The sequence below is a fragment of the Streptomyces sp. 891-h genome (assembly GCF_022760275.1).
GTDB lineage: Bacteria > Actinomycetota > Actinomycetes > Streptomycetales > Streptomycetaceae > Streptomyces > Streptomyces spirodelae.
Genome location: NZ_CP050693.1, coordinates 3,946,711 through 4,003,720, shown reverse-complemented (window position 1 = coordinate 4,003,720; position 57,010 = coordinate 3,946,711). Strand labels below are relative to the sequence as shown.

Here is a 57,010-nt window from a genome sequence, read left to right as displayed (position 1 = left end):
CCGTGCTGCGTTATCGGACGTTAATAGAACAGTGGCCTTGATTCCAAGCTGTTCCCCGTAATTGGCGGTGGCCGCCCGGCTCGGTTCAGGGCTGGGGCCTGATGTGGTGGGCGACCGCGAGCAGCGCCATGTCGTCCACCGCCTGGCCTCCCGTATGGGCCGCGACGTCGATGAGGACCGTCTCCAGCAGCTCCTCCGGGTGGGCGAAATAGCTACGGGCCAGCCGTTCGGCCGGTTCGTAGAAGACACCGTCCGAGTCGCGTGCCTCGGACAGGCCGTCGGTGTAGAGAAGGAGCTGGGCGCCCCGGGGGAAGGGGACCTCGTCCACATGCTCCGGCCACTTCCCCAGCTCGGACATCCCCAGCGGAAGCGCCGGCACGGTCGGCTCGAGCAGGGCCGTCCGGCCTTGGTGCAGGAGGATCGGCGGCGGGTGGCCCCGGTTGACGATACGCAGCACCTTGTCGCCGCTCTGTCCGCCGTCCTGTCCGCCCTCTTGTCCGGGACCCGAACCGGGTCCGGAACCGGGACCGGAACCGGGACCGGATGAGTTCGGGATCTCGACCAGTACCGCCGTGCTGAAGCCCTCCAGCCGTGCCGAGCCGGTCTGTCGCCGCCCCTCCCGCTGGAGGGCCCGGTCGAGGCGGGCGGCCACCGCGGAGAGCGTCTCTTCCTGCTCGGCGGCCTCACGGAAGACTCCGACCAGGAGGACCACGGCGGCCACCGCGCCGGTCCCCTTGCCGCGTACGTCGCCGAGCAGCAGCCGTACGCCGTAGGGAGTCTCCTCCGCCGCGTAGAAGTCCCCTCCGACCCGGGCCTCGGCCTGCGCCGCGCGGTAGCGGGTGGCCAGCGTCAGGTCGTCGACGCGGGAGGGCGGGGTGGGCAGCACGGCGAGCTGTACCGCCTCGGCCACCCCACGCGCCGAGGCCAGCCGACTCCCGCTGCGGAGCAGTACGTAGTTGACGCCGACGGCCAGGATGGAGACGGTCACGCTGGTGAGGGACCTGGCTTCGGACTCGATGAGGCTGCCGTTGTCGTGGAAAAGGGCGAACAGAAGGGTGGCACCGGAGGAGAGCACGCCGGTGAGAATGGTGCTCCACAGGGACAGGAACGCCGCCGCCGCCAGTGGGGCGGCGGCGAAGGGTGCCGAAATGGTGACCTCGCGCGGCGTGGACAGCTCGAGGGCGACGCCCAGGACGAACAGCGCGGCCGGGAGCCACCGCGCCAGGCGCCACAGCCGTCCCACACCGTTCTCGTACCCGCTCGCCGGCTGCCTCCCGGCCTCCCTCTGCCGCACGGTCCCAATCTGACCGGGTGGAGGGATTCGGGCCACTCGGGACCGCTGGTCGGGGTACGGAACGGGGACGAGGAGCGGGTGGAAGGCGGCCCCCTAACACGCACGGGGCCACACCGCCCGTCGCCGTACGGCAGCCGGGCGTATGGCAGCCGGGCGTACGGCAGCCGGGCGTGCGCCGGCCACCAGAAGGAAAGGGGCTCAGCCGCCCGTGCCGGGGGCCAGGGGGCTGATCTTGGGCACCGACGCCTTACCGGTGTTGGTGACCGGTCCACCGGACCAGGGCACCCGCAGGGAGGCGCGCTCGTCGGGCGGGGTGACCTTCGCGGCGCTCGGTGTCACCGTGGTGACGTTGGTCACCTCGGGGTTGGTGAACGAGAGCGAGGCCCATGCGCTCTTGCCGGGCGACAGCGTGACCGTCCGTACCTCGCCGCCCGTGCGATTGGGATCGAAGGAGACCTGTTCGCCGCTGCTGTTGACGAAGGCGAGCCCGGGGTAGCCGCGTACCGTGCAGGTCCTGTCGGATCGGTTGGTCAGCACGAGGGCGAAGTTCTCCTGCCCGGCGCCCGGATGATTGGGGCCGAACGACGCCTTGAGGTCGCCCGTGCGGCACCGGGAACCGGAAGCGGAACCCGAGCCGCCACCGCTGCCGCCCGACCCGTTCTTACCGGACGAGGAGGACGAGGACGACGAGGAAGCGGAGCCGCCCTCGTCCGAACCTGAGGCGCCCTGCCCGGACGAGCCGCCGCTCGAGCTCCCGCCGTCCCCGCCGCTGCCTTCGCTGCTGCCGTTCTTGCCGTCGTCGCCGTGGGAGGAGCCGGAGTCGCCGCCCGCGGGCGCGGCCCCGCCGCTGACCTTCTGCGGGGCCGAGTCCGAGTCCTTGTCGCAGCCGACCACCAGCGCCCCCGCAGCCAGCACAGCGGTCGCTGCGGCGGCGATACGGGCCACGCGGTGACGGCGCCGGAAGGGGGTGGCCGGGGAGTTCGGTGCGGGTTGCGTGTTCGTCGTCGGGTCCTGGCGCTTCGTCATGGCTGCCGTCACTCCCTGGTCGTCCTGTCTCGCAGTCGTCCTGCCTCGCTGGTGCTCGTGGACCGCAGGGGCCCTGTCCGGCGGTCGTCCGGCTGCCGGGTGGCGGGTGGCGTCACGCGCCCGACTCCCCGTCTCCAGGGTGCCCCCGGGCTTCCTGGCCGTACACAGCGTTGGATGGCCGACGGCGCGGGAAAGTTCACGGCCGCCCCGACTTTTTTCCCGGTTCCCCGATGTGGGGGACACCCGGCGCCGGTGCGGCCGTTGGGAGTTGTGCGGTCAGTTGCGCGGTAGGAGTTGTGCGGTAGGAGTTATGAGGCGCTGACCCGCAGGCTGCTGAGCACCTGATCCGTTCTCGCCGAGCAGTCCTCGGCACAGCGGATCTGTACGTATACCGGCGGCTTGCCCTTCTGCCGTGGGGCCAGGGCGATCTCCTCCAGCGAGTGCCCCGGGGAGTCGCAGGCCGACCAGGTACGGACGCGCCCTTGCCAGCCGTCGCCCTTGTAGGTGCGGCTGCCCGCGTACTGGCAGCGCCTGTGCTTGAGTTCGGCCACCTTGGCGGACAGCGCCTCGGCGGCGGCCGCCGCTCCGTCGTCGTCCTTCGAGGAGTAACCGAGCCCGACGAACACCCCGCTCGTGCCCGAGGTGAGGTCCTGCCAGCGCTTCATGTCCTGCGAGACGACCAGACCGGGGGCGTGCTCCGCCGACAGCCCCAGCGAGGAGGGGCTCCAGCCGGAATCGGCCTTCTCCTGCGCCCACTGGGCCGGTATCCGCAGACTGATCCGGCCACTCGCGTCCTGCACCCTCACGTGGGAGGGGCTCTTGTCGCTCTTGGGCATCAGCAGTTTGCCGGCCGCTCCCGCCCCGGCCAGTACGACGACGGCGGCACCGAGAGCGACGGCGCGCCAACGGCGGCGGGGGCGCGGTGGGCGCCCGGCAGCGGACGAGGGGCTGTCGGCGCCCCACGAGGGCGCACCGGCACCGGACGCGCCCGGTGCGTGCGCCTCCAGGACGGGTTCGCCCGGAGTCGACCTCTCGTACTCCGAAGCGCGGGGGCCGGACCTCTCCGCAACGGACTCCTCGGGAACGGCCTGCCCGGGAACGGCACCCTCGGGCGCGACGCCCCCTTCGGACGCGGCAGCCACCTCGGGCCCGACCGACTCCTTGTCCCTGTCCGACTTCTCGACCCCGTCGGGCTTCTCGCCCCTGTCGGACCCCCCGACCCTCTCGGCCTTCTCGACCGTATCGGACTCCTCGGGGGCGACCGACGCCCCCGACCGTTCCGACGCACCCGGAACCCCCGACCCGGCCGACGGCGGTTCCGTCGCCACCGTCGGTGGCTGACCGGCCGCGCGCCGGGAGGCGGGTCCCACGGCGAGGGAGGACAGTTGAGCGGCCGACGGGGCGAGGAGCTCGTTCGCGATCCGGTCCAGCTCGTTCGCGAACGAGGCGGCGGTGGGCCAGCGGCGTTCGCGGTCGGGCTCCATGGCGCGTCCGACGGCTTCCGCGACGGCGGGCGGCAGGCCGGGGCGCAGTTCGTCCAGCGGCATCACCCGGTCCGGATTGCCCGGCTGCGCACCGGTCACCAGGTGGTAGAGCACGGCGCCCAGGCTGTAGATGTCCGCGCGTGCGTCGATGCCCTCGAAGGGTTCGGCCTGCTCGGGCGCCATGTATCCGACCGAGCCCGCGACCACGGTCAGGCCCGAGGCGTGTGCCAGGTTCTTGGCCAGGCCCAGATCCGCGACCAGCACCCGCTCGCGGCCCTGTGCTCCGCCACTGGTCAGCAGCACGTTGGACGGTTTGACATCGCGGTGGACCACGCCCGCCTCGTGCAGGGCCTCCACGCCGCGCGCCGCCTCGGCGGTGAGCCGCAGTGCCTCGTCCACCGGCAGCGGTCCCGCCACCATCCGGTCGGCCACGGTGCCACGGTCCGCGTACTCCATGACGAAGTACGGGCGTTCGTCGTCCAGCTCACCGACGTCGAAGACCTGGACGACGCCGCCCGACGACGCCTTGCGCAGCAGCCGCGCCTCGGCGAGGAAGCGTTCCCGGATGTCCATACGGTGGGCCCAGTTGTCGGCCATCACCTTGACCGCGACGGGTGCCTCCAGCCGGTCGTCATGTGCGAGCCACACGACCGCGAAAGCGCCGGAGCCGAGACGTCGTTCGACCCGGTAGCGGCCGATCTGATCAGGTGAAGGCATGCCCCTTATGATGCCTGGATGTGCCCACCGTCCTCCCCCCACGCCTTGAACCAGCCATCCGGACGGCCTGAGTCGGCGGGCCCGGCCGATCCCGCGACGCCCGCGGACTCGCCGTCGGCCACCGACACCGAGGCCCTCGCCGCCCGCGCGGCGACCGGCGACAGCGCGGCGCTGGACGCGCTGCTGCGCGCGATCCGGCCCGATGTGGTGCGGCACTGCGGCCGCTTCCTCCTCTTCCGTGAGGACGCCGAGGAGGCCGCGCAGGACGCCCTGCTCCAGGTCGCCCGGCACATCGAGCGCTTCCAGGGCCGCAGCCGTTTCAGCACCTGGCTGCACACGATCGTTGCGAACTGTTCACGTCAGAAGTACCGCGAGCTCAAGCGCCGGTCCGCCGAGCAGCCGGCGCTCCCGAACCAGACGGGTGCGCCGGAGAGCCGCCCCGACCCGCGGACGACAAGTGTGATCGCGGGCTCCCGGGTGGATCTCCTGGAGGCGCTGGAGCGGCTGGAGCAGGAGAGCCCGCATCTGGTGGCGCCGCTGGTCTACCGGGACCTGTGCCAGATGGACTACGCCGAGATCGTCGAGCGCCTCGGTATCCCGCTGGGCACCGTCAAGTCCCGGCTGCACCACGCGCGCCGCCAGATCCGGCCGTGGCTCACCTCACAGGAGCTGTAACCGTCCTTCCAGGGTCCGCGCCCCGGGGTGTCGACAACCGCCCGAGGGGACGGCGCGATACCTGTGGCGGGTGACCGGATTCGGCGATGTCACATCCGGGGGTCGGTATCCGGTCCTCCGGTCAGGAGCGCCATCACGACCACCGGCCCTTGGAGGTAGACATCCATGACCCGATCCGACGACTCCACCACCCGAAGCGGTCCCGTCCTGGTGACCGGTGGCACCGGCACCCTCGGCCGTCCGCTCGTCGACACACTGCTGGCGGACGGCGTCGCCGTACGCGTGATGAGCCGGCGGCCGCGCCCCGCTGACGACGACCGCCCGTGCGAGTGGGCGGTCTGCGACCTCACCAGCGGGGTCGGGCTGGCCGCGGCGGTCTCCGGGGTGAGCGCGATCGTGCACTGTGCCACCGACCCGTGGCGGGAGGTGAAAGTGCTCTCGCGGGTGGTCGAGGCCGCACGCGAGGCGGGCGTCGCGCACCTGGTCTACATCTCCATCGTCGGCGTCGACCGCATCCCCTTCCCGTACTACAAGGCCAAGTTCGCGGCCGAGCGCCTGCTGGAGCGCTCCGGGGTGCCGTGGACGATCCTGCGGGCCACCCAGTTCCACAATCTGGTGGCCGCGATGACCGACGGCCAGCGGCGGCTGCCCTTCGTGCTCTCACCGGCCGGTTTCCGCTTCCAGCCGGTGGAGGTCACCGAGGTCGCGCACCGCCTCGCGGAGCTGGTGCGCGAGGCACCGGCGGGCCGGGTGCCGGACATGGGAGGGCCGCGGGTGCACACCGCCAGGGAGCTCGCCGAGGCGACCCTCGGGGCGGCTGGACGGCGGCGCCGCGTGGTGGACGTCCCCCTCCCCGGCCGTACGGCCCGCGCCTTCCGCAGCGGCGGCAACCTGACCCCCGACCACGCCACGGGGAAGGCCACGTTCGCCGAGTTCCTGGCCAACCGTGAGTCGGACTGAGCCCTGCCCCCCGACAGACACGGAGCCGAGACTGAGCCCCGTCCGACGCACGCACGGGACGATCAGGCCGCTTCCGGCGGGGCCGGTTGGTCGAGGGTGACGGGCGGCGGGCTGAGCCGGGCGAAGCCCTCCTGCCGCTGATACGGGAAGTAGGGGTACGCGGCGTCCTTGGCACTCGCCTCGTCCAGCCTGGCGACCTGTTCAGGCGTGAGGCTCCAGCCAACCGCGCCGATGTTCTGCCGCAGTTGTTCCTCGTCCCGCGCTCCGACGATGACGGAGGAGACGGTCGGGCGGCGCAGCAGCCAGTTGAGCGCGACCTGGGGGACCGTACGCCCGGTCTCCTCGGCGACGGCGTCGAGCGCGTCGACCACGCGGTAGAGGAGTTCGTCGTCGACCGGCGGGCCGAAGGAGGCGGTGCGGTGCAGGCGGCTCTGCTCGGGCAGCGGCTGCCCGCGGCGGACCCTGCCGGTCAGCCTTCCCCAGCCCAGGGGGCTCCACACCACCGCGCCGACTCCCTGGTCGAGCCCGAGCGGCATCAGCTCCCACTCGTAGTCGCGGCCTATGAGGGAGTAGTAGACCTGGTGCGCCACATGCCGTGGGTAGCCGTGTCTGTCGGCTGTGGCGAGGGATTTCATCAGCTGCCAGCCGGAGTGGTTGGACACGCCGGTGTAGCGGATCTTCCCCTCGCGGACGAGCTGGTCGAGGGTGGCGAGGACTTCTTCCTGCGGGGTGGCGGCGTCGTGGGCGTGGAGCTGGAAGAGATCGATGTAGTCGGTGCCGAGGCGGCGCAGGGCCGCCTCGGTCGCCTTGATGAGGCGGGTCCGTGAGGTGCCGTAGTCGCCCGGCCCGTCGCCCATGGGCAGGCCCGCCTTGGTGGAGATCAGCACCTGGTCGCGACGGCCCTTGACGGCCTGGCCCAGCACTTCTTCGGAGGCGCCGGACGAGTAGACGTCGGCGCTGTCGAACATCGTGATCCCCGCGTCGAGGGCGATGTCCACCATGCGGCGGGCCGCGTGGGCGTCGGTGTCGCCCCAGTCCCCGAAGAGCGGGCCCCGGCCACCGAAGGTGCCGGTTCCCAGGCTCAGTACGGGCACTCGCAGGCCGGATGCGCCCAACTGCCGGTATTCCATGGCTCGTTCCCTCTCCTGATTGCGCGAAGCCACCGGGTGTGCTTCTGCGCGCCCGGCCGACGCTTAACGGTTCTGTGGTTCCGTTAACTCGCGCCAGTACCGTAGCAGGGATACGCCGTTAAGGGAACTGGAGACCCGTTGTGACAGCTGGGCCGGGAAGCCGGCGGAAGACGACCGCCCCACAGGCCGCCGCCGTACCCGGAACGGTGCGCCCCGGGGGGCGCACGGCCCGGGTGCGCGAGGCGGTGCTGCGCGCCGCCGGAGACGCGCTCGCCGAGTGCGGATTCGCCCACCTCGACCTCGCCGAGGTCGCCCGCCGCGCCGAGGTCGGCAAGACGACCGTCTACCGGCGGTGGGGAACGGTCACAGCGCTGCTGGCGGACCTGCTCGACGACATGGCCGAACAGTCCGAGCCCCGCACGGAGACGGGCGCGCTGCTCGATGATCTGCGGGCCAACGCCTCCTTGGTACGGCGCACCCTGACGGACCCCCGGCAGGGCGCGCTGTTCAAAGCCGTCATCGCCGCCGCGACGTGCGACACCCGCGCCGCCGAGGCGCTGCACCGGTTCTACGCGGCCCGGGTGGCGGAATGGGCACCATGTGTGCGGCAGGCCGTGGAGCGCGGCGAGGTACCGGACGACACCGACCCCGAACAGGTCGTCCGTGCCGTCTCAGCGCCCCTGTACTACCAACTGCTGACCACCGGAAGCCCGCTCGACCAGGCGGCCGCCGAGCGCGCGGCACGCGCCGCGTACGACGCCGCCCGCGCCGGCGCCTTCACCACGGCGCGGTGAGGCCCGCACGGCGCCGCAGGGCCCACGAGAGGGCTCTTACACCCGCTCACCGGACCGAGCCGTCTCCGCGACGGTCCCGCGGCCGTCCGCGCGGGTGCCAACTGCTCGCGGCACAGCACCGGCAGCCCCTCCCGGCGCGTCAGCAGGGGTGTGCGCAGCAGCGGGTGGCGGAAGGCGGGCCCCGTCCGAGCGAGTCTGCCGACCCCGTGGTTCTTACGGAGCGGTGACACGGGCGCCGCGTGCCGGTACAGCGCGCCCCCGTGCGCCTAGCGTGGCCGTATGCGCGTTCTTGTCACCGGCGGTGCCGGGTTCATCGGTTCCCACGTCGTGGAGGCCCTGACGGCAGCGGGCCACGAGGCGGTCGTCCTGGACGCCCTGCTGCCGTCGGCCCACGGGCCGGGCGCCGGACTCCCGGCCGCCGCGCCCGGGGTCCGGCACCTGCGGGGAGACGTACGGGACCAGGACGCCGTCACCGACGCGCTGCGCGGCGTCGACGCGGTGTGCCACCAGGCGGCGATGGTCGGACTGGGCAAGGACTTCTCCGACGCGCCCGAGTACGTCAGCTGCAACGACCTCGGCACCGCCGTGCTGCTCACCGCGATGGAGCGTGCCGGGGTGCGCGCGCTGGTGCTGGCCGGTTCGATGGTCGTCTACGGCGAGGGGCGCTACGAGTGCCCACGGCACGGGGTTGTGCGGCCGGGGCCGCGCGCCGTGCCGGACCTGCGCGCCGGACGGTTCGAACCGCCGTGCCCCGACTGCGGTGCAGCACTGCGGCCCGGACTGGTGGGCGAGGAAGCGCCGTTGGACCCGCGCAACACCTACGCGACGACCAAGCTCGCACAGGAACATCTGGCCGCGGCGTGGGCGCGTGCTGTCGACGGCAGTGCGGTCTCGCTGCGCTACCACAACGTCTACGGGCCCGGCATGCCCTGCGACACCCCGTACGCCGGGGTCGCCTCGTTCTTCCGCTCGGCGCTGGCCAGGGGCGCGGCTCCCACCGTCTACGAGGACGGAGCGCAGCGGCGGGACTTCGTCCACGTACGGGACATCGCGGCTGCCAACCTCGCGGCACTGGAGGCCGTGGGCACGGGCGCGCCCCCGCACGGGCCCGGCTCCTTCGCGGCCTACAACACCGGCAGCGGCGACCCGCACACCATCGGCGAGATGGCCACCACGCTGGCCGAGTGCTACGGGGGTCCCGCCCCTGTGGTGACGGGCGAGTTCCGGTTGGGCGACGTACGGCACATCACCGCCTCGTCCGAGCGTGCCGGGCGGGAGCTGGGCTGGCGGGCGCACATCGGCTTCGCCGAGGGCATGAAGGAGTTCGCCGCCTCGGACATGAGGGCGCCGCTGCAGCGGGCGTAGCCGCCGGCGCGGCGCCGGAGTCGCCGCCCCGGCCCTGGAGCCGTCGTCGCGCCCCCGTAGCCGCCGTCACGCACCGGGCCCCCGGCAGCTCCGTTCAGAGCGCCTCCGTGCCCGCCCGCTGGTTCGGCAGCGCTCTGGGCAGGGTGAGTTCGAAGCAGCAGCCCCCCGTCACGTTGCGGACAGCGGCCGTGCCCTGGTGCGCCTCGACGATGCCGCGCACGATGGCCAGCCCCAGGCCCGCGCCCGGTGGCGTACGGGCGTGTGTGCCGCGCCAGCCGGTGTCGAAGACGCGCGGCAGGTCCTCCTCCGGGATGCCGCCGCAGCCGTCCGTCACGGACAGTACGACTTTCTCGTCCTCCTCGACCGTGCGCGCGTGCACGGCCACGGTGCCGTCCGCCGGAGTGCGCCTGATGGCGTTGACGAGCAGATTGCCGAGCACTCTGGTCATCTCGTGCGGGTCGACCTCGACGGGGACGGTGGCCGCGTCACCCACCAGACGGACACCGTTCTGCCGGGCCAGCGGGTCGGCGCCCGCCAGTGCCTCTTCGACCAGCTCGGACAGGCTCACCCGGTGCGTGGTCAGGGCGAGGTTTCCCGCGTGGATACGGGAGAGCTCGAACAGGTCGCCGACCATGGAGTTGAGCCGTTCGACCTCGGTGCGGATCTGGCGCAGACAGCGCCCGGTGTCCTCCACCATGCCGTCCTCCAGCGCCTCCGACATGGCGCGCAGTCCGGCCAGCGGGGTGCGCAGATCGTGGGAGATCCAGGCGACCAGTTCCCGACGCGAGCTCTCCAGCGCCCGTTCGCGGTCCCGGGATGCGGCCAGCTTCTCGCTGGTGGCGGCGAGTTCGCGGGTGAGCGCGGCGAACTCGGCCGGGTCACCCGCCTCGGCCTCACCGGGGGCCGGGAAACTGCCGCCGTCCCCGAAGGACCGCGCAGCGCGGGTGAGCGCGTCGCTGCGCGCCACGACCCAACGCCCCAGCAGCAGCGCGGTGGCCAGCGAGACGACGGCCGCCATGGCGACGACCGTGGTGACGACGAACAGGTCGTGCCGGGAGAGGAACATCGCCCACGCGACGGCGAGCGTCCCGGAGAACATGGCCGTCACGGCGACAGTGGAGACGACCGTCAGCGACACGACGAGCGAACGGTGCCGCAGGGCGCGCAGCGCCAGCGCGCCCAGCAGTCCTGCCGCGGCCGCGCCGAGGAAGGCGAAAAGGGCGATGAGCAGCATGTCGCGCACGGGGGCTCAATCCTCCCGCGCGACGGTGCCGGTGCCGGGGTCGGCGCCGGCGTCGGGGCCAGTGCCGGTGTCGGTGCAGGACGGGGAGGCGGCCGGGCCGTCGGGTCGGGAGGCGTCCGTCCCGTCGAGCCGGGAGGCTCCGGGGTCCAGCCGGTAGCCCACGCCCCACACGGTCTGGATCAGCCGCGGGTGCGCGGGGTCCTCCTCGATCTTGGCCCGCAGTCGGCGTACGTGCACGGTGACCGTCGACAGGTCGCCGAAGTCCCAGCCCCACACCTGGCGCATCAGCTCCTCGCGGGAGAACGCCCGTGCCGGGTGCCGCAGCAGGTGGGCGAGCAGGTCGAACTCCCGCACGGTGAGCGACAGCCCGACGCCGTTCCTGGTGGCGGTCCGCGCACGCGGGTCGACGGTCAGCCCCGCGGCGCTCAGCGGCGGTGCCGGGCGCGGTACGTCCTCCGTACGGCGGCTGCGGCGCAGCACGGACTCCACGCGGAGCACCAGTTCCCGGGGGCTGAACGGCTTGGTGACGTAGTCGTCGGCACCGACCTCGAGACCGAGTACCCGGTCGCCCTCGTCACCGAGCGCGGTGAGCATGATGACCGGCACGGGCCCCTTCTCGCGCAGCCGGCGGCAGACCTCCAGGCCGTCGATCCCGGGCAGCATCAGGTCGAGCACCACGAGGTCCGGCCAGTGCGCCGCGGCGCGCTCCAGGGCCGCGGGTCCCGTCTCCGCGCGGTCGACGGTGTACCCGGCGCGGTGCAGGTACCCGGTGACGACTTCGGCGACTGTCGGGTCGTCGTCGACGACCAGGATCCGCCCGGTGGCTGGTGGCTGCATGGCTTCAGGGTGGCACCACGCGCGGGTACGCGGGAGGCGGGACGACCCCGGCACGGGCGATGTCCGTGTTTCGTAAGGACGCGAAGTCCGTAATGTCAGGTTTGGCTCCGTAGGGTGTGCGGCGAAGTCGCACCCGCCCGAAGGAGGCCACACCGTGCCAGGTGTCGATGTCGTACTCCCCTGCCTCGACGAGGAGCAGGCACTGCCCTGGGTCCTGGAGCGCATCCCGCCCGGGTGGCGGGCGATCGTCGTGGACAACGGCTCGACGGACGGTTCGGCCGCGACGGCGCGCGAGCTCGGCGCGACCGTCGTCCCCGAGCCCCGCCGCGGCTTCGGCGCCGCCTGTCACGCCGGACTGACGGCCGCCGAGGCCGACATCGTCTGCTTCTGCGACTGCGACGCCTCCCTCGACCCGGCCCTGCTGGTGCCGTTCGTCGAGGCGGTGCGCGAGGGCCGCAGCGACCTCGTACTGGGCCGCAGGCGCCCGCAGACGCGCGGTGCCTGGCCCGCGCACGCCCGCGCGGGAAATCTCGCGCTCTCCCGGATGCTGTACGCGCGCACCGGCGTCCGGCTGCACGACCTCGGCCCGCTGCGTGCGGCGCGCCGCGAGAAGCTGCTGGGGCTCGGTCTGACCGACCGGCGCAGCGGATACCCGCTCCAGATGGTCGTACGGGCGGCCGACGCCGGCTGGCGGATCGAGGAGCGCGACGTGCCCTACCGCCCCCGCACCGGCAAGTCCAAGGTCACCGGCACCTGGCGGGGCACCTGGCACGCCGTACGCGACATGCGCGCTGTGCTCCAGGAGCGGCCGGCCGCCGGAGCGGCCCGCGAGGGGACCGAAGGGGCAGAAGGGATCGAGGAAACCGAAGGGATCGAGGGGGTCGCCCGATGACGGCGGCATCGCACCCCGGCGAGGGACACACCACGCTGCTCGTCATCGCCAAGGAGCCCGTGCCCGGGCAGGTCAAGACGCGGCTGTGCCCGCCCTGTACGCCGCACCAGGCAGCCTCCCTGGCGGCCGCTGCCCTGCACGACACCTTGGACGCCGTACGGGCGATGCCCGCCAGGCGCCGTGTGCTGGTGCTGTCGGGACGGCCCGGCGAGTGGCTGCCGCCCGGTTTCGACGTCGTCCCGCAGTGCTCCGGCGGACTGGACGAGCGGCTCGCCGCCGCGTTCGCCGAAGCGGGCACAGGACCGGCGCTGCTCATCGGGATGGACACCCCCCAGCTGACCCCGGCACTGCTCGCTCCCGCACTGGGACCGGACGGCTGGCGGGAGTGCGACGCCTGGTTCGGCCCGGCGCTCGACGGCGGCTTCTGGGCACTGGGCCTCGCCCGCCCGGACCCCGCACTGCTGCGCGGAGTTCCCATGTCCACCGAGACGACGGGACAGGCACAGCTCGCCCGGCTGGCGCAGGAGGGGCTGCGGGTACGCCACCTGCCGCCGCTGCGCGACGTGGACACCGCCGAGGACGCCGTTCGCGTCGCCGCTCAGGCACCCGGCGGCCGGTTCGCCGCGACGGCCGCCACCGTCGCCGCGCTGCGGTCCGAGCACCTGCCCGCCGTCCCCGCGAGCCGGAGCCACCCGGAGGGCGCAGCGATGCCAGGAACGGCCGCCTCATGACGGCCACCGACGCCGCGACCCCGACCGCTGCCCTCGACGCCACTGCCCTCGACGCCACTGCCACCGACGTCGCCGACGGTGGCGACAACGCCGCCACTGCCACCGCCACCGCTACTGCCCCTGCCCCTGCCCCTGCCCCCGACGCGATAGCGCAGTGGAGCGCCGACCCGTACGCCGACGCGCTGCGCAGCGGTCGCGGGCCGCTGTTCCTGCGCCGCAGCGACGGCTGGCTGCTGCCCTTGGAGGTGGAGCGCTGGTGCGCCAGTGCGGACGCCGCGGACATGTCGGTACTGCGCCGGTGCGAGGGAGCCGTGCTGGATGTGGGCTGCGGCCCCGGCAGACTGGTCGCCGCCCTCTCGTCGCTAGGCCACCGGGTGCTGGGCATCGACGTCAGCCCGGCCGCCGTCTCGCGCACGGTCTCGCTCGGCGGCACAGCGCTGTGCCGCTCGGTCTTCGATCCGCTGCCGGGGGAGGGCCGCTGGGGGAGCGTGCTGCTGATCGACGGCAACATCGGCATCGGTGGCGCCCCTCAGGAGCTGCTGGAGCGCTGCGCACGGCTCCTGGCGCCGCGCGGACTGCTGTTGGCCGAGACCTCGCCGCTGGACGTGGATGAACGGGCCCAGGTGCACATCGACGACGGGCGGGGCGCACAGCACCGGACCGACACCGACAGCGGCCGACAGTTCCCCTGGGCCCGGCTGGGCACCCGCGCGCTGCTGCGCTACGCGCTGCCCGCCGGTTGGTCGACGGCGGGTCAGTGGGAGTCCGGCGGCCGGTGCTTCGTCGCACTGCGGCGCTCCTGAGCCTCCTTGCGCCTACGCTCCAGCAGACGTCGACGCCCCAGCAGACGCCGACGAGCCGCCGGGCGCCGACGAGTCTCCGCGCGGCGGCGCCGCCTGGCGCGCCTCTCGGGCGCTGTCCGTACGGCCGCCCACAGCCCTGAGAGAGCGAACAGGGCGAGCGTCACCCACAACCAGTGCAGCGCATAACCGTTGTTGCCCTCCGGCCGGCCGGTGAGTTTCGCGTACCGGTCGGCCGGACCGGTGATCAGCGGGAGATAGACCAACAGCAGCAGCAACGACAGCAGGGCCGGGATCCGCAGGTGGTTGACGTACCGGCCGGTGAGCCTCGGCAGCCGGTCGGCGAGCGAGTACAGCGGCAAGAGCACCAGATCGTGCAGCAGCGCGGCCCCTACGAACCACACGGCGACGCCCAACCAGTCGTCCGCCAGCAGCCGCGCCCCCGCGTAACCGGTGAGCACGAACGACGCCAGGAGCAGAACGATCTGCAGCGGGCTGCCCACCGCGCGGCGCAGCCGTCCGGCGCCCGGTGCCGACCCGGCCTCCATCCGGCCGCCCGCTGCGGGGCTCTGGGAGCGGCCCTTCATCGGTCGGCTCCGAACGACAGCCGGTCGACCCATTTGGTGTTGTGCACACCGGGTGCCGCCGGGACGATGACGCGCGCCGGGTAGCCGTGGTCCAGGGAGAGGTCCTCGCCGCCCACCCGCAGCGCCAGCAGCGACCGTGGATCGCGCACCTGGTTGTCCCGCAGCCCCGCGTGCCGGAAGGCGCCGGAGCGCTGGAGCGAGGAGACGAATACGCCGGGCAGCCCCTCTCCCGCCTCGTACCCGGCCAGCTCCGCCAGGTCGCGCAGCCGTACGCCGCTCCAGTGCTGGTCCGAGGTCGACCAGCCCTCCACGCAGGCGATCGGCAGGTCGGCCGAGTGCTGTGGCATCGCCAGCAGCTCGGCCCTGGTCAGCCGCAGTCTCCGCCCGTGGGCCCCCTCGACGGTCAGCCGCCAGCCTTCGCCGGTCTCCTTGGCACTGACGCCCACAGCGGCCGCCGTCTTGTTGATCTGGAAGGCGTTCGCGCCGCTGCCCGGATCGGTGCCCCCGTGCGGTGCCAGCAGCGCGGTACGGCGCAGCGGCCCGTCGAAGTTCTGGCCGACCGTCAGCCCCAGCAGCAGCACGGACCCGCCGCCCACCGCGCCGAGCGCCCCGCGCCGCGTCAGAGTGGGGTCAGCCGGGCGTGGTGCGACCAGCCCGGTGTCGAGATCCGGTTCACGCGCCCCGACGTCCTGGGTCTTACCGCCGTCCTCGGTCCCGCCCGGCGGGTGTTTGCCGCCTTTCCGGCCGCCCGATTTCCGGCCGCCCGATTTCCGGCCGCCCGAGGCGAAGTCGCGCGGCGCACCGGCCCGCAGCACCTGTACGGCCTTGGGCAGCCGCAGCAGGACGTGCACCAGGAACGCGGCGAAGAAGACCCAGGCCCCGTAGAAGTGCAGCGGGTAGAACGAGCCGGGGAACAGGTACTCCAGCTGGATGTTCAGCAGGCCCGTCACGAACTCGAACAGCACACCGCCGACGAGGAGCAGCAGCGAGACGCGCTCCAGCGCGTGCGCGGCGGAGCGCGCGGGCGGCATGGTGAACAGCTTGGGGATGACGGACCACAGCTTCGCCAGCAGCACCGGCACCAGCACCACGCCGAGGGTGACGTGCACCCCCTGGGTGAGCCGGTAGAGCCAGTAGGGATCGGTCGGCCAGGCGAACAGGTAGAAGCCGAGCAGCCCGCGATCCGGCGTGCGGTCGTTCGGCGGTGCCGCATCCGGGTTGTACGCCGCGTAGGACAGCAGTCCGGTGACGAACAGCACGGTGATGCCGGCCAGCAGTACGACGCCGAGCACGGCCGTCAGCCAGGGGCCGCGCAGCGGACTGCGCCAGAAGCCGGGGTCCGACGGCGGCCGGATGGAGCTGGACCGGGACCGGGAGAGGGTGTGGTGGTCGCCCATGTGGTGACCGTATGCGCCGGTACGGCCCGAAAGGGGGCCACGACCCATGACGAAACGCTGACATCGTCCGCCGGTGGCCCCTGTGCGGCCCCGCGCGGCCTAACGTGCCCCTGTGCCTGCCGAACCCTCACCCACCCGCTCCGACCGCGCCACGCGGCCCGTCCCGACCGCCTACTCGTCCTCTTCGCCCTCCACCCCCGCCGCTCCCGGCCGGGACGTACCCGGCGCCGGGCAAGGGCCGGACCGCCATGGGCACCGCACCGGGCCGGGACGGCGGTTTCCGGTGCCGGACCTGGCCGCCGTCGCGGCGGCCGGGGCACTGGTGGTCGCCGCCGTCGTCATCGGCGGGGCCATCGAGCGGGAGCACGGCACGCTGCGGGTGCACTGGCCGCCCTACTACGCCGAGCTGGAACCGCACCTGGGTCCGGGCACACCGGCCGCGCTGCTGATCGCGGGCGCCGTGCTCGGTTACGGCCCCGCGCTGGCGTCCCGCCTGCCGTGGCGGCGGCTGCTGGCGGCCGCCTGGGGCACCTCCATGGCGTGGATCTGGTCGCTCGCCCTGATCGACGGCTGGCACCGGGGCGTGGAGAACCAGCTCACCTCCGCCTACGAGTACCTCCAGGAGGTCGACAGGTTCGGGGACGTCGGCGCGGCACTGCGCACCTTCACCGACCACATCCTGCTGCACTCGCCCGACAACTGGGTCCCGCATGTGGCCGGCCATCCGCCCGCCGCCGTGCTCACCTTCGTCGGGCTCGACCGCGTCGGGCTGGGCGGCGGTGCTTGGGCGTCCGTCTGGGTCATCACCGTCGGCTCGTCGGCAGCAGCCGCTGTGCTCGTGGCGCTGCGCGCCCTGACGGACGAGCACCGGGCGCGCAGAGCAGCACCCTTCCTGGTGCTGGCCCCCACCGCCGTGTGGGTGGGAGTGTCGGCCGACGGCTACTTCACAGCGGTGGCCTCCTGGGCCCTGGCGCTGCTCGCCCTGACGGCACGGCGGACCGGCCACCGTCCGGTCCGTGCCCCTCGCACTGCCGCACTCGCAGCCGGGCTGCTGTTCGGGCTCACCTGTTATCTGTCGTACGGCCTCACCCTGTGCGCGCTGCTCGGCCTCACCGTGCTGACTCTCTCGCGCACTCTGCGGCCCCTCCCATGGGTGCTCGCGGGCGTCGCGGCAGTGGCCGCAGTGTTCACTCTCGCGGGGTTCAACTGGTGGGAGGGATACCAGCTGCTGACCGAGCGCTACTACGAGGGTGCCGCCCGCATCAGGCCGTACAGCTACTGGGTGTGGGCCAACCTCGCCTGCGCGGTGACCGCTACGGGCCCCGCCGTGGTGGCAGGCGCACGGCGCGCCCTGGTGTGCGGTACGGCGGTGCTGCGCGCCTCCCGGTGGCCGCGCAGGCAGCGGGCGGGCCGAGCGCCAGGGGCCGAGGGACTCGGCGGCCGCGAACGGCTCGCTGTGCTGGTGCTGGCCGCCCTGCTGACGGTTGCCGTCGCCGATCTGTCCGGGATGAGCAAGGCCGAGACCGAGCGCATCTGGCTGCCCTTCCTCACCTGGCTGCTGCCTGCCGCCGCGCTGCTGCCGCGCCGCGGCGCGCGGTACTGGCTGGCGGCCCAGGCGGCGACCGCGCTGGCGGTCAACCACCTCCTGCTGACCGGCTGGTGACGCTGACCGACTGGTGACGCCAATCGGCTGATGACGCCAACCAGACGTCCTCCGCGTCGAGTTGGCCACCGGTCGCGACGGGCGGCGGACGCCGTGATTGTCAGACCCTGCGCCTAGGCTGGCCGACCAGTCGCTTCAGCAGGACTGATCAGGCGCGGGGCGCCTGGTCAGGGACCGAGGAGAGCCAAGCATGCAGGACCAGAACACGGCGCTGCCGCCCGCCGACAGCCACAATGTCATCGAGGTGCGCGGCGCACGCGAGAACAACCTCGCAGACGTCTCCCTCGACCTGCCGAAGCGCAGGCTGACGGTCTTCACCGGGGTCTCAGGGTCCGGCAAGTCCTCGCTGGTCTTCGGTACGGTCGCGGCCGAGTCCCAGCGGCTGATCAACGAGACCTACACGGCGTTCGTACAGTCGTTCATGCCGAGCCTGGGCCGCCCCGATGTGGACAGTCTGCGCAACCTGAGCGCGGCGATCGTCGTCGACCAGGAGCGGATGGGCGCCAACTCGCGCTCCACCGTAGGCACCGCGACCGACGCCTACACGATGCTGCGGATCATCTACAGCCGGCTGGGCACCCCGCACATCGGCACCTCCACCGCGTTCAGCTTCAACAGCACGGAGGGCATGTGCGCCGAGTGCGAGGGACTGGGCCAGACGACGACGATCGACATCGACCAGGTCGTCGACCGCGACCTGTCCGTCCGTGAGGGCGCCATCACCGCTCCGGGTTTCGCCGTGGACTCCTGGTACTGGCAGGTGATGGTGGGCTCCGGGTTCTTCGACCCGGACAAGAAGGTCCGCGACTTCACCCAGCAGGAGTGGGACGCGCTGCTGTACCAGCCGACGACGAAGGTGAAGGTGAAGGTCGGCGCCTCGAACCTCACCTACGACGGTGTGGTCACCCGCATCCAGCGCATCTACCTGTCCAAGGACCGCGACGCGATGCAGGCCCACATCAGGGAGTTCGCCGACCGGGCCGTCGTCTACGCGGACTGCCCGGCGTGCGGGGGCAGCCGGCTCAGCCAGGCGGCGCTCTCCTCGAAGATCGACGGAGTGAACATCGCCGACTGCGCCCGTATGCAGATCAGCGACCTGGCCCCGTTCGTCCGCGGTCTGACCGACCCCTCCGTCGCACCGCTGCGCGACACCCTCTGCCAGACCCTGGACTCCCTGGTCGACATCGGGCTGGGCTATCTGAGCCTGGACCGGCCTGCCGGGACGCTCTCCGGCGGCGAGGCGCAGCGCGTCAAGATGGTCCGTCACCTCGGCTCCAGCATCACCGATGTCACCTACGTCTTCGACGAGCCGACCGTCGGCCTGCACCCGCACGACATCCAGCGCATGAACGACCTGCTGCTGCTCCTGCGCGACAAGGGCAACACGGTGCTGGTGGTCGAGCACAAGCCGGAGGTCATCGCCATCGCCGACCATGTGGTCGACCTCGGCCCGGGCGCGGGCACCGACGGCGGCCGGATCTGCTACGAGGGAGACGTGCCGGGACTGCGCGCCTCCGGCACCCTCACCGGCCGCCATCTGGGCCACCGCGCCGGGCTGCGCGAGACGGTGCGGGAGCCCAAGGGGACGGTCGAGATCCGCGGTGCGAATCTGCACAACCTCAAGAACGTCGACGTGGACATCCCCCTGGGCGTCCTCACGGTCGTCACCGGCGTGGCCGGGTCCGGCAAGAGCTCCCTGATCCACGGCTATCTGTCCGGACGGGACGACGTCCTGGTGGCCGACCAGTCACCGATCCGCGGCTCCCGCCGCAGCAACCCGGCGACCTACACCGGCCTGCTGGGCCCCATACGTACGGCCTTCGCCAAGGCCAACGGCGTCAAGGCGGCGCTGTTCTCGGCCAACTCGGCGGGCGCCTGCCCCAAGTGCAACGGCATCGGGCTCGTCTACACCGACCTGGCGATGATGGCCGGCGTCGCCTCGGTGTGCGAGGAGTGCGAGGGCAAGCGCTTCACGCCCGAGGTGCTGGGCTACACGCTGCGGGGCAGGAACATCAGCGAGGTGCTGGGCATGTCGGTGGCCGAGGCCCGGGAGTTCTTCCCCACCGGCCAGGCGGCCACCATCCTCGGCCGCCTCGTCGATGTGGGCCTGAGCTATCTGCGGCTGGGCCAGCCGCTGAACACCCTCTCGGGCGGCGAGCGCCAACGGCTGAAGCTGGCCATCCACATGGCGGAGAAGGCCGCCACCTATGTCCTGGACGAGCCCACGACCGGGCTGCACATGGCCGACGTGGACCAACTGCTGGCGCTGCTCGACCGGCTGGTCGAGGACGGCAACTCGGTCGTCGTCATCGAGCACCACCAGGCGGTGATGGCCCACGCGGACTGGATCATCGACCTCGGCCCCGGCGGTGGCCACGACGGCGGCCAAGTGCTGTTCACCGGCCCCCCGGCCGAACTCGTCGAATCCGCCGACACCCTGACAGCGCGGCACCTGCGCACTTACGTACGGGAGAGCAACTGAAACCGGCGGGGTGTCGCCGTCACCACGGGGGCCGCGCCGACACCCCGCCGTCCAGCACCAGATCGTGCCCGTTGATCCAGCGCGCCTGAGCGGAGGCGAGGAACACACAGGCGTCGCCGACGTCCTCCGGCGTCCCCAGCCGGCCGTCCGGCGCCGCCGCGCGCCACCGCCGTACGCCCTCGGGCCACTGCTCGGCGAGGCCGTCCCGCTCCACCAGGCCCGGCGAGACGGTGTTGACGCGCACCCCGAGCCGCCCGTACTCCTGCGCCGCGGCCCGGGCGTGCGCGACGATCGCGGCCTTGGAGGCGGCGTAGTGCGCGTGCCCGGGAGCCGGCCGCGCCGCCTCGATGGAGGCGACGTGCGTGACGCTGCCACCGCCGCGCTCCGCCAGCAGCGGCGCGGCCACCTGCGTACACGCGAAGACGCTGGAGAGGTTGGTGTCGACGACCGCGCGCCACTCCTCGGCCGTCATCCCCGACAGCTCCTGTACGGGCTGCACGCCCGCGTTGTTGACCAGCGCGCCGAGCCCCGCGGGGCGCCACCGGGCCGCCTCGGTGACCACGGCACGGCAGCCGTCCTCGGTGGCCAGCTCCCCGTGCAGGGCCCGGGCCACGCCGCCCGCCTGCTCGATCGACGCCACCGTCCGGCGGGCGCCTTCGGGGTCGCGCCGGTAGTGCACCGCCACCGGCACGCCCGCTGCCGCGAACCGGAGCGCGATACCGCGCCCGATGCCTCCGGAGGCGCCGGTCACCAGCACGGTGCGCGGCGCTGCGGGGCTCTGCTCCCGCCTCATCGGGCCAGCTCCCTGATGAGCCGCGCGTGCTCCGGATACGCGCGGGCGAGCGCGTCCGCGTCCCCGTGTTCGTACCCCGCGTCGGTGTAGCCGGGGGCCATGGTGCAGCCGAACAGCGTCCAGGCCCCTGTCCCGTCGGTCCCGTCTGACCCGTCTGGCCCGTCTGACCCGTCCGGACCGTCGCCCGCGTCAGCCCCTGCCGTACCGACTCTGGCGCCCATCCAGGTGCCCGCCGGGACGGTGAGCTGCACCTGGTGCCCGGCACCGAGCACATCCGGCCCGAGCACCGGGGTGCTGACGGGCGCACGCCCCTCGGGTGGGAGCAGCAGCAGCTGGAGGGGCGCGCCGAGGTAGTAGTGCCACACCTCGTCGTCCGGCAGCCGGTGCAGGGCGCAGTAGTCGCCGGGCGCGTCGGTCAGCAGCATCACGATCGCGGAGCCCTCGGGCCGGCCGTCGCCACGTTCGGGGCCCGCCCACAGCCGCCGGAACCGGCCGCCCTCGCGGGGAAGCGGCTCCAGTCCGAAGTGCGCGGCCAGTGCCTCAGCCGTAGCGCGCGCCTCATCGCCCACCTCACGTCGCATTCTTCAGCCCTGCCCTCACAGCGCACGCGCCATGCGCCCTCCATGCGCCCCTCCCGGCATCACCGGTCTGCGCCATCACTCGGACGAGTGAGATCGAGGCACTGAGGGGTTCGGTGTCCGTACTCACGCCTCAGCGTCCCCACGACGTGCTTAGAGTGCACATGTTCGGCCCCGGACCCCGGCCGAACGGCCCTGCCGACTCCGCCCCTGGAGGGCCGGACCATCCGCCGCACGCGCGCATCCCTTCGACGGCCTCGCACGTGTGCGCAACCCACATCCGTCCACTCCGCGCCTACGCACCCGCGCCGAACACCCGTACGTCACCGCCCGCCCGCCACCGCACCACCCGTCAGTCACCTCATCCGCACACCGCACATCAACACCACCGCACTGCCGTACCGCCGTACAGTCCGTCAGTGGAAGGGGTCTTCCATGGTCGCCGTCCCGCGCTCCGACACCCCGGGCCCCGCCCGGTTCCGGACCGTACGCGCGAGGGGCGAACTCGACATCGCGACACTGCACGACCTGGAGTCCGCCCTCGTCCGCGCGCTGGCGGAGACCTCGCCGCCGTGCCTCGTCGTGGACATGCGCGAGGTGACGTTCCTGGACTGCTCGGTGATCCGCGTTCTGCTGCGGGCGCGTACGACCGCGCTGTCCCAGGAGGGCTGGCTGGTGCTGGTGTGCGAGCACGTGCCGGTCGGCCGGCTGCTGCGACGGCTGGAACTGCAGCACCTGCTGCCCCACTACCCCACCCCCGACGCCCTCGACGCGGCCTTGGTACCCGCCGAGGACGCCAACTGACGTGCGAGCGTGGAGCGACGGCCTCGGCCCGGACGCGTTCAGTCCGAGTGTCCCGCTCAGTCCGAAAGCCCCGCTCGGTCCCGATGCCCCGACCGGTCCAGGAATGCCGCCAGGGTGGCGGTGAACCGGTGCGGGTCGTCGAACCAGGGGTAGTGGCCGGCGCCCGGCTGCACCACGAACGTGGCGTCGGGGAACAGCTCGGCGAACTCCGCCACCGACCGCGGGGGACTGTTCAGGTCGTACTCTCCGGCGAGCAGCAGCGCGGGGACGGGACAGTGGGTGAGCGCCGCACGAGTCGCTTCCGGGTCGAAGGCGCCGTCGGCACCGAAGCGGGCGACAGCCTCACTGTTGTCCGGTCGGCCGGCCGCGTGGTGCTGCTGGGCAGCCGCGTCCCAACGGCCGTAGAAGAAGGGCGCGATGGCCTCTCCGTCGCCGTTCGCACCCGCGGTGATCGCCTCCAACGCGGCGAAGGCCGCCGGAAACCACGGCTCGTTCCTGCGAAGGCGCGCGAGTTCGCGCCGCGTCTCGCCCGGGACCGTAATGCCGACAGCTCTCGTGCTGGGCCCGACCAGCGCGAGCCTGTCGACGTGCTCCGGGTACCGCGCCACGTACTGCGTCGCGATGTTCGCTCCGCCGGAGTGCCCGAGCAGATCCGTCCGGGGCAGCCCGAGGTGCCGGCGCAGCGCCTCGACGTCGTCGACCAGGCGATCGCATCGGTAGGAAGAGCCATCCTCGGGAATCGCGGAGCCGCCGGTGCCGCGGAGGTCCAGCAGGACCAGCAGTCGGTGCGCGGCCAGTCCGCCCAGGTCGCCGAGGTAGCGGGAGTCCGTGGGGCCTCCCGGTACGCAGATGACCGGGGCGCCGCGTCCGAGCGTGCGATAGGCGAGCCGGGTTCCGTCGGGTGCGCAGAAGGTGGGCATGCGCTGCACCCTGACACTCATAACCTGGTTGTACAACGGAGTTATGAGCCACCCGGTCCGCCGGTCAAGGAATCCGGAGGGAAATCGCTGGCCTGGGTGTATAACCGGGCTATGGCAGCCGACGACACCACGAGCACCCCGCCACCCGGCCCCTCGACCGCGACCGTCCCCGCGACGCTCTCCGAAGAGCAGGCCGAGCGGATGTTCGCCGAGATGAACGAGATCATCCGCGCGGGCGAGGAAACGCGGAGACTGCGCACCGAGATGATCAGGCTGCTCGCCCGCTCCGGCTGGAGCCAGGAGAAGATCGCCCGGCTCGCCGGCATGAGTCAGCCCGCGGTTTCCAAACAGGTGACGAAGTACAAGGCCGACCGCTCGGTGGATGTCCCGCCCTCCCTGGTGGACCTCTCCCTCGACCAGAACGACACACCCTGGCTCGAGGGACGGCTGTGGGGACTCGCCGAGGAGATCTCCGCCGCCTGTCCCGACAGCGCCCGCTGTACACGTTTCCTCCACGCGGTGGCCCGAGGAAGGAAGCGGTTCACACCGCAGACCGTCGACGAGCTGCGGCGCCTGGTCGAGCACGACCTGCTACGGCATCGGGCGGAGCTGTCCGGCGGCTACCGCGCCGCGTACGACAGGATCAGCCGCGGCCTCGACGTCCCGAGCCCGGTCCCGGCTCCGGCCTCGTCCCCTCCCCCGTCCCCGGGCCTGGTTCCGGCCCCGGGGCAGCAAGGGACAGCCGCCACGGCCCCCGCACCGGCCTCGGTACGCCGCGCCCTCGCCCGCCAGGTCCAACGCGACCACCTCAGGCACAGCGGCTGACCCCTGGGAGGGCGACAGCGGCTGACCCCGGGAGGGCTCAGCGGCGGGCGTGGCGGCCGCGGCCGGGGCGGTTCTGGGGAGCCGACGGGTCCTGCGGCGGGGCGGGCGGGCCCTGCTGACCCGCGCCCTCGTCGTACGGACCGTACGAAGCGTCGTCGTACGGGGCCGCCCCGTACGGGCCGCCGTGCCCCTGCGGTGCTCCCGCGCCCTGCCCCGCGCCCGCGACCGGACCCGCGCCCGTGCCCGCGCCGCCGTACGGAGCCTGACCGGGTGCTGGTGCGGGGGCCGGGGCCGGGGCCGGTGCATGGGCCTGCGGAGTTCCGCCCTGTGCACCGTAGGGAACCTCCGGCGGGAGCGGGAGCGAGCGGCCGTCGCCGTAAGGGGCACCGGGAGGCATCGAGCCCTCGGGCCGCTGCCCGTAGCCGGGGTTCGGGCCATGACCGGGTGCGGGGGCGTGCCCGGGTGCGGGGGCGTGCCCGGGGTTCGGGCCGTGACCGGGGGCCGGGGCATGGCCCGCCTGCTGGCCACCGTGACCGGAGCCGTATGCGCCAGGTGTGCCCTGGTGGTGGGTCGGCGTGCCATAGCCGGAGGCGCCGTAACCGGAGGAGCCGTAGGGCGCGGCGGGGGCGCCCGGCGCACCAGGCGTGCCCGGTGCCGCGGGGTGGCTCTCGGCCTGCGCCGCGCCCTCCTGGACCTCGGACCGGGCCGGTTCACCGCCGCCCTTGCGGCGGTTCCGCAGGTACTCGATGACGATCGGGACAACCGACAGCAGCACGATGCCGACCAGGATCGTCTCGATGTGCTCGTGCACGAAGTCGATCTGTCCCAGCGCGGCGCCCAGCAGGGTGACACCTGCGCCCCACAAGGTGCCACCGATGATGTTGAAGATGACGAAGGACCGGTACCGCATCCCACTGACACCGGCGATGATCGGGGTGAACGTCCGCACGATCGGTACGAACCGGGCCAGGACCAGGGACTTCGGGCCGTGCTTCTCGAAGAACTCGTGCGCCTTCTCGACGTTCTCCTGCTTGAAGAACCGCGAGTCCGGCCGCTTGAAGAGCGTGGGCCCCACCTTCTTGCCGAACAGATAGCCCGCCTGATCGCCCAGCACCGCGGCGATCACCACCAGCAGGCACACCAGCCACAGCGGCGCGTGAAGCTGGTCGGTGACGATCAGGAGCCCCGTGGTGAACAGCAGCGAGTCGCCGGGCAGGAAGAAGCCGATGAGCAGGCCCGACTCCGCGAAGACGATCGCGAGGATCCCGGCAAGGCCGAACGTCTGGATCAGGAAGTCCGGATCCAGCCAGCTGGGTCCTAGTGCGAGGTTGGTCACGGAAGGCTCCTGATCAGGGCGCGCGGGACTGGATGTCTCACCCGGGGGCCGGGCGGAGGCGCGGAGACGGCACGCGGGCGGTGTCGGACGCTACACGCTACCAACGCGGGTCCCCTCCCCACGCGTTCCCGAGCCCGCCAGGACCGGCAGTACCCGTCCTGTCGCCTCCTGTCGCGCGGTACCCGCCATGGCGAGAAACACCGGACCGTCATGACGACGGTGAGCCCGGGCCGGCCCCAGCACCTACGCCGCGAGTACGAGCCACGACCGCGAGTACGCGCACAGACGTTCCCTACGGGCCCGGCGACCGCTAGCTTCCCTCTGACCGAGTCCGCGCGTCCGTATGCCGGACGCCGCCGGGCCCGGAGCACTACGGAGCGCCCCGAACACCAAAGGCGCTCCGAGCACCACTCAGCACCAGAGAGCACGAAGAGCGCACCAGAGCACCACACGTCGACAGCCGTTCCCGAAAGGACCACGACTGTGTCCGTACCGCTCCGCTCCGCCCGCTCCCCGCACGCGCTGCGCAGGAGATCCATGGCGGCTCTGGCCGCCACAGCCCTGGCCACCCCGCTGCTGCTCGTCTCGTCCACGACAGCGGGCGCCGCCACCGCCACCACCGCCGAGCAGGCAGCCCAGCGCTCCGCCGGGCAGTCCGCCGAAGCCACCGTCCGGCAGTCTGCGAAACAGGGCGACAAGCTCGCCAGAAAGCTGGTCCGGCGCACCAGCGGCCAAGGTGCCATGAGGCATCTGCGGGCCTTCAGCGGCATCGCCCAGTACAGCGACGGCAACCGGGCCGCGGGCACCAAGGGCCACGACCGTTCCGCACACTACGCGGGCGCCCTCCTCAAGGCGGCCGGCTACAAAGTCACGTACCAGAAGTTCGAGTTCACCTTCCGCGAGACCCTCGCGGAGAAGCTCAGCGTGCTCACCCCGGACCAGCGCGACGTCCCCCTCACGCTGATGTCGTACACCAAGAGCACCCCTGAGGGCGGTATCGAGGCACCCGTGGCCGCGGCACCGGTCGACGCCGACGGTTCCAACGGCTGCGAGGCGGGCGACTTCGCCCAGGGCACGTACGACGGCAAGATCGCCCTGATCAAGCGGGGCGGCTGCACCTTCGCGCAGAAGCAGGCCAACGCCGCCGACGCGGGCGCGGTCGGCGCGGTGATCTACAACAACGAGGACGGCGCGCTCAACGGCACCCTCGGCGACCCGGCCGCCGCCCGCATCCCCACCGGCGGTATCACCAAGGCCGACGGCGAGGCGCTCGCCGAGCAGGTGGCCAAGGGGGAGGTCACCGTCAACCTGGAGGTGCGGGAGCACCAGGAGCAGCGCACCACCCACAACGTCCTCGCCGAGACCCGTGGCGGTGACCCGGACAACACCGTGATGCTGGGCGCTCACCTGGACTCCGTCCCCGAGGGCCCCGGCCTCAACGACAACGGCTCCGGCTCTGCGGGCATCCTGGAGACGGCTCTCCAGCTGGCCAAGGCCGACCACAAGGGCAAGCACGCCAACAAGGTGCGCTTCGCGCTGTGGAGCGCCGAGGAGCTGGGCCTGCTCGGCGCCGAGCACTACGTCGAGAATCTGCCGGCCGCCGAACGCGCGAAGATCTCGCTCTATCTCAACTTCGACATGATCGCGAGCCCCAACTACGGGATGTTCGCCTTCGACGGTGACGACTCCGACGGCACCGGCGCCGGCCCGGGCCCGGACGGCTCGGCGAAGCTGGAGAAGGACCTGGTGGACTTCTTCACCACCCGTGACGTGCCGATCCGGGGCACCGACTTCACGGGCCGCTCGGACTACGGCCCCTTCATCGAGGTGGGCATCCCCGCAGGCGGCACGTTCACCGGAGCCGAAGGCATCAAGACCGCCGAGCAGCAGAAGCTGTGGGGCGGTACGGCGGGAGAGGCCTACGACAGCTGCTACCACCAGGCCTGCGACACGCTGAAGAACATCAACGCCCGCGCCCTCGACGAAAACGTCAAGGCGATCGCCAACGCGGTCGGCCACTACGCCTGGGACACCAGCGGACTGCCCCGTGGCACCGACCGCCCGGCCGCCCAGCGACTGACCGCCCAGCGCCCGGCCGCTGAGCAGGGAGCCGACGCCGGAAAGGGCGACTCGGCCGCTGGTTCCGACGCGGCGTCCCGACCGGTCACCGGCCCGTACAAGGGCGCGCGTCTGATCCGCTGATCCACGGCCCGTGCGCCAGTGCGCCACTACGCCACTACGCCTCGTTGTCCACAGGCTGTGGACAACGAGGCGCAGTGCCAGGTTCCCGCCGTACGGCACACTCGCGACACGCGCACGGCCCCAACGTCGACCCCCGCCCACGGCGCCACCGTCGGGCCCACCCGCGGCACGCCCACGAGCCCACCCCGATCCCGCCCGGGGCTCGCCGCAAGCGGTCTCCACGGTCCGCCCACGATCTGCCCACTTTCTCCGCGCTTTACCGGGAAATCACCCGGATTGCACCAGCGGCACAGGGCTGCGCCCGGTACCGGTGGCCCGGTAGGCTTTCCGTGTGATCTTCAAGCGAATCGGAAACGGGCGGCCGTACCCCGACCATGGCCGGGAGAGCACCCGTCAGTGGGCGGATGTGGCCCCGCGCCCGGTGCGCCTTGACCAGCTCGTCACCACCAAAGGCCAGCTCGACCTGGAGACGCTGCTCGCGGAGGACTCGACGTTCTACGGCGACCTGTTCGCCCACGTCGTGAAGTGGCAGGGCGATCTGTACCTGGAGGACGGACTGCACCGCGCGGTGCGCGCGGCGCTCCAGCAGCGCCAGGTGCTGCACGCGCGCGTCCTCGAACTGGACTGATCCACCCGGATCCGCCCCGACCCGTCCCGACCCGCCCCTTCCGGGCACACACATTCCCCCGTTCGGGTACGTGTTTGTAGGCGTATCGAGAAGCCATTGATCATCTAGTAGGCAGTTCTGCCTGCGGCTACTACCCTGCGCTCATGAGCATGCTCACTCCCCCAGGCCTGGGCGGGAAGTACCGCATCAAGGGTGACCGTTACCCCAGGATGCGCAGGCCACGCAGGCGGGGGCGGCTCATCGCCGCCACGTTCGCCTCCGTGCTGGCCGTCGCGGTACTCGGGTGGGGCACGCTCCAGCTCGTCCACATCTTCTCCGACCCGGACCCCGTCAAGGCCGCCGACCACCCGGCCGGACCCGCCAAGTGCGCCTCCCCGGCCGCCTCCGGGAACGCCGCAGCGACCGGCGGCAGGAACGCAGCCCTCGGCAACGTGAAGACGGACACCGGAGGCACGGCAGACGGGGGCAAGGCCGATGGGGGCAAGGCCGAGAATGACGGGAAGAAGACCGCCGCGAAGAGCGCAGCCGGGCGCGAACTCCCCCGGCCCGGCGACATCACCGTCAACGTCCTCAACGCCACCTCGCGCAGCGGCCTGGCCAAGGACACCGCCGACGAGCTGAAGAAGCGAGGCTTCAAGATCGGCAAGATCGGCAACGCGTCCGCCGAGTTCGACGAGAAGGTCGAGAAGGCGGGCATCCTCATCGGCTCCCCGGGCTCCTCCACCTCGGACCGCCTCCAGGTCCTGGGCACCCAACTGGAGAACACCGAGACCCGGTACGACGAGCGCGACGGCAAGGACGTCGACCTCATCCTCGGCAAGGGCTTCGAGCACCTGACGAAGAAGAAGGCGGCCACCGCGGCCCTCGCCGAACTGGCCGGCTCCCCGCACCCCGGAAAGTCGTCCTCGGCGTCACCCGCCACCTGCTGAGCCGGCCTCTCACGGAGCGAGGCGACCCGGCGACCGAGCCGAAAACTGGGCCACTGGGCAGTCACCAGCCCTCTAGCCCTCTAGCCCTCTAGCCCTCTAGCCCTCTAGCCCTCTAGCCCTCTAGGCGAGGTCCTACCCGGCCGTGCCGTACATCCGGTCCCCGGCGTCGCCCAGGCCCGGCACGATGAAGCCCTGCTCGTTGAGGCGCTCGTCCACCGAGGCGGTCACCACCGTCACCGGCGTACCGGCCAGGTCCCGCTCCATGACGGCGACCCCCTCGGGCGCCGCGAGCAGGCACAGCGCGGTCACATCGTCGGCGCCGCGCCGGATCAGCTCCTTGATGGCGGCGACCAGCGTGCCGCCGGTGGCCAGCATCGGGTCCAGGACGTAGACCTGGCGCCCGGACAGATCGTCGGGCATGCGGTTGGCATACGTCGACGCCTGGAGCGTGTGCTCGTCGCGGATCATCCCGAGGAAACCCACCTCGGCCGTCGGCAGCAGGCGCACCATGCCTTCCAGCATGCCGAGCCCGGCGCGGATGATCGGCACCACGAGGGGTCGCGGCCGGGAGAGCTGTACGCCGGTCGTCTCGGTCACCGGCGTGGTGATCCCGACCTCCTCGACCCGCACATCGCGGGTGGCCTCGTACGCGAGCAGGGTCACCAACTCGTCCGCGAGACGGCGGAAGGTCGGTGAGTCGGTGCGCGCGTCGCGCAGAGTGGTGAGCTTGTGCGCGACCAAGGGGTGGTCGACGACGTGGATCCGCATGCTCCGACAGTATCCGAGGCCGCAGACGGTGGAACCCGCCGGTGCCCGAACAGGTACCGATGACACCCACTCACCCCCGCGCACCCGGATGCGCCGGGGCGCTCTGGCGTACGCCGGGCGGAGCAGGGAAAGTGGGCAAGTACACCGGAGGTGTGCATATGTCAGAGCCACGTGAGCCCGGACAGCAGACGCGCCGACAGCCGGACCAACTCGCCCGGCCCCGTCGGCAACCGGACTCCCACGCGAACACGGACCGCCATGGGGACGGGGACCGACGTAGGGATGGGGGCCGCCGTAGGAACGGGGACCGGCGCACGGACGCGGACCGGCGCGCGGACTCGGAACACTGGGCCGGTGACCGACGTCCGGCCGGTGGCCGACGGCCTGCCGGGGACCGACGCCCGGCCGACGACCAACGCCCGGCCGACGACCAACGCCCGGCGGGGGACCGACGCGCGAGGCCCGACACGGGCACCGGTCGCGCCATCCGTGCGGAAGGCGACATCGGCGCGGACACGGAACGCTTGCGCCGCCGTGCCCGCTTCCTCCGCGAGCTGAGCGAGGCCAAGGAACTGCGCGAGCGCGTACATCCACGCCGTTCGCGAGCGGCTCGCAGGCGTCGGCAGGCGCTGCGGATGCGGACGTTCCGTTGGTGAGTACGGCATTCCAGTGGACAGAGGAACGGCGCGGGACCCAAGGGGACACCACCGCAAGTGAGCCATCTGGTCACAGTGAGTCGCCGCAGGCGAGCGCCCGGGTAAACGTTCGGGCAACAGTCGGGCAAACAGCGCGACGACGCACTGTCGAAGACCCTTCGCACGGCGCGGGTTTCTGCCACGATTCCGATGGGGCGGGGCACGGTCCTCGTCAGCACTCGGGCACATCTTGAATCAGTGGGAGAGTCACGGTGTATTTCGCCGCGCTGCTCGCGCGCACCGAAGACGGGTGGGAAGCGAGCGACACAGAGCTGGACGATGTGGAAACCCTGGCCGACCTGGCCGACCTGGCCCGCGAGGCCACGACAGACGACGAGACGGTGCTGGTCTGCATCGAGCAGGACGGTGAGTGGTTCGGAGTCGTCCGCGTGGACGGCGAGGACGACCCGCGCGTGTTCGTCTCGGACGCCGCGGCGGCGATGCGCAGCTCGTACGGCGAGATACTGCTCTCGGACGAGCTGCTCGGCCGCCAGCCGGAGGACCCGTCTGCCCTCGATCAACTCGTGGACCTGGACGGCACGGAGGAAGGGGAGCCGGAAGGCAGCGAGGACGACGACGGAGCGGCCGAGCGCGCCGCGGCGGCCGAGGCGGAGGCTGCACCGGCGGGCCCGCTGGGCGACGCGGAGCTCCTCTCCGACCTCGGGATGGACGAGAAGGCGCTGATCTCGCTCTCTCCCGAGGACGCGCTGAGCGAGGTCGCCGACGCGCTCGGCTGCACCGATGTCCTGGAGGCGGTCCGCTGAGCGACCGAACGACAGGCGCGACACTGTCTCCATGACCCCCGCAGCCGACGACCGGCCGACCGCCGCGTCCCCCACCCCCGACCAGGAGTACACCCCCGGAGCCGGCCCCGCCGACTCCGGGCCGGGCCCGGCCGGCTCCGGGTCGGGCCCCGTCGACCCGGACCCCGGGGCGCGCCCGGCCGACCCCGAATCCGGGGCGGGCCCAACCGACCCCGGGACCAACCGCGCGGACGCCACCGAAGGCGACTCCCAGGGCGCTCCCGGGATCGCTCCCGTCGGCGACCCCGTACGCGACCCGTGGCGCGAGCCCATGCGGGCCGCGCTCGCGGAAGCCGCACAGGCGCCCGAGACGGGCGACGTGCCGGTCGGCGCCATCGTCATGGGGCCGGACGGCTCGGTACTCGGCCGGGGCCACAACGCCCGCGAGGCGGACGGCGACCCGACAGCGCACGCCGAGATACTCGCCCTGCGCGCCGCCGCCCGCACCCTGGGCGGCGGCGACTGGCGACTGACGGGCTGCACCCTGGTCGTCACCCTGGAGCCGTGCACGATGTGCGCGGGCGCCGCGGTGCTCGCCCGCGTCGACCGCGTCGTCTACGGCGCCCTCGACACCAAGGCCGGCGCCGCTGGCTCCCTCTGGGACGCCCTGCGCGACCGCCGCCTCAACCACCGTCCCGAGGTGATCAACGGCGTACTGGCACCCGAGTGCGCCGCCCTCCTCACCGCCTTCTTCCGCCCCACCGACCCCTCTCCGGATACCGATTTCGATCCCGGGCCCTCATTGGGCTAGAGTTCCTCTCGGTAGCGTGTCCGAGCGGCCGAAGGAGCTCGCCTCGAAAGCGAGTGAGGGGGCAACTCCTCCGTGGGTTCAAATCCCACCGCTACCGCTTGTGAGCAGGACGAACGAAGGGCCGGACCCGGTGGGGTCCGGCCCTTCGTCGTGCGCGGTCACCCGGCCGCCAGATCCCTCAGCGGCTCCCCATCGCCATCACAGTGCTGGCGTACTGGCAGTACCGTAGGCGCCATCTGGCTCGGCGGGACCAAGTCCGTGGTGCGCCTCAGTGGTTGTGCCGTCCCCAGCAGCTGCACGGGGCAGTTGAGCTGAGCCGGTGGTGTGGCTGACTGGGCGGCGGGCCGTTCAGCGAGGAGGGGGAATGCGGTACATCGTTGTCGGGGCCGGGGCGGTCGGTGGGGCTATCGGGGGCCGGCTCCACGAAGCCGGTCACGACGTGGTCCTGGTGGCGCGTGGAGCCCACTACCAGGCCCTGCGCGCCGGCGGGCTGCGGCTGACGACCTCCACCGGGACGCTCACACTGCCGGTCCCTGTCGTCGACAGCCCCCAGGCCGTCACGCTCCGGCACGGTGACGTTCTCGTCCTGGCGGTCAAGACCCAGCACAGCGAGGCAGCGCTTCAGGAGTGGGCGGCGCGGCCGGTGCAGGGCGGTCGGCAAGGGGAGACGGCCGCGGAAGTGATCCCTCTGGTGTGTGCACAGAACGGCGTGGAGAACGAGCGGCTCGCCCTGCGCCGTTTCCGTCAGGTGTACGGCATGTGCGTCGTGCTGCCCGCCGCGCATGTGACTGCCGGGTCGGTCGTCGCGCGATGCGGGCCCTACACCGGGGCCCTTGTGCTGGGCCGGTACCCCTCCGGCGTCGACGCGACCGCCCGTCGGATAGCCGCGGACCTCGAGAGTGCCCACCTGCTCGCTCCGCTCGACGCCGAGGTGATGCGCTGGAAGTACGCCAAGCTCCTCGGCAACCTCGCCCAGACGGTCGAAGCCCTGTGCGGGAGTACCGCACAGGGCGCGGCGGCAGAGGTGACCGAGCGGGCCCGCGCCGAAGGGGCAGCCGTGCTCAAGGCAGCGGGAGTGGCGTGGGCGACCGCGGCGGAGATGGCCGAACTGCGCAGCGGCAAGGTCGAAGCGCCCGCACATGACGTCGAAGCGCCCGCACACGACGTCGAAGCTGCCGCACAGGGCGAGGGACAGCAGAACGACGAGCAGCAAGCCCTCGGCTCCTCGTGGCAGAGCCTCGCCCGGGGAACGGGCTCGATCGAGGCCGATCACCTCAATGGCGAGATCGTCCTGCTCGGCCGGCTGCACGGGGTGCCCACCCCGGTGAACGAGACGCTGACCCAGCTGGCGAACACCGCGGCGCGGGAAGGATGGCCGCCCGGAGAACTGGACCCCGGGCAGCTCCGGGAGCTGGCGGACACCGCCGCCCGCTGACGACGACGTCGTCGGCGGCGGCAGGCCAGAAGCATCGGAGCCCCTGACTCGTCCGTGCTCGCCGGCGCGGGCCGGGGCCGCCGACCCGGAGCTGTGGTGGAGCAATTCAAGGGTTTTGCCTCCGGCAATTCCGTTCCTGTGCGGAGTGCTGCCCTGCCCTGCTGTTCGGGCACCCGGCCCGAGGGAAAAGCGTGGGGAAGTTCGCCGTAACAACAAGGGCGTTTTTCTGCCGGATGTGCTTGCGCGTTGCGGTATCGTCATCTCAACCTCCCATTGAGAGGGGGTGAGGAGAAATGGCCGGTGCGGGCTGGAAGTCTGAACCGGCGAGGACGACACTGCAGCGGTTCGCTGATCTCGCACGGGCAGTCGCCGGCTTCTTTCAGGCGGTCTACTACGCCGTCAGGACGGAGCAGCAGCTCTGGTAACTCCCGTACGAGCTGATGGGCCCACCCCCGGCCTGGGGCGAGCCCATCGTAGGTCCTCGTCCGCGGCCCCGCTCTTCGTTGCGCAGAGGTGCGGGGTCCGCGCTCTGCAGACCGGCAGCAAGAACGCTGTTACTCGAAAGACTAGCATTGGTCGCGCCGTTTTTCGCGGACGCGGTTATACCCATTGCGATGCCCTGGCTAATCCTCCGGCGGCGTCACGGGAGGGGTTTGTTTCCATGGCGGCTCCTCGTACCGCCGATGGCTTTTCCCTCTCGCCGCTCCATTTACCGCCGGGGTCGGCCGACGATTGCCGCCGTGGTCGGCCGGCGATCGCTTCGCGGTTATGCACCGCGCACGTCCCGATTGCTCCGAATACCGTACGCGGATTTCCCCCGGTATTCGCCGGTACGGTGCCGGAGCCGGGCGGCGATCTGCGGACGGCCGCGTGCTGTCGTACGTTGAGAGCGACCGCTGGTCCCAGGGGGGAGCAGGGAGGCGCGGGTTGATGCGTGCTGTCGGTGTGCGCGAGCGGAACGGGCGGCCCGAGGTCCTGCAGGCGCGGCGGCCCGAACCGGGCGAGGGCGAGGTACTGGTGCGGGTCGTGGCCGCGGGCCTGAATCCGCTGGACTGGAAGATCGCCGAGGGCATGCTGGAGGACCTGGTTCCGTACGACTTCCCGCTGGTGCTGGGCGCCGACTTCGCGGGCGTCGTGGAGAGTGCCGGTCCGGAGACGTACCGGTTCATCACGGGCGAGCAGGTGTTCGGGCACGTGGTGAGCGAGCCGGTGGGCCGGGGGACGTACGCGGAGTACGTGGTGGTGAACGAATCGGGCAGCATCGCGCGTGCCCCCGCCGCCATCCCGCTGACCGCCGCCGCGGGGGCGCCGACGGCGGGGATGACGGCGCTCGGGATCATGGATTCGGCCGCGCTGCGCTCGTACGAGAGCCTGCTGATCATCGGTGCGGCGGGCGGCGTCGGCACGTTCCTCACCCAGCTCGCCGCCGCGCGCGGGCTGCGCGTGGTGGCCGCCACCCACGGGCACGACCAGCCCCGGATGGCCGCCTTCGGTGCGGCGCTGACCATCGACGTACGGGAACAGGAGCTGGCGGAAGCGCTGCGGGAGGAGTACCCGCGCGGCGTGGACGCGCTGGTGGACCTCGGCTCGGTCTCGCCGGAGGAGTTCGCGAGGCACGCCGCGCTGGTACGGGACGGCGGCGTGGCCGTCTCCACGCTGGACGCCGCGTCGGTGGACGCGCTGTACGGGCGCGGTATCGAGGGCATCAACTACCACATCGCGGCCTCCGCGGAGCTGCTGGAGCGGCTCCGCGACGAGATCGACAGCGGCCCGCTGACCGTGCCCATCGAGGCCGAGGTCCCGCTCGACCAGGCCCCTGGCGCAGTCGCCCGCAACCGCGCCGGCGGCGCCCGAGGCAAAACCGTCCTCCTCCCCTGAGCCGGGTCCCCCGAAGTCCGCGGGTCACTCTTTCACCTGCTGGCGCCTCACGGTTCCCGCTACACTCACACAGCCGCACAGGTGTTCAAGGTGTCGATGATCGAACGCCCGGGGGGTCGGACGCCCGGGGGAGGGACAGCGCGATGGCGCAGACGAAGAAGATCGCGGGCTATGTGCTTGTCGTCTTCGTGCTGTACACGATCATCACGTCCCCCGAACGCGCGGCCGATCTGGTCCAGATAGGTTTCGAGGGCATCTCCAGCGCCGCACAGGGTGTCGGCCGGTTCATGACCTCCCTCGTCAACTGAGACCCCCCGCTCCACCCCGCTGAGACACCTGTTCCAGACCCGCTGCCCGGGTACCGCTCGCCCCTTCGACCAGGCGCTTCCGGGCGCAACTGGCAAGCAACACGGAGTTATACGGTGCTTGCGCAGGGTGCACATGTCTTGTGATGCTATGACCGCTTTTTGGCTGATGAATCGCGCCCGCATTCTCGACGCGGGCGACGCAGGCGAAGCACGCAAAACACACACAGCAGGCACAGCACGCGCATCAAGCGCAGCAGTCGAAGCGATCGACCAGGACAGATCTGCACCGTAAGGGGTGGTGGCTGAGTGGACGGGACCCGTACCCCCACCCAGACTCCCTCCGGCGACGCCGAACCAGCCTCCTCCCCCGCGGAAGCGCAGCGGGAACGAGCCGCGCGGACCCGGGCGCTGACGCAGTCCCTCTTCGAGCAACTCGCCCGGCACGAGCCGGGCTCGGCCGAGCACGAGCGCATCCGCGCGGCGCTCATCGAGGCGAACCTGCCGCTGGTGCGGTACGTGGCGGCGCGCTTCCGCAGCAGGAACGAGCCGATGGAGGACGTCGTCCAGGTCGGCACCATCGGGCTGATCAACGCCATCGACCGCTTCGACGCCGAGCGCGGGGTGCAGTTTCCCACCTTCGCGATGCCGACGATCGTCGGCGAGATCCGCCGCTACTTCCGCGACAACGTCCGTACGGTGCATGTCCCACGTCGGCTGCACGAGATGTGGGTGCAGGTCAGCGGCGCCACCGAGGATCTGACGACGCTGCACGGGCGGTCTCCGACCACGGCCGAGATCGCCGAGCGGTTGAAGATCACCGAGGAGGAGGTGCTGGCCTGTATCGAGGCAGGCCGCGCCTACCGGGCCACTTCCCTGGAGGCGGCGCAGGAGCGCGAGGACGGGATGCCGGGGCTGCTGGACCGGCTCGGCTACGAGGACCCCGAGCTCGACGGGGTCGAACACCGCGACCTCGTCCGCCATCTGCTCGTACAACTGCCCGAGCGGGAGCAGCGGATTCTGCTGCTCCGGTACTACCGGAATCTGACGCAGTCGCAGATCAGCGCCGAGCTCGGGGTCTCGCAGATGCATGTCTCGCGGCTGCTCTCGCGCAGCTTCGCCCGGCTGCGGGCCGCAAATCGAATCGACGCGTAACCGGTTCGAGCGACCTCAACTTCCGCATCAGCGCCCTCAACTGTGCAGTTTTATCGACATGAGGCTACGTCGCGTTGCCTACTTGTGACATTCTGCAAGAGCTGCGTTTGCCGCAGTGGCGTGCCCGGTATGGAGGGGGAGGTGCTTCCCTCTCAGCCGAGGGCGCCGCAGCGACCGTCCGCGACCTCAAGGGGGTGGCATGTCCGTAGAACTGGGCAGCTCCAAGGTGCTCGCCGAGAACACGTCCCCGACCCCGGGGGCACCTCCCGGGCCCACCGAGCCCGGCAGTGTGCCACCGATACTCGACGAGGTGGCGCCGGACGACCTCGCGGGCGCGGCACCGGACCTCGCGGGGGGCGCCGCACCGGCCGAGCTCGCCGGGGCCACGGTGGTGCCCGCCGGCGACTCCATCGACACCCGCACTCTCTCCCGCTCCCTCTTCCTGCGACTGGCCGCGCTCGACAAGGCGGCGGCCGAGTCCCCGGAAACGGCCAACATGGCCGAGCGGATGTATGTACGAGACACCCTCATCGAGCTGAACCTCCCCCTCGTCCGCTACGCCGCGGCCCGCTTCCGCAGCAGGAACGAGCCGATGGAGGACATCGTCCAGGTCGGCACCATCGGGCTGATCAAGGCGATCGACCGCTTCGACTGCGAACGCGGCGTGGAGTTCCCGACGTTCGCGATGCCGACCGTGGTCGGGGAGATCAAGCGCTTCTTCCGCGACACCTCCTGGTCGGTGCGGGTGCCGCGCCGCCTCCAGGAGCTCCGGCTGGCGCTGACGAAGGCCAGTGACGAGCTGTCCCAGACCCTGGACCGCTCCCCGACCGTCAGCGAGCTGGCCGGCTGCCTCGGCGTCTCCGAGGAGGACGTGGTCGACGGGCTGGCCGTCGGCAACGCCTACACCGCCTCCTCGCTGGACTCCCCCGCGCTGGAGGAGGACGGCAGCGAGGGCTCGCTGGCCGACCGGCTCGGATACGAGGACAGCGCCCTGGAGGGCGTCGAGTACCGCGAGTCCCTCAAGCCCCTGCTGGCCAAGCTCCCGCCCCGGGAGCGGCAGATCATCATGCTGCGCTTCTTCGCGAACATGACGCAGTCGCAGATCGGCGAGGAGGTCGGCATCTCCCAGATGCACGTCTCCCGGCTGCTGACCCGCACGCTCGCACAGTTGCGCGAAGGGCTGATCGCCGAGGACTGACCGAGGACGGGGGCGGAGTGCTGCGGGGGATACCGGAAGAAGCACCGGAAGCGATATCCGCGAAGTCGGCCACCGAGCGGATGAGAGGGGTGCGGCCCAAGGCAGGAACGCGAACTGGGAGTGCGGAGAAGCCCGGGAAAGGGACACCCGGGAAACCTGGAACCCCTGGTATGCCCGGGACACCTGGGACACCTGGGCTCGCTGACGGAGGGTTCACTTCTGACGAGGCGTCAGTGACACTGTCGCCATGCGAAGCCAGGGGAGCACGACGCGAAGCCGTCGAGGCATTCGGATAGCCGCCTCGGCGGCTCTCGTATGTCTCGGGGCACCGCTGGCCGCCGGGTGCGGCGGAGGCGGGGACGACGGCTATGTGGCGGTCGGCGCGGCGGACCCGTCCGGGCGGAGCGGCGACGGCACAGGGCCCGTCAAGCCGGACGACAAGGTGCGGATGGTGCCGCTGCCCGGTGACGGCGACGGCAACAGCAATGGCAGCGGCAACCGCAACCGCAACGGCGGTAGAGATGGCGGGAAGGCCGACGACGCCAACCACGGCGGGGACGGCGACGACGACGGTGACGCCTCGAAAGGGGCGGACGGAAGCGCGGCCGCCGGCGCCACCGGGGGCCCTGCTGGAGCGTCCGGCTCCGCACCGTCGGGCGGCTCGGGCAGCTCAGGCGGCTCGAACGGCTCCACGGGCCCGTCGGGCTCGCAGGGCCACAGCAGCACAAACGGTGCGTCCGGTGCGTCCGGCGCATCCCCCGGCTCCGGCACACCCGGCGGCGGTCAGCAGTCCGGCGGCTCCTCCGGCCCCGACGCGCCGAGCCCGCCGAGCGGTCCGGCCGTGCTGAGGGCGAGCGAACCACGGCGGGCCGAGGCGGACGACCGGTGGTGCGAGAAGGTGACCGTCCGCTTCACCAACTCCGGCGGCCGTACGGTCACAGGCGGCAAGGTCACCTTCCGTACGCACATCATCGGCGCGCTCGGTATCGACTGGGCGACCCGCGAGAGCACGCGCGCGCTGCCCGTACCGATCAGGGCCGGGGAGAAGAAGGAGAAGACCTGGACGGTGTGCGTGGACGCGTGGCGGGTGCCGCTGGGCATGCACATCGAGACGCGTGAGGTACGGCTCTCCGGCTGGAAGTGACCAGCACCCGTACCGGGTCCGAGCCCCGGCCGACGCCGGCGCGCTGCCCTCGTGACCCAGGGGCACCCTTCACACCGTCAGGAGAAGGCCAGCCAGGCGACACCGGCCAGCACGACGAGCGCGACGACGACGCCGACGATCACGCCGACCCGGGGTCCGGCCGGGGCCGGGGCGGGGGCCTGCCTGCTGCCGGGGCGAGTGGTGCCCTCGTCGACGAAGGCGCGGAACATCTGGGTGCTGCCTGCCGGGTCGGGGTGTCCCTGTCCGTCCGGACCCTGCGGCGCCTGCGGGTTGTGAGCCATGTCCCAGGACCCTAGCGAACCGTCACCCGGATGGCACAGCGGCTCCCCGCCCGGTACTGTGCGCTCCCTCACACGCCCCCTCGTACGCCCCTCACACACCTCCGCGCCCCCTACCCCTCGGGGCCCTCTCTTTACTCAGAGTTTGCCCAGGTTGCCCGAAATCAATTTGCCTACAGCAACCAACCATCTGTATGGTTGCCTTAAGCAACAAGTTCATGAGGTGCAGATGGCCGAACGCAGTCAGTACGAGGAGCTGGCCCGGCAGATCAGCGCCATTGGCGCCGTCAAACGAGAGATGGCGCGCGGCCTCCCCCCGGAGTGCCCGCCCGCCTCGGCGGTCGTCCTGACACTCCTGGAGAAGCACGGGGAGATGCGCACCAGCCGACTGGCCGAGCTGATGGCGATCGACATGTCGGTCACCAGCCGGCACGTCACCCACGTCGCCGACCGCGGCTGGATCGAGCGGCGCCCCGACCCGCAGGACGGCCGGTCCCGGCTGCTGCGGATCAGCGAGAGCGGAGAGCGGTTCCTGGCGGACCTCTCGGCACACACGACCGAGGTGCTCGCCGCCCACCTGCACGACTGGAGCGACGAGGACGTCGCCCAGCTCAACGCGCTGCTCAGCCGGCTCCGCACGAGCTTCGGGGACTGCCGCGCCCGCGGCGGGTCACCCCACGAGACGAAAACCACCGCACCACTGAGTTAGAAGGACGCCGAATGGCAACAACCCGATCCCAGCCGCCGGTTGGGGGGCCTCGCGACGCCGCGCAGGGAGCCGGCGGCGGGGCCCGGCACGCGGCACACGCCGCGTCGTCAGGCCACTCAAGCGACGCCCGGGCCCAGGCGGCTCAGCACCAGGCAGGTCAGGGCCAGGCAGCCACCGACCGGACCGGCACCGGCACCGGCACCGGCACCGGCACCGGCACAACGGCGGCAGGCGGCGCCCCGACGGCGGCCGAGAGCGCCGCGCCGATGACGCACCGGCAGATCATGGAGGCGCTCTCCGGGCTGCTGCTCGGCATGTTCGTCGCCATCCTGTCGTCGACGATCGTCTCCACGGCACTGCCCAAGATCATCTCGGATCTCAACGGCACCCAGAGCTCCTACACCTGGGTCGTGACCGCCTCGCTGCTGGCGATGACCGCCTCCACCCCGCTGTGGGGCAAGATGGCGGACCTCACCAGCAAGAAGCTGCTGGTCCAGATAGCTCTGATCGTCTTCGTGCTGGCCTCGGCGGGCGCGGGTCTTTCGCAGAACCCGGGGATGCTGATCTCCTTCCGGGTCGCCCAGGGCATAGGCATGGGCGGGCTCTCGGCGCTCGCCCAGATCATCATGGCCGCGATGATCTCCCCCCGGGAGCGCGGCCGGTACAGCGGCTACCTCGGTGCCACCTTCGCCATCGCCACCGTCGGCGGCCCCCTGCTCGGCGGCGTGATCACCGACACCAGCTGGCTGGGCTGGCGCTGGTGCTTCTACGTCGGCGTACCGTTCGCCGTCATCGCGCTGATCGTCCTGCAGAAGACGCTCCACCTGCCCGTCGTCAAGCGGCCGGGCGTCAAGGTGGACTGGGCCGGCGCGTTCTTCATCGCCGCCGCGGCCTGCACCCTGCTGCTGTGGGTCACCTTCGCGGGTGACAAGTACGACTGGCTGTCGTGGCAGACGTACACGATGGTCGGCGGAGCGATCGTGCTCGGGCTGATCTTCGTGCTCGTCGAGTCGAAGGCCAAGGAGCCGATCATCCCGCTGCGGCTGTTCCGCAACGGCACCATCACGCTGGCGTCGGTCGCCTCGCTGTTCGTCGGTATCGCGATGTTCGGCGCGACGGTCTTCCTCAGCCAGTACTTCCAGCTGGCACGCGGCAAGTCGCCGACGATGGCCGGTGTGATGACGATCCCGATGATCGCCGGGCTCTTCCTGTCCACCACCGTCTCGGGCCAGATCATCACCCGTACGGGGAAGTGGAAGAAGTTCCTGATCGCAGGCGGTGTGCTGATGGCCGCGGGCATGGGCCTGCTGGGCACACTGCGGTACGACACCGAGTACTGGCACATGTCGATCTTCATGGCGCTGCTCGGCCTCGGCGTCGGCATGATGATGCAGAACCTGGTGCTCGCCACCCAGAACCAGGTGGCGGCCCAGGATCTGGGCTCGGCCAGCTCCACGGTCAACTTCTTCCGCTCGCTGGGCGGTGCGGTCGGCGTCTCGGCGCTCGGCGCCGTGCTCTCCAACCGGATCACCCACTACATGGAGGACGGGTTCGCCAAGCTGGGCATCAAGCCCGGCGGTGCGGGTGCCACGGGCGGTGGCGGCAGCTCGCTGCCGGACCTGGACAAGCTCCCCGCGCCGGTCCGCACCGTCGTGGAGAGCTCGTACGGGCACGGCATCGGCGACATCTACCTGTACGCGGCGCCTGTCGCGCTGCTGGCCCTGGTGTGCGTGCTGTTCATCCGGGAGGTCCCGCTGCGGACCACCGCCGCGAACCAGGCCGACGAGCCGGCCGGCACGACACCGGCCACCGAGCAGGCCGGGGCCACGGCGCCGCAGCAGGCAGCCGTGGCGCAGCAGACAGCCGTCCCGCAGCAGACAGCCGTGACGCAGCAGACAGCCGTGACGCAGGCGGCAGCAGCAGCAACGGGGGGCGAAACCCAGCAGCTCAGGGAGTACGCAGCCATGGCCACAGCCCAGTCCTCGGCGCCCCTGCCGACCAGCGGCCACGGGGTGTACGGCACCGTCCGCAACGCCGACGGTCTCGGCGTCGCCCGCGCGGCCGTCACACTGATCTCGCTCAGCGGGCGCCAGCTCGGCCGCTCCGTGGCGCACGCGGACGGCTCGTACGGGCTGGACGCGCCAGGCCCCGGCTCCTACGTGCTGATCGCGGCAGCCGACGGCCACCAGCCGCAGGCGTCCACGGTCGTGCTCGGCGAAGAGCCGCTCAGCCACGACCTGCTGCTCTCGGGCACCAGCGGCCTGGCGGGTCAGGTGCGCGGAGTGGTCGACGGCGCTCCGGTGCAGGGTGCGATGGTCGTCGTCACGGACGTCCGGGGCGAGGTGCTGGCCACCGGTGTCACGGGCGAGAGCGGCGAGTACCGGTTCGACGAGCTGGTCACCGGCACCTTCACGCTCGCCGTGAACGCCAACGGCTACCGGCCGACGGCGCTCCCGGTCGAGGTCCAGGGCCAGGGCATCACCCGGCGCGACGTCGACCTGGCGGCGGGCGCCCGGGTGACCGGTACCGTACGGGCCGGTGCGCAGCGCAGGCCGCTGCCGGACGCGCGGGTCACGCTCGTCGACGCGGCGGGCAACGTCATCGCCACGTCCACCACCGGTGAGGACGGCGCCTACGCCTTCACCGACCTGGACGGCGGCGACTACTCGGTCATCGCCAGCGGCTACCCGCCCCAGGCGAACGCCCTGCACGTGGCCGGCCCCGGAGTGGACGCGTACGACATCGAGTTGCACCACCCGGACGAGTGACCCCGGGTCCTGACGGCGCGTGAATCGAGCGGAGCGCGCGCCGTCGGGTCCGGTTCGGGGAAGGGTCCCGGCGGCCCGGAAACGCGCTGAGCGGGTGCGGGCAAGGGACGGCCCGCCGCCGGGTGCCGGGGCCCGTCAGAGACGAGGCCGAAGGCCCGTCGACTGCGAGAAGGAGCTGGAAGAGATGACAGGCGGGGCAAGCGGAGGCGGCCCGGGCGGGGTGCGGGCGCGAGTGCGCACCCGGGACGGCTGGGCGGTACAGCACGCCGTGCTGACCGTCACCGATATGACCGGTGCTCAGGTGCTGCGGGTGGAGGCGGACGACGAGGGGTTCGTCCGCAGCGCGGAGCCACTGCCCCCGGGCGCCTACACCGTCATCGCCACGGCAGTCGGCTACGCGCCGGCCGCCTCCACGGCGATGGTCACCGCCTCCGGACGCGCGGAACTGGGCACCCTGGTGCTCGCCCGGCAGGGCGGCGTCGAGCTGCCGCCGCCGGGCCCGTGGACCATCGATCCGATGCACTCCACCGTCGCCGCGACGGCGCAGCACCTGGGGATGACCAGCGTGCACGGCAGGTTCACCGACTTCGGCGGCCGTATCGAGGTCGCACAGGACCCGGAGAAGTCGTCCGTGGAGGCCGTCATCAAGGCGGAGTCCATCGACACAGGGAACGCGATGCGCGACAAGCACCTGCGGTCCGGCGACTTCCTCAACGTCGAGTCCTACCCCGACATCACCTACCGGAGCACCGGCATCGACGTGGCCGGGCCCGACCGGTGGACGGTACGCGGCCAGCTCGAGATGCACGGCGTCGTGTGCCAGTCCGACCTGGACCTGACCTACCTGGGCAGCGGCCCCGACCCCTGGGGCGGGCTGCGCGCCTCCTTCCACGCCACGACCGAACTGCGGCGCTCCGACTTCGCGATGAACTACAACCAGGTCGTCGCGGCCGGGATCGCGGCCGTCGGCACGACGCTGCGGGTGGACCTGGACATCCAGGCGGTGCAAGGGGAGTCGCTGCCGTTCTGACGGCGCACCGCCGAGACGACGGAATCAGCGGTCCGCAATCAACAGCGCGTAATCAGCGGTCCGTAATCAGCGGCCCCGGAATCAGCGGTCCTCGGGGGCCGCGGCCTGCGGCGGAATCACGGGCGCGGCACGGTCCTGCGGGACGGTGCCGCGCCCGTACCGTGCCATGGCCTCGATGCCCGCGATGACGCAGTCCAGCGCGACGCCGAAGTCCCGCTGCTCCACGGGGCGTACGACCTCTCCGTCCGCGCCCTCGCCGCACTCCGCGTACTCGGGGCGCGCGCCCAGCGTTGTACGCAGCGCGTCCACACAGTCCTGCGAGCTGACACCCGCCTCGCTGCACCGGCGCTGCCAGCTCGCCTCGACGGCGGCGTGCCCGTAGACGAACGAGAACAGCGCGGCCAGCGCACCGTCCGCCTGCTGTTCGGGCAGCCCGGAGCGCAACAGCACCCGACGCACTCCCAGTTGGAAGGACATCGCGCTCGGGCCGACGTTCAGGAAGCTGCCCAGCGTGCCGGACGCCCACGGGTGACGGCGCAGCAGTCCGCGCAGCGCGTACGCCGCCTGCCGCAACTGCTCGCGCCAGTCCGTGTCTTCCGCGTCCGCGTCGGGCACCTCCAGCTCACCCTCGACGGCGTCCAGCGCGAGCTCCAGCAGATCGTCCTTACGATCGACGTACCAGTACACCGACATGGCCGTCACGCCGAGGTGCGCTGCCAGCCGGCGCATGGAGAACTTCGCCAGCCCCTCGGTGTCCAGCAGCCGTACGGCGGCCGCCGTGATCTTCTCCCGGTCCAGCCCCTCGGCCTGCCCGCTCCCCGCGGCTCTGCGCCGCGAGAAGGACCGCTCCTCCAGCCACACACTGGTCCTGCGCATCCGACTCGTGCGGCTGCCGTCGCTCATGGCACGCGCTCCTTCGGGGGCCGGCTCCGAAGGCCGGTCGGAGAGACGGAACGGGGCGGCAACGGCCCAGGTGGCTCACGGACCGTCACCCCACGATGCTAATCCGTATCCGCCCCGTCATCCGCCTTCGGCGACCCGAAAGCCGGTATGACGGACTCGCCGGGTTTGAAGACATAACCCGCCCCACGCCGCGTATGGATCATCCGCCCCCGGCCCGCATCGATCTTCCGCCGCAGATACGAGATGTACAGCTCCACCAGGTTGGCTTGCCGCACCACGTCGTAGTTCCACACCCGGTCGAGGATCTGCGCCTTGCTGAGCACCCTGTGCGGGTTGCGCATCAGGAAGCGCAGCAGCTCGAACTCGGTGGCGGTCAGCCGTATCCGCTCCCCACCCCGCCACGCCTCCCGGGTCTCCTCGTCCAGTACGAGGTCCCCGACGACGAGCAATCCCTCGGCCCGGCGCGTACATTCTTCCCGGGCGCGCTCGCCTCTCCCGCGCGCCCCGCCCACTCCACTCCGCCTCATGCCCCCACCCTCGAACGCCCGGGTGAGAGAAGGGTTGCGGGCGCCTGTGAATCGTCTGAGAAAGACCTGTCGTCCGAGAAAGACCTAGGGTCGCAGGGTGAGCGCAGTCATAGCAGCGATGATCACGGCCGTCGTCGGCGTCCTGGGCACCCTGTTCGCCCCCGTACTCACTGGGCGCGTCGCCGCACGGCAGCGCGAGGAAGAGCGCGCCGAAGCCGACCGCCTCCGCCGCCTGGAAGAGCGCCGCGCCGCCTACACCGCGATGAACCGCGCCTCCCGTCAGTTCAGCACCCTCCTCAAGGACGCCCTGCACCGGCTGCGCGACGGCGTCTACACCGACCAGGAGCGCACCGCGCTGGAAGAGGCCCGCCTCGACCACCGCGACCGCTACGCGGAGGCCCAGATGATCGCCCCCGAACACATCCTGGAGGCCTCCCGCGCGGTCAACCGCGTCCTGGCGGGGACCGACGCCGCCGTCAAACGCCTCGACCGCGGTCACGCCCGCGCCGACGAGACCCCCGACTCGGTCCGCCACACCCTCACCACCGAGGGCGACCCCGAACTGGCCACGATGCGCCACCTGATGCGCACGGACCTGGGCATCCACGACTGACCCCGTCGCATCCGCTCACACGGCCCCGGCACGGGCACGGGCACAGGCACGGGCACGTCGATAGGCCGCTACGGCACCGTAGCGGCATGCCGACCGTGACGGGTGGGGGTCAGGCGACCTCGATGCCGTACTCCTGCACCAGCTGCTCCAGGCCGCCCCGATAGCCCTTGCCTCCGGCGACGAATTCCCAGTCGCCGGAGGCGCGGCGCCTGAACGAGCCGAGTACCAAGGCGGTCTCGTCCGGGCGGCCGTCCGAGACCGCCAGTCGGTCGAGTTCGTCTCCCGCCGAGTCCAGCAGGCGGATGCCCGCCTCCGTGAAGCCGGACAGGTCGGCCGAAGGGTTGGCGACGGGATCGATCGCGGCGACGATCACGAGCCGGTCGGCTCGCTGGGGCAGCACGTCGAAGGAGACCCGGAGGGCGGCCTTGTCGGGCGGGGCGGCCTGGAGCGCGCGAACGGAGCCGTCAGGTGTCCGCAGGTTGTTGAAGAAGACGAAATGCTCTTCGTCCAAGACCTGGCCACCCCGGCAGACGAGCGCGCACACGTCCAAGGCGACGCCGCCCGACCAGAACATGCCCAGGATGTTGTGCTCGTCGGCCTCCGGCCCCGCGTCCGGTCCCCCGCCCGGTGCCGCATCCGGTGCCGTAGACCGGACCCAGTCCGAGTCCGGTGCGGTGGACCGGTCCGGTTCCGTGCGGCCGTCGCTGCCGAGCCGGCCACGGAGTCCGTGGCGGCGGAGAAGGTCGACCAGATCAGTGCCGGAGACCAGTTCCAGCGGTTTGCCGTTGGCAAAGGTGTGCGAGCCCGGACCGAACTTGGACGTGGTGACGAGGACTCCCTTGTTGGCCCCGGCGCCCTGGACAGTGCCGTACAGGTCGCGCACGGCCGTCGGCGGCACGGTGTTGCGGTAGCGCTTGACCTGCACCACGATCTTGCCGCCGCGGATAGGGGCCGGGTCCAGCGCGTCGACATCCACTCCGCCGTCGTTCGACCGCTGAGTGGTGACGGCCTGCATGCCCATGGCCCGGAACAGCTCAGCGACCAGCGACTCGAAGGCAACGGGGTCCATCTCGTACAGATCCGGCTCCTCGTCACCCCCGTGAGTGACAAGGCCGTGGCCGACCTGCTCGGGAACCCGACCGGGCTGTACGGCAGCGCGCTGGTCCGGACGGCTCGACAGTCGGCCCCTGAGCCCCTCCACGAGACAGTCGACAGCGCTCACCTGCTCCAGGTGCAACTGGTCGAAGGTGGTCCGCGACGCCATGACCGTGGCCAGGAAGATCTGCGCGCGCCTGCCCGTGGCTGGATCGTGGTCGTCCACGAACCCGTTCACCGCGACGGACTCCAGAGCACCGAACTCGTCCGCCGAGAACAGGTCGTGCAGCACCAGCAGAACGCACTGCGCGAGCAGGTCGCGGTAGAGCCCACGGCGCTGGGTCTGGGGCCGGGCCGTCTCCTTGTCCTGGTCGGCGGTGGGCATGTAGCGCACCGACTTCGCCTCCGGGACGACGTCGTACTTGGGCAGCTCCCAGTTCAGCACCAACTGTCGGGCCGCGGAGTCGTAGGCAGCGGTGACCTGACGCGGAAGCTCCTCCGGCCACGCGGTGGACGCGTACAGGGCTGCGGAGAAGAACTCCACGGCGGCGTCAGCATCGCCGTTGCGGAGCGCCGTCGCCATCTCGGCGATGCCGGCGTTGTGGCGACGGATCTCTTCCAGTTGGGCATCGGCCCACTGCTCGTACTGACGGCGGTATTCCGCCAACTGCTGCTGTCGATGCATCTCAGCGGCTTGCGCGGCGTGCCAGTCGCGCTCGAACCGGGCACGCGCCTCCTCCTGCGCCTGAGCGCGCCTGCCTGCTGTCCAACCACCGTGTGCCTGGTACTGGTTCGGATCCGGCATACGGAGAGGGTGGGCGAGTTGCCCCGGCGAGAACGGTTCGATGTTCTCGGCGCGGGTGAGTGACCCGATCCTGAACGCCGGAGCCCGGCACCCCGCCGCGAGGAGCCCCTGGAGCGACTCGACCCGCGCTTCCAGCTCCTGCGTCCGCCGGCGAGCGTCCGCCTCACGCTGCTGCCGGTACGCCGCCCGCTGCTCGCGGTAGCTGCGTGCCAGATCCCGCTGATGTGCGCGCTGCCGCCGCTCCTGTTCCCGCTGGAACCTCGCTTCTGCCTCCACCCGACGTTGCTGCTGACGCTGCGCCTCGGCCCATATCCCGACCAGCCCACTGGAGCGACGGCTCATGCTTCTCAGGCCCCTCCCCCGAAACCCGGCCCCCATCCACCTGGCTCCGACCCCATAACCACCAGTAATGAGAAAACTTTAGTCGGCAATCACCACCCCGCCCATCCGCTTGCGCCCTTCCGACCCCGCGCTTCGGGCACGCCGGCAGACATGCCCGCCGCCCAACGCACAGCACGCACAGCACGAGCAGCACGACATGCTGGGACGGCCGAGCCCTGGACCAGAGAACCCCCGGAAGCGTCATAATCCGCCACACGGTTGCCGTACTTCGCTGCTGTACGGCACGAAAGAGCCCCGTTCCGAATGATCGGAACGGGGCTCTCACCTGCTGCGCGCTCGGCAGGATTCGAACCTGCAACCTTCTGATCCGTAGCTTCGGGCAAGGGCGCGCCGGTGCTCGCTGCGGGCCCGCGATCCGTAAGCCATGTGCGGCGGCTGACAGCCGTTGGCTGTCGTCGTTGCCGTCAGGACTGCCGTCACTGCGGGACGCTGATCGAAGTAGGCCAGGCAATGCTGCCCGCATGCGATACTCAGCCCCCAGAGTGAGGGGGCTGCAAAGTGCGTGGCATAGCAAAGGCGATCGTTTCGGATGTGTTCGTCTTCCGGAAGGGAGACACAGCCGTTTTCATGGACATCGAGAGCGGCGAGTTCCGAAGCGGAGACCGAGTTCGTGTCAGCCGCGGCGACTCAATCGTGGGGGAAACGGTGATCTACCCTCGCGACGACAGCACACCAAACGACGTGTCGTCTGGGCGCCCCCCTCACGCGCTCGTGAAAGAGGTCATCTGCTCGGTGGGAGACGTCATCGAGAGCGTGGACCCATGACACGACGTGGGCCGTCAGCCTCTCGCGCAGGGCGCGGCTGGACGGCTACGTGTCGCCGGCTAGCGTGCCTTGGTGGAAGTACAGACGCCACCCTGCCGGAGTACGGCACCACAACGAGCTGCGTCGAGCTCGGCGGCCATCGTTATCAGAGACGTACGTGATGTGAACGATGCCAGGGGCAAGCAGCGTCGCTTGCATGTCGCTGGTAACGATGCGGCGAGCTCGTACGTCTGCGGGAGGAACAACGGCATCCAAAATCGACACTCGATCCCACCGCTGCCCTGAGGCTCCGAACTCAACGAATTCTGGATGCAGGAGTTCGGATACGAGCGCTGGTGACGCGCGAACATCGGAGTCGAGGAGACGTAGCTCACCGTCGATAGCGGCCCTTACGGACTGCTCCTCCTCGTCAGTCATGAAGTCGAGCCTAGGATCTGTCGTTCGAATCTGGCCAAGCTGGCGAAGATCGGCACACACGCTCGCGACATCGTGGCCGGTATCACTTCCTCTGCAGGATCGGCGGAGATACGAAGCATGGTCTTTGGCGTCTGCCAGTGCCATATGGACTGAGTACGCCTCACCCAGCAGACAGGTAAGTGCTCTCCCGTATTCGTTATCGTCGCCTCCTTCCGACCCGTTCGGCGAAGCAATCTGAGCACGCAATTTCGGTGTCATGAGGTCGGAAAGCTACCCCGCAGAGCTGACACAAATCGATGCCGCTGATTTCCTCACCGCAGTGGAAGCAGATATCACCCGGGGTATCGGGGGCGCTGCACACCCTTGCACCGCTGACAAGAGTCACTTCTCCGCAATCAGGACACGGTGCGGGCCACGCCCACTCGCCGGTCGGCGGCGACGGGAAGGTGACAATCTCGACCATGTAAATCTCAGCGGCTGCCGAAGCGTCCCGCTCAACGGAGCAGAATCGGCAACTAATAATGCTCCCGCCGACAACAAGTGTCCATTGGCCACAGTCGGGACATTCGACAGTTCGGTCAGTGAACTCTTTCAGCTCAGCATTCAGTCGTTTCATCCGCTGGGACACGAAGCTCTGTATCTGTGTCAATCCCATCCGAATACGGCCCATATCCCATTCAATGAGGCTGAGCTCCTCGGGCTTTAGGATAGGGAAAAGATGCTCATCGAGGAATCGCACAAGAAAGTCGAGGACCTTGGCAGCCTGGGCTTCGACAGCGCGCGCCGGAGCAGAAAGTCCCCAATGCTGGAGCTTGTTGCGTGAGCGGCCGAGCTGCTGCAGCTCACGGAGGGCCTTCTCGTCAAGGGCCAGGCCAACGATGCGGCGTAATCGCTCACCCGCTTCGCTCAACGTGCAACTAGACAGCTCCCCGCTCGCAAGGTCTTCCTTTTTTGCCATCCCCGGGTCCTTGAAGACAAGGCTCCAGTGCTCAAGCTGAAGGCGGTACTTCACGAGCACCTCTGCAGCTGCCTGCAGGTGAAGAATAGCGTACTTCAAATCACGGGGGGTGAGTCTTGAGTCTCTACCCGCCAGACGGGTCGTGACGCTCAGAAGATAATCAATTCCGTTGACGACCGGCGGGAAATCCACTTCCGCACCAGGTCTGTCCTGCGGGAGTGTGGTGCCGTAAAGCGTTGGCCGCAGCATCCCCGACCTCCAGCCGAAGGGCAGCCCCACCTTGAGCGCTTCCGGGTCGCTGTCAGGGTCGGCGTCGACCTCTGCAGCGTGAAATGTATCCCGCCAGCCTTCTTCATCACTTACATCCATCACAAACTCCTTTTCCCTCATGCGAAGTCGCGATTTTCACCCGCTCTATCCCCGCCTCCGTGGTCACTCCGTCGCGATGTTGTCCTTTCTGCCTGCACACGCGCTGGTTCCACAACTGAGTGCCGACTCCCTCACAGCTCACGAACATCATGCGACGACTCCCCTGCCCATGTCCCCTTCCCTGCGCCCGCCTGTTCCGTTCTCCGTTCTCGCGGATGGTTAGGCGCGGGGATCTATACCCAGCACTTCGCTACATCGAGGGCCTGGCACTCGGTGAAGTCACAGGTCAGGCGTGGCTGGCGTCCGGTCATTGGAACCAGGCCGGTTAGACGAGGTTCGGTGCCTATGCGCTGGCGCGGCGTAGGCGGGGCCCTTGCTGAGGAGAGAAGGCTGACCACAATGCCGCGAGCGTGCGTGTCGACTCCTGCAGCCCTAGCCAGAGCCGACCGACAGGCTTCGAAGGCCGCCCCGTGCCTTAGCGTCCGGGGAACATGAGATGACACGGTGGCAGTCGAGCTGGGATTCGCCGGCACCACATAGGAGCGGCTACCTCGATGGCAGCTCGCCATGTTCAAGGTAGACGGGGTGACCTTCAGCGCGCGCGATGACGGCGCGCTTCACGCGGCGGGCGAGCCTGGGAATCAGAAGCTGATCGAGGTCTTCGACCGGATGGAACTCGGCGGCCAGTAGCTCGTCCGGAGCAAGCTTGATCGAGGCTGCGGCGTCCGGGCTGAGGTGTCCGCCGTCGAAGACGTACAGCACCTTGTCGCCCTCGGTGGGGTTCGGCGCCCAGTCGATCACCAGCAATGAGCCGATGGGCGGTGTGATGCCCAGCTCTTCCCCGACCTCGCGTCGGCAGGCGGTCAAGGGGGATTCGCCCGTCTCGACGTAGCCGCCGGGGATCTCCCACATCGGCTTGTACGAGGGCTGGACCAACAGAACGCGGTCCTGGGCGTCGAAGAACAGCGCGCCTGCGGCCATGCGTGGCCGGGTCATCCGCTGCTCGTGGTCGTTCTCGGGCATGGCACGAGCCTACTGACCGCGCCCCGTGGCGTGAGTGGGACGTTCACCTGCCTCAACACGGCTACGCATGTGACACTCGGGCTCACAGAGTGAGGGGGTCCCAGAGTGCGAGGCATGGCAAACCATCTCCCGTTCGGCAAGCGCGTGCGGTTCTACCGGGAGCGCCGTGGCCTGCATCAGTGGCAACTCGGTGAGCTGCTGAACCGCTCCGAGGACTGGGTGTACCGGGTGGAGTCCGGCCGTATCCCGGTCAACAACGTCAAGATGCTGGCGGACCTGGCGGAAGCCCTGCGCGTACACGTGGAAGACCTGCAAGGCTCCCCGGCGCTCCTGGAAGACCACGGAACCCACGAGGGCAGCGTTCCTGCCATACGAGCCGCGCTCATGCAGTCCCGGCGGCTGGCCGGTTCCCTCTACGACGGGCGGGAGCCGCTGCGGCTGGAACGCCTCGCGGTGGAGGTCGATGAGGTCTGGGACCTGTACCAGTCCTCCGCGTACGCCCGACTGGCCGCGCGCCTTCCCGCACTGCTGGCAGACGCCCGTCTGGCCACCCACGAGCACTCCACGGGACCGGATCGGGTCCAAGCACTCAAGCTCTTCGCGCTGATCTGTCACGCCACTGCGGCGTTTCTCCGGAAGCTCGGCGAAACGAACCTGGCCTGGACAGCTGCCGACCAAGGTGACGTTGCCGCCAACGAAACCGGGGACCCGGGCATCATGCTGGCGCTGCGTCGCTGTGTCGCCCATGTCCAGCTCGGCGCCGGGATGGCGTCGGAGGCCGTGAACGTCACGCAGGACGCTGCCAGCGACCTCCCGCGAGGCTGGTGGACGACCTCACCAACCGCGCTGTCGCTGTACGGCACTCTCTTCTTGAACGGGGCTGTTGCTGCAGCACGGATACGCGACCGGTCGACGGCCAACGAGATGATCGGGAAAGCGCATGAGGCTGCTGATCGTCTCGGGGCCGACGCGAACATGATGTGGACCTCCTTCGGTCCGACGAACGTCGAGATTCACCGCCTGGCCACAGCGCTTGAGTTCGAGGACGTACAGCTGGCCGTGGACATAGCTCCGGGCGTACGGCCTGGTCGGAACCTGCCGGTGGAGCGGCGGGCACGGGCGCGCCTTGACGTGGCTCGGGCCTACGGTGAAGCTGGCCGGACCGATGAAGCGGCGGATCACTTGAAGCGGGCGTTCAGGACAGCTCCCGAGCAGATGAAGGCGCACGAGTTCGCCCGGGACCTGGCGCGACGGCTGAATGGACGGAGCCGACGCCGCGACGTTCGCGAACTAGCCTTGAATCTCGGCGCTCTCAAGTAGTCGGCGCCACCCGGACACTGAGGGGCTGACCCGGAATTTTCTTCCGGGTCAGCCCCTTTTTGGGCCTCTACGGTCTCCCCGTTCACGGCACCCGAGCGCCGGGAGGTTGGCAGACCGGTGGATGTAGCGGAGATCAAAGCAACGATCAGCACGGCTCTGGCTCAACGGTCGTCGCTGCCCCGGTACGAGGAACTGTGCGCGCTCCATGACGTCTTGGTGCGGCACATCGAGGCGCTGATGCCGTTAGCGGCGAAGCAGATCGACGGCCTGTGGCATGGCTCCCGGGAGTGGTACCGGAAGCGCTCGACGCTCGACACGATCCCGTACGAGGTGGCCGAAGGGCTCGGCCCGGGGCTGCTGACTGCCACTTCTCACGTGAAGAGCCTCGGCTACACGCTGCGGTTCCTCTTGGAGAACGCCGGGTTGGCACAGGCGGGGGAAGAGCTCGCAGCGGTGCACTCCCCTCCGACCGCTGACATCTGAGCGGCACTACGCCGGACAACCGCATACGAAACCGGACCACCCCTCAGTCCTTGGCCGGGAGAAGGGTGGTCCGGTGGAGAGTCCCAGTTCAGGACCCTGGTGCCGATGGTACCGGGGCGTTCGTCGTGCTCTCGCACGCTGCCTCGGCAGACTGAACGCAGGGCGATGAAAGAGGACTTGAACGGTGCACACCACAACGGGGACGGAGCATCAAGGCGGGTATGCGCTGGGCTGTCGATGCGGTGCCCCTGATACCTCAAGCGGGGAAAGTCAGCCACGACGGCGGGACAGACCCCCGAACACCTGCACGTGGTCCCCTCAGCCACCCACCGGCCTCAGCCACGCTTTCAAAGTTCTGATCTTTGACCCGCAGACGCCTCCGCGTAGCCCCGGCCGGCGACCTGGCGATTGCGGGACCGGTCCGCAGACCGCAGCGAAGCCTGGGCGCCGCGCTACGGGCCTCCCCGGTGTTCTGTGCCCGCACTACAGCGCTGCTCGGCGTCGTGCTCCTGGTCGTGCTGCTGGTGCGCGCTCGCCAGTCGGCCGAGTCGTGGAGGCCGATTCGTTCCGGACTTCCTTGCTGGGTTGGCAGGTTGATGCGCTGGTCTGCGCGCTGAGCGGGCCGGGGGCGACGCGAGCGGGGCGGAGACAGGAGCGGGCGGCGGCCACGGGCCGCCAGCGCGCGCGGCCCGCGCCAGCGGGCCGCCTTGATCCAGTAAGGAAACTCTGAACAGCTCGGCTCCTGCCCTGGAAAGGACAGCAATGCACGACGCGCACAACCACGGCATAGACCGGGCAGAGTGCGGACTGCCGGAGACCACCATCATGAGGTGCGGGGACCGAAGGAGCGTCGGGACGCTGAGCGAGTCGGAATGCGCCCTGCTGGCGGAGATAGCGGCGATGACCAGCCGTCTCTGCCAAGAGGTGGAGGGCTTGCGCGCGGATATCGCACAACTCAGCGAGTCGAGTGCCCCTCCCCCCGCTGCTCCTTCAGTTCTGCGACGTCCCGCTTAAGGACCTGGACTTCCGCGTTCAGCGTTCGTAGCTGGTCGCGAATGGCGAGCAGAGTTTCAGCGTAGGGGCCGGTGGCTTCGGAGGTGTCTGGAGCTGCTGGCCCTCCGGCCTCCCTGGCTGCCTCGGGCCGCTTGTAGCTCTTGGCTTCGACGACCGCCGTCACTTGTCCGTCCTGGGTGACAACGGCGTCGGCTACATAGCTGCCGCGCCCTTGGACGGTGTAGATCAGCCCTTCGTCGCGCAGGACGCGCAGCGCGCTGCGGGCGGTCATGTTGGCGACGCCGAACCGCTCCTGGAGCTCCCGGTGCGAAGGGAGCTGTTCCCCCGGCTTGAGCTTGCCCGACTTGATCTCTTTCCGGATCTCGTCGGCGGCCTGCTGGTAGGGCGGGCGTGTGTCGTGAGGCGGCGGCGTCATGGCCCAAGGGTAGCCCGGGTTAGCCCACCTATCACAGACAGCCAGCAATCTCCCCTCAATTCAGATAGCTAGTTCGCTTGACATAGCTAGCCGAGCTAGGTGAGAGTTGGTGCCCCGCCGGGCGAACCACCCCGGGGAACCAGAAGGGAAGTTGACACATGGCGCGCATTCGCGTGGGGCTCCTGCCGTCCACGATGTTCATGGTTGGCACGCTGCCGGTGCCGAAGATCGCGGACCAGGAGACGGGCAAGATCGCTCAGGATCGTGACACCGGTGAGGACCTGTTCACGCTGACGGTCTTCCTCATGGAGGACGGCCGTGCGGAACAGATGAAGATCACCGTTCCGAAGTCGGGACTGCCTGATGGCCTGAACCTGGGCGTCCCGGTCCGGCCCGTGGACCTGTTCGCGATCCCGTGGGCCCGAATCTTCAACGGCCAGCTCTCCGACGGGATCGCCTACCGCGCTAGCTCGCTTGAGCTGGTGGGCGCCCCGCAGTTCGGGGAGGCGGGCAAGTGAGGGCGGCTGACCTGGCCGGGGCGGTCCTGGCCCTGAGCGCCATATGGGCGTTGTGGTGGCTGGTGCGTTACGTGCGGGCCGACCGGATGACGCGGGCGAGTATCCGTCAGGCGGTCCGGGTGCGTTTCGGCTGGCGACGGCTGGCTCCGATGGCGGGGCTGTCGGTGCAGGACAAGACGCCCCCGGCGGTGGTGATCTCACAGGACGGGAAGGTCCCCAAGCCTCGGGTGATCATTCCCAAGATCAAGGTCCGCGCGGACCGGTACGGGGTCGTGGTCCGTGCGGCGTGTGTGCCGAAGGTGAGCTTGGCGGAGTTCCAGAAGGCGGCCCCGTACCTGGCGGACGCCTGGCGGTGTACGCGCGTCTCGGTCCTGCCCGACAAGCCGGGACAGCTCATCGTCCGTGGTGTGCGGGTGGACCCGCTCATCGTGCCCACTGAGCACGTCCCGACCGGGGAAGTACCGGAAGAGCTGGCCCGATGGCACCTGGGGCTGGATGAGTACGCCCAGCCGGTGAGCGTGAACCTGTCGGACGTGCCCGGCGTCACCATCGCCGGTCTGCCCGGCTTCGGGAAGACCTCTCTCGTCAATCGGTTCATCTGCGACACCGCGCCCTCGGCGGCGGTTCAGTTCGCCTTCGCGGATGGCAAGGTCACTTCCTCCCATGAGGGCGACTACGCCGATCTGGCACAGCGGGGGTTCGCCTTCGTCGGGGACGACCTGGACGACGCGAACGCATTGTTCAAGCGGTTGGTGGAGCTGCGGCGTGCCCGCTCGGCTTCCATCCGGGGTGCGCTCGGGGTCAAGAACATGTGGCATGTCGGGCCCTCGGACGCATGGCCGTTGGTCGTGCTGGTCGTGGATGAGGCGCATACCTACTTCCGCGACTACAAGGGGTCGGACGCGCAGACGAAGAAGCTGGCCGCGCTGGCTGCCGAGAACGCCCGGCTGGTTGAGGACCTGGTGAAGAAGGGCCGGAGCGTCGGCATGCTGGTGCTCATCGCAACGCAGAAGGCGACCGGCGACGCCATTCCCACCTTCATCCGGGACGTGTGCCCGGTGGGGCTGTCCTTCGCGCAGAAGACGGCTGACGCGGCGGTCGTCGCCCTGGGTGAGGACATCCGCAATTGGCCGGACGCCAACCCGACCGCGCTTCAGGACCCGGCCTACGTCGGCGTGGCCTCCATGGCTCACCAGGGCCGTCCGGGCTTCGCCCGTATCCGCACTCCGTTCGTGGCCGACGCGGATGCGGCCCGTATCGCCGCCGACACCGCCCACCTGACCCGCGACCCGGCCGAACTCCTTCACGCGCTCGCCGGTCCGAGCGTCCTGCTACGGGACCGGATTACGAAGG

Annotated in this window: 50 protein-coding genes, 1 tRNA gene and 1 pseudogene (1 of these 52 cut by a window edge); 31 read left to right on the top strand and 21 right to left on the bottom strand. The window is 70.8% G+C overall.

Translation table 11 applies throughout. The annotated features are described in order from the left end of the window. Window positions 1–85: 85 nt before the first annotated feature. The 3 genes from HC362_RS17450 to HC362_RS35065 form a co-directional block, all read right to left on the bottom strand. Window positions 86–1,294, bottom strand: a complete 1,209-nt coding sequence (locus HC362_RS17450) for a PP2C family protein-serine/threonine phosphatase (RefSeq protein ID WP_243084861.1) — start codon at window positions 1,292–1,294, stop codon at window positions 86–88. A 198-nt stretch (window positions 1,295–1,492) separates the two neighbouring features. Then, a complete protein-coding gene (locus HC362_RS17445; protein ID WP_243084860.1) occupies window positions 1,493–2,320 on the bottom strand; it encodes a DUF4232 domain-containing protein in 828 nt (275 codons plus the stop codon). A 308-nt stretch (window positions 2,321–2,628) separates the two neighbouring features. Beyond that, the gene (locus tag HC362_RS35065) at window positions 2,629–4,521 is read right to left on the bottom strand and encodes a protein kinase (protein WP_347568451.1); all 1,893 of its coding nucleotides are present in this window, start codon (window positions 4,519–4,521) and stop codon (window positions 2,629–2,631) included. A gap of 18 nt (window positions 4,522–4,539) precedes the next feature. Here HC362_RS35065 and HC362_RS17435 point away from each other — a divergent pair, with 18 nt between their 5' ends. Then, complete coding sequence (locus HC362_RS17435; RefSeq protein WP_243084859.1) at window positions 4,540–5,196, top strand: RNA polymerase sigma factor; 657 nt, start codon at window positions 4,540–4,542, stop codon at window positions 5,194–5,196. A 165-nt stretch (window positions 5,197–5,361) separates the two neighbouring features. Then, window positions 5,362–6,156, top strand: a complete 795-nt coding sequence (locus tag HC362_RS17430) for an NAD(P)H-binding protein (protein WP_243084858.1) — start codon at window positions 5,362–5,364, stop codon at window positions 6,154–6,156. A 62-nt stretch (window positions 6,157–6,218) separates the two neighbouring features. On the opposite strand, the gene HC362_RS17425 is transcribed toward HC362_RS17430, so the two are convergent. Further along, window positions 6,219–7,286, bottom strand: coding sequence for an aldo/keto reductase (locus HC362_RS17425; protein ID WP_243084857.1), 1,068 nt, complete (start codon window positions 7,284–7,286; stop codon window positions 6,219–6,221). Window positions 7,287–7,426: 140 nt separating this feature from the next. Here HC362_RS17425 and HC362_RS17420 point away from each other — a divergent pair, with 140 nt between their 5' ends. Then, window positions 7,427–8,080 carry a TetR/AcrR family transcriptional regulator gene (locus HC362_RS17420; RefSeq protein ID WP_243084856.1) on the top strand — a complete coding sequence of 218 codons (654 nt, stop codon included), beginning with the start codon at window positions 7,427–7,429 and terminating at the stop codon, window positions 8,078–8,080. Window positions 8,081–8,359: 279 nt separating this feature from the next. Then, window positions 8,360–9,445: an NAD-dependent epimerase/dehydratase family protein gene (locus tag HC362_RS17415; RefSeq protein WP_243084855.1), complete on the top strand. Its 1,086-nt coding sequence runs from the start codon at window positions 8,360–8,362 to the stop codon at window positions 9,443–9,445. A 94-nt stretch (window positions 9,446–9,539) separates the two neighbouring features. Here the strand turns inward: HC362_RS17415 and HC362_RS17410 are convergent, their stop codons facing one another. Together HC362_RS17410 and HC362_RS17405 are read right to left on the bottom strand one after the other, a co-directional pair. Then, on the bottom strand, window positions 9,540–10,688 hold the full coding sequence (locus HC362_RS17410; protein ID WP_243084854.1) for a HAMP domain-containing sensor histidine kinase: 1,149 nt from the start codon (window positions 10,686–10,688) through the stop codon (window positions 9,540–9,542). Between the two features lie 6 nt (window positions 10,689–10,694). After that, on the bottom strand, window positions 10,695–11,525 hold the full coding sequence (locus HC362_RS17405) for a response regulator transcription factor (protein WP_243084853.1): 831 nt from the start codon (window positions 11,523–11,525) through the stop codon (window positions 10,695–10,697). 154 nt (window positions 11,526–11,679) lie between these two features. On the opposite strand from HC362_RS17405, the gene HC362_RS17400 reads away from it, so the two are divergent. Genes HC362_RS17400 through HC362_RS17390 form a run of 3 tightly spaced genes read left to right on the top strand, consistent with a single transcriptional unit; the run spans window position 11,680 to window position 13,951 of the window. Next, on the top strand, window positions 11,680–12,417 hold the full coding sequence (locus HC362_RS17400) for a glycosyltransferase family 2 protein (protein ID WP_243084852.1): 738 nt from the start codon (window positions 11,680–11,682) through the stop codon (window positions 12,415–12,417). Next, entirely contained in the window at window positions 12,414–13,148 is a 735-nt protein-coding gene (locus HC362_RS17395; protein WP_243084851.1) for a TIGR04282 family arsenosugar biosynthesis glycosyltransferase, read from the top strand. The genes HC362_RS17400 and HC362_RS17395 overlap by 4 nt, the downstream gene beginning before the upstream one ends. Next, on the top strand, window positions 13,145–13,951 hold the full coding sequence (locus tag HC362_RS17390; protein ID WP_243084850.1) for a class I SAM-dependent methyltransferase: 807 nt from the start codon (window positions 13,145–13,147) through the stop codon (window positions 13,949–13,951). The genes HC362_RS17395 and HC362_RS17390 overlap by 4 nt, the downstream gene beginning before the upstream one ends. Here the strand turns inward: HC362_RS17390 and HC362_RS17385 are convergent. Both HC362_RS17385 and HC362_RS17380 read right to left on the bottom strand, forming a co-directional pair. Next, complete coding sequence (locus HC362_RS17385; protein WP_347568450.1) at window positions 13,903–14,535, bottom strand: hypothetical protein; 633 nt, start codon at window positions 14,533–14,535, stop codon at window positions 13,903–13,905. The genes HC362_RS17390 and HC362_RS17385 overlap by 49 nt on opposite strands. Next, the gene (locus tag HC362_RS17380) at window positions 14,532–15,932 is read right to left on the bottom strand and encodes a molybdopterin-dependent oxidoreductase (protein ID WP_243084849.1); all 1,401 of its coding nucleotides are present in this window, start codon (window positions 15,930–15,932) and stop codon (window positions 14,532–14,534) included. Before HC362_RS17380 ends, HC362_RS17385 begins: the two co-directional genes overlap by 4 nt. A 283-nt stretch (window positions 15,933–16,215) precedes the next feature. On the opposite strand from HC362_RS17380, the gene HC362_RS17375 reads away from it, so the two are divergent. Together HC362_RS17375 and HC362_RS17370 are read left to right on the top strand one after the other, a co-directional pair. Further along, window positions 16,216–17,595 carry a hypothetical protein gene (locus tag HC362_RS17375; protein WP_243088662.1) on the top strand — a complete coding sequence of 460 codons (1,380 nt, stop codon included), beginning with the start codon at window positions 16,216–16,218 and terminating at the stop codon, window positions 17,593–17,595. A gap of 190 nt (window positions 17,596–17,785) precedes the next feature. Beyond that, complete coding sequence (locus tag HC362_RS17370) at window positions 17,786–20,077, top strand: excinuclease ABC subunit UvrA (protein ID WP_243084848.1); 2,292 nt, start codon at window positions 17,786–17,788, stop codon at window positions 20,075–20,077. Window positions 20,078–20,096: 19 nt separating this feature from the next. Here HC362_RS17370 and HC362_RS17365 read toward each other — a convergent pair whose 3' ends face one another. After that, a complete protein-coding gene (locus tag HC362_RS17365) occupies window positions 20,097–20,870 on the bottom strand; it encodes an SDR family oxidoreductase (protein WP_243084847.1) in 774 nt (257 codons plus the stop codon). After that, complete coding sequence (locus tag HC362_RS17360) at window positions 20,867–21,451, bottom strand: cupin domain-containing protein (protein WP_243084846.1); 585 nt, start codon at window positions 21,449–21,451, stop codon at window positions 20,867–20,869. The genes HC362_RS17365 and HC362_RS17360 overlap by 4 nt, the downstream gene beginning before the upstream one ends. A gap of 432 nt (window positions 21,452–21,883) precedes the next feature. Between HC362_RS17360 and HC362_RS17355 the strand changes: the two genes are divergently transcribed. Beyond that, on the top strand, window positions 21,884–22,252 hold the full coding sequence (locus HC362_RS17355; protein ID WP_243084845.1) for an STAS domain-containing protein: 369 nt from the start codon (window positions 21,884–21,886) through the stop codon (window positions 22,250–22,252). 56 nt (window positions 22,253–22,308) lie between these two features. On the opposite strand, the gene HC362_RS17350 is transcribed toward HC362_RS17355, so the two are convergent. Beyond that, on the bottom strand, window positions 22,309–23,172 hold the full coding sequence (locus HC362_RS17350; RefSeq protein WP_243088660.1) for an alpha/beta hydrolase: 864 nt from the start codon (window positions 23,170–23,172) through the stop codon (window positions 22,309–22,311). 111 nt (window positions 23,173–23,283) lie between these two features. On the opposite strand from HC362_RS17350, the gene HC362_RS17345 reads away from it, so the two are divergent. Further along, window positions 23,284–23,997: a helix-turn-helix domain-containing protein gene (locus HC362_RS17345; RefSeq protein WP_243084844.1), complete on the top strand. Its 714-nt coding sequence runs from the start codon at window positions 23,284–23,286 to the stop codon at window positions 23,995–23,997. A 37-nt stretch (window positions 23,998–24,034) separates the two neighbouring features. On the opposite strand, the gene HC362_RS17340 is transcribed toward HC362_RS17345, so the two are convergent. Next, a complete protein-coding gene (locus HC362_RS17340; RefSeq protein WP_243084843.1) occupies window positions 24,035–25,333 on the bottom strand; it encodes a DedA family protein in 1,299 nt (432 codons plus the stop codon). 537 nt (window positions 25,334–25,870) lie between these two features. On the opposite strand from HC362_RS17340, the gene HC362_RS17335 reads away from it, so the two are divergent. The 3 genes from HC362_RS17335 (at window position 25,871) to HC362_RS17325 (ending at window position 29,092) form a co-directional block, all read left to right on the top strand. Further along, window positions 25,871–27,535 (top strand): M28 family metallopeptidase, encoded by a 1,665-nt coding sequence (locus HC362_RS17335; RefSeq protein WP_243088658.1) that lies wholly within the window; start codon window positions 25,871–25,873, stop codon window positions 27,533–27,535. A gap of 331 nt (window positions 27,536–27,866) precedes the next feature. After that, window positions 27,867–28,163: a type II toxin-antitoxin system VapB family antitoxin gene (locus tag HC362_RS17330; protein WP_003999914.1), complete on the top strand. Its 297-nt coding sequence runs from the start codon at window positions 27,867–27,869 to the stop codon at window positions 28,161–28,163. A 143-nt stretch (window positions 28,164–28,306) separates the two neighbouring features. Beyond that, a complete protein-coding gene (locus HC362_RS17325; RefSeq protein WP_243084842.1) occupies window positions 28,307–29,092 on the top strand; it encodes a LytR C-terminal domain-containing protein in 786 nt (261 codons plus the stop codon). Window positions 29,093–29,224: 132 nt separating this feature from the next. On the opposite strand, the gene upp is transcribed toward HC362_RS17325, so the two are convergent. Then, window positions 29,225–29,860 carry a uracil phosphoribosyltransferase gene (gene upp, locus HC362_RS17320; RefSeq protein ID WP_243084841.1) on the bottom strand — a complete coding sequence of 212 codons (636 nt, stop codon included), beginning with the start codon at window positions 29,858–29,860 and terminating at the stop codon, window positions 29,225–29,227. Window positions 29,861–30,767: 907 nt separating this feature from the next. Between upp and HC362_RS17315 the strand changes: the two genes are divergently transcribed. The 9 genes from HC362_RS17315 to HC362_RS17275 all read left to right on the top strand — a co-directional run bounded on the left by HC362_RS17315 (window position 30,768) and on the right by HC362_RS17275 (window position 39,224). After that, entirely contained in the window at window positions 30,768–31,319 is a 552-nt protein-coding gene (locus tag HC362_RS17315; protein ID WP_209267569.1) for a hypothetical protein, read from the top strand. Window positions 31,320–31,629: 310 nt separating this feature from the next. Beyond that, window positions 31,630–32,109, top strand: a complete 480-nt coding sequence (tadA, locus tag HC362_RS17310; protein ID WP_243088657.1) for a tRNA adenosine(34) deaminase TadA — start codon at window positions 31,630–31,632, stop codon at window positions 32,107–32,109. Between the two features lie 10 nt (window positions 32,110–32,119). Continuing rightward, window positions 32,120–32,206 (top strand) — tRNA-Ser (locus HC362_RS17305). A 267-nt stretch (window positions 32,207–32,473) separates the two neighbouring features. After that, window positions 32,474–33,544, top strand: coding sequence for a 2-dehydropantoate 2-reductase N-terminal domain-containing protein (locus HC362_RS17300; protein WP_243084840.1), 1,071 nt, complete (start codon window positions 32,474–32,476; stop codon window positions 33,542–33,544). 930 nt (window positions 33,545–34,474) lie between these two features. Further along, a complete protein-coding gene (locus tag HC362_RS17295; RefSeq protein ID WP_243084839.1) occupies window positions 34,475–35,422 on the top strand; it encodes an NADP-dependent oxidoreductase in 948 nt (315 codons plus the stop codon). A gap of 143 nt (window positions 35,423–35,565) precedes the next feature. After that, window positions 35,566–35,730: a hypothetical protein gene (locus tag HC362_RS17290; protein WP_209267574.1), complete on the top strand. Its 165-nt coding sequence runs from the start codon at window positions 35,566–35,568 to the stop codon at window positions 35,728–35,730. Window positions 35,731–36,036: 306 nt separating this feature from the next. After that, window positions 36,037–36,882, top strand: coding sequence for an RNA polymerase sigma factor SigF (locus tag HC362_RS17285; protein WP_243084838.1), 846 nt, complete (start codon window positions 36,037–36,039; stop codon window positions 36,880–36,882). A 199-nt stretch (window positions 36,883–37,081) separates the two neighbouring features. After that, window positions 37,082–38,080 carry an RNA polymerase sigma factor SigF gene (locus HC362_RS17280; RefSeq protein ID WP_243084837.1) on the top strand — a complete coding sequence of 333 codons (999 nt, stop codon included), beginning with the start codon at window positions 37,082–37,084 and terminating at the stop codon, window positions 38,078–38,080. Between the two features lie 247 nt (window positions 38,081–38,327). Continuing rightward, on the top strand, window positions 38,328–39,224 hold the full coding sequence (locus HC362_RS17275) for a hypothetical protein (protein ID WP_243084836.1): 897 nt from the start codon (window positions 38,328–38,330) through the stop codon (window positions 39,222–39,224). A 77-nt stretch (window positions 39,225–39,301) separates the two neighbouring features. On the opposite strand, the gene HC362_RS17270 is transcribed toward HC362_RS17275, so the two are convergent. Further along, window positions 39,302–39,526, bottom strand: a complete 225-nt coding sequence (locus HC362_RS17270) for a hypothetical protein (RefSeq protein ID WP_243084835.1) — start codon at window positions 39,524–39,526, stop codon at window positions 39,302–39,304. Window positions 39,527–39,752: 226 nt separating this feature from the next. On the opposite strand from HC362_RS17270, the gene HC362_RS17265 reads away from it, so the two are divergent. The 3 genes from HC362_RS17265 (at window position 39,753) to HC362_RS17255 (ending at window position 44,030) form a co-directional block, all read left to right on the top strand. Then, entirely contained in the window at window positions 39,753–40,232 is a 480-nt protein-coding gene (locus HC362_RS17265; protein WP_243084834.1) for a MarR family transcriptional regulator, read from the top strand. Window positions 40,233–40,498: 266 nt separating this feature from the next. Beyond that, window positions 40,499–43,000, top strand: coding sequence for an MFS transporter (locus HC362_RS17260; RefSeq protein ID WP_243088655.1), 2,502 nt, complete (start codon window positions 40,499–40,501; stop codon window positions 42,998–43,000). 184 nt (window positions 43,001–43,184) lie between these two features. After that, entirely contained in the window at window positions 43,185–44,030 is an 846-nt protein-coding gene (locus HC362_RS17255) for a YceI family protein (RefSeq protein ID WP_243084833.1), read from the top strand. A gap of 81 nt (window positions 44,031–44,111) precedes the next feature. On the opposite strand, the gene HC362_RS17250 is transcribed toward HC362_RS17255, so the two are convergent. Together HC362_RS17250 and HC362_RS17245 are read right to left on the bottom strand one after the other, a co-directional pair. Beyond that, window positions 44,112–44,933 carry a TetR/AcrR family transcriptional regulator gene (locus HC362_RS17250; protein WP_243084832.1) on the bottom strand — a complete coding sequence of 274 codons (822 nt, stop codon included), beginning with the start codon at window positions 44,931–44,933 and terminating at the stop codon, window positions 44,112–44,114. Between the two features lie 98 nt (window positions 44,934–45,031). Beyond that, window positions 45,032–45,394, bottom strand: a pseudogene (locus HC362_RS17245) (winged helix-turn-helix domain-containing protein); the annotation flags it as partial. Window positions 45,395–45,557: 163 nt separating this feature from the next. Here HC362_RS17245 and HC362_RS17240 point away from each other — a divergent pair. After that, window positions 45,558–46,073 carry a hypothetical protein gene (locus HC362_RS17240; RefSeq protein ID WP_243084831.1) on the top strand — a complete coding sequence of 172 codons (516 nt, stop codon included), beginning with the start codon at window positions 45,558–45,560 and terminating at the stop codon, window positions 46,071–46,073. 109 nt (window positions 46,074–46,182) lie between these two features. Here HC362_RS17240 and HC362_RS17235 read toward each other — a convergent pair whose 3' ends face one another. From HC362_RS17235 to HC362_RS17220, 4 genes are all read right to left on the bottom strand, one after another. Next, window positions 46,183–48,315 carry a restriction endonuclease gene (locus tag HC362_RS17235; RefSeq protein ID WP_243084830.1) on the bottom strand — a complete coding sequence of 711 codons (2,133 nt, stop codon included), beginning with the start codon at window positions 48,313–48,315 and terminating at the stop codon, window positions 46,183–46,185. 870 nt (window positions 48,316–49,185) lie between these two features. Next, entirely contained in the window at window positions 49,186–49,557 is a 372-nt protein-coding gene (locus tag HC362_RS17230; RefSeq protein WP_243084829.1) for a DUF4440 domain-containing protein, read from the bottom strand. 196 nt (window positions 49,558–49,753) lie between these two features. Beyond that, complete coding sequence (locus HC362_RS17225; RefSeq protein ID WP_243084828.1) at window positions 49,754–50,905, bottom strand: hypothetical protein; 1,152 nt, start codon at window positions 50,903–50,905, stop codon at window positions 49,754–49,756. Window positions 50,906–51,430: 525 nt separating this feature from the next. After that, on the bottom strand, window positions 51,431–51,907 hold the full coding sequence (locus tag HC362_RS17220; RefSeq protein ID WP_243084827.1) for an NUDIX hydrolase: 477 nt from the start codon (window positions 51,905–51,907) through the stop codon (window positions 51,431–51,433). Window positions 51,908–52,021: 114 nt separating this feature from the next. On the opposite strand from HC362_RS17220, the gene HC362_RS17215 reads away from it, so the two are divergent. Together HC362_RS17215 and HC362_RS17210 are read left to right on the top strand one after the other, a co-directional pair. Beyond that, window positions 52,022–53,227 (top strand): helix-turn-helix transcriptional regulator, encoded by a 1,206-nt coding sequence (locus tag HC362_RS17215; protein ID WP_243084826.1) that lies wholly within the window; start codon window positions 52,022–52,024, stop codon window positions 53,225–53,227. Between the two features lie 117 nt (window positions 53,228–53,344). Next, the gene (locus tag HC362_RS17210; RefSeq protein ID WP_243084825.1) at window positions 53,345–53,710 is read left to right on the top strand and encodes a DUF6415 family natural product biosynthesis protein; all 366 of its coding nucleotides are present in this window, start codon (window positions 53,345–53,347) and stop codon (window positions 53,708–53,710) included. Between the two features lie 955 nt (window positions 53,711–54,665). On the opposite strand, the gene HC362_RS17205 is transcribed toward HC362_RS17210, so the two are convergent. Beyond that, window positions 54,666–55,139: a GntR family transcriptional regulator gene (locus tag HC362_RS17205; protein ID WP_243084824.1), complete on the bottom strand. Its 474-nt coding sequence runs from the start codon at window positions 55,137–55,139 to the stop codon at window positions 54,666–54,668. Window positions 55,140–55,297: 158 nt separating this feature from the next. Here HC362_RS17205 and HC362_RS17200 point away from each other — a divergent pair, with 158 nt between their 5' ends. Continuing rightward, entirely contained in the window at window positions 55,298–55,657 is a 360-nt protein-coding gene (locus tag HC362_RS17200; protein ID WP_243084823.1) for a hypothetical protein, read from the top strand. Next, window positions 55,654–57,010, top strand: partial view of an FtsK/SpoIIIE domain-containing protein gene (locus HC362_RS17195; RefSeq protein WP_243084822.1) — the 5' portion only. 23 nt of this gene lie beyond the right edge of the window; the window shows 1,357 of its 1,380 coding nt (coding positions 1–1,357); its start codon is at window positions 55,654–55,656; its stop codon lies beyond the right edge, outside the window. Before HC362_RS17200 ends, HC362_RS17195 begins: the two co-directional genes overlap by 4 nt.

Coding starts and splice junctions, on each gene's coding strand:
- HC362_RS17255 (WP_243084833.1), top strand. CDS start 43,185: ATGACAGGCGGGGCAAGCGGAGGCGGCCCGGGCGGGGTGCGGGCGCGA.
- HC362_RS17215 (WP_243084826.1), top strand. CDS start 52,022: ATGGCAAACCATCTCCCGTTCGGCAAGCGCGTGCGGTTCTACCGGGAG.
- HC362_RS17415 (WP_243084855.1), top strand. CDS start 8,360: ATGCGCGTTCTTGTCACCGGCGGTGCCGGGTTCATCGGTTCCCACGTC.
- HC362_RS17350 (WP_243088660.1), bottom strand. CDS start 23,172: ATGCCCACCTTCTGCGCACCCGACGGAACCCGGCTCGCCTATCGCACG.
- HC362_RS17335 (WP_243088658.1), top strand. CDS start 25,871: ATGGCGGCTCTGGCCGCCACAGCCCTGGCCACCCCGCTGCTGCTCGTC.
- HC362_RS17395 (WP_243084851.1), top strand. CDS start 12,414: ATGACGGCGGCATCGCACCCCGGCGAGGGACACACCACGCTGCTCGTC.
- HC362_RS17300 (WP_243084840.1), top strand. CDS start 32,474: ATGCGGTACATCGTTGTCGGGGCCGGGGCGGTCGGTGGGGCTATCGGG.
- HC362_RS17405 (WP_243084853.1), bottom strand. CDS start 11,525: ATGCAGCCACCAGCCACCGGGCGGATCCTGGTCGTCGACGACGACCCG.
- HC362_RS17365 (WP_243084847.1), bottom strand. CDS start 20,870: ATGAGGCGGGAGCAGAGCCCCGCAGCGCCGCGCACCGTGCTGGTGACC.
- HC362_RS17250 (WP_243084832.1), bottom strand. CDS start 44,933: ATGAGCGACGGCAGCCGCACGAGTCGGATGCGCAGGACCAGTGTGTGG.
- HC362_RS17325 (WP_243084842.1), top strand. CDS start 28,307: ATGAGCATGCTCACTCCCCCAGGCCTGGGCGGGAAGTACCGCATCAAG.
- HC362_RS17205 (WP_243084824.1), bottom strand. CDS start 55,139: ATGACGCCGCCGCCTCACGACACACGCCCGCCCTACCAGCAGGCCGCC.
- HC362_RS35065 (WP_347568451.1), bottom strand. CDS start 4,521: ATGCCTTCACCTGATCAGATCGGCCGCTACCGGGTCGAACGACGTCTC.
- HC362_RS17200 (WP_243084823.1), top strand. CDS start 55,298: ATGGCGCGCATTCGCGTGGGGCTCCTGCCGTCCACGATGTTCATGGTT.
- HC362_RS17355 (WP_243084845.1), top strand. CDS start 21,884: ATGGTCGCCGTCCCGCGCTCCGACACCCCGGGCCCCGCCCGGTTCCGG.
- HC362_RS17370 (WP_243084848.1), top strand. CDS start 17,786: ATGCAGGACCAGAACACGGCGCTGCCGCCCGCCGACAGCCACAATGTC.
- HC362_RS17360 (WP_243084846.1), bottom strand. CDS start 21,451: ATGCGACGTGAGGTGGGCGATGAGGCGCGCGCTACGGCTGAGGCACTG.
- HC362_RS17390 (WP_243084850.1), top strand. CDS start 13,145: ATGACGGCCACCGACGCCGCGACCCCGACCGCTGCCCTCGACGCCACT.
- HC362_RS17220 (WP_243084827.1), bottom strand. CDS start 51,907: ATGCCCGAGAACGACCACGAGCAGCGGATGACCCGGCCACGCATGGCC.
- tadA (WP_243088657.1), top strand. CDS start 31,630: ATGCGGGCCGCGCTCGCGGAAGCCGCACAGGCGCCCGAGACGGGCGAC.
- HC362_RS17280 (WP_243084837.1), top strand. CDS start 37,082: ATGTCCGTAGAACTGGGCAGCTCCAAGGTGCTCGCCGAGAACACGTCC.
- HC362_RS17290 (WP_209267574.1), top strand. CDS start 35,566: ATGGCGCAGACGAAGAAGATCGCGGGCTATGTGCTTGTCGTCTTCGTG.
- HC362_RS17275 (WP_243084836.1), top strand. CDS start 38,328: ATGCGAAGCCAGGGGAGCACGACGCGAAGCCGTCGAGGCATTCGGATA.
- HC362_RS17225 (WP_243084828.1), bottom strand. CDS start 50,905: ATGAGGGAAAAGGAGTTTGTGATGGATGTAAGTGATGAAGAAGGCTGG.
- HC362_RS17270 (WP_243084835.1), bottom strand. CDS start 39,526: ATGGCTCACAACCCGCAGGCGCCGCAGGGTCCGGACGGACAGGGACAC.
- HC362_RS17380 (WP_243084849.1), bottom strand. CDS start 15,932: ATGGGCGACCACCACACCCTCTCCCGGTCCCGGTCCAGCTCCATCCGG.
- HC362_RS17260 (WP_243088655.1), top strand. CDS start 40,499: ATGACGCACCGGCAGATCATGGAGGCGCTCTCCGGGCTGCTGCTCGGC.
- HC362_RS17385 (WP_347568450.1), bottom strand. CDS start 14,535: ATGAAGGGCCGCTCCCAGAGCCCCGCAGCGGGCGGCCGGATGGAGGCC.
- HC362_RS17430 (WP_243084858.1), top strand. CDS start 5,362: ATGACCCGATCCGACGACTCCACCACCCGAAGCGGTCCCGTCCTGGTG.
- HC362_RS17345 (WP_243084844.1), top strand. CDS start 23,284: ATGGCAGCCGACGACACCACGAGCACCCCGCCACCCGGCCCCTCGACC.
- HC362_RS17295 (WP_243084839.1), top strand. CDS start 34,475: ATGCGTGCTGTCGGTGTGCGCGAGCGGAACGGGCGGCCCGAGGTCCTG.
- HC362_RS17230 (WP_243084829.1), bottom strand. CDS start 49,557: ATGACTGACGAGGAGGAGCAGTCCGTAAGGGCCGCTATCGACGGTGAG.
- HC362_RS17435 (WP_243084859.1), top strand. CDS start 4,540: ATGTGCCCACCGTCCTCCCCCCACGCCTTGAACCAGCCATCCGGACGG.
- HC362_RS17235 (WP_243084830.1), bottom strand. CDS start 48,315: ATGAGCCGTCGCTCCAGTGGGCTGGTCGGGATATGGGCCGAGGCGCAG.
- upp (WP_243084841.1), bottom strand. CDS start 29,860: ATGCGGATCCACGTCGTCGACCACCCCTTGGTCGCGCACAAGCTCACC.
- HC362_RS17425 (WP_243084857.1), bottom strand. CDS start 7,286: ATGGAATACCGGCAGTTGGGCGCATCCGGCCTGCGAGTGCCCGTACTG.
- HC362_RS17265 (WP_243084834.1), top strand. CDS start 39,753: ATGGCCGAACGCAGTCAGTACGAGGAGCTGGCCCGGCAGATCAGCGCC.
- HC362_RS17445 (WP_243084860.1), bottom strand. CDS start 2,320: ATGACGAAGCGCCAGGACCCGACGACGAACACGCAACCCGCACCGAAC.